The sequence below is a fragment of the Clostridium ljungdahlii genome, from assembly GCF_001636845.1.
In the GTDB taxonomy this organism is placed as follows: Bacteria; Bacillota; Clostridia; order Clostridiales; family Clostridiaceae; genus Clostridium_B; species Clostridium_B ljungdahlii_A.
In genome coordinates this window covers 288,357-346,027 of sequence record NZ_LITT01000011.1, presented here as the reverse complement: position 1 = coordinate 346,027, position 57,671 = coordinate 288,357, and the positions used below count along the sequence as shown (strand labels likewise).

The following is a 57,671-nucleotide window of genomic DNA, read 5'->3' as shown; positions in this document are numbered from 1 at the left end:
AAAGGAAAAAAGGGAAAGTGGAATTGCCTATAAAAAATATTTATTGAATAATAGCATAAAACCAATTAGTGATATTAAAGCTACAGGATATGTATTGTTTAGTGATTACAGCCTTATTTTGGATTATGGGATGATAGTGATATTTTTAGTAGCAGTGTTTATGACAGTAGACAGTGTTTCAAGTGAATACGCACCTCCTACCTTGAAGCTTTTGCTTTTAAGGCCTGTTACAAAGACAAAACTTCTATTTGGCAAATTTTTAGCTTGTGCCATTTCAAGCTCTGCACTTGTAGTGATTTTTAATTTGATATTCTTTCTATTTGGAGAAATTGTATATGGTTTTGACAGCTTCAAATATCCAGTTTCTATAGAGCCTGCATTTAAACACAGCAGCATACAAAATATGGACTTGCATAAATTTATATCTGTCATTCCAGGTACGTCAAGCATCATGCCTTTTTATAAATTTTTGATTGAATTTATGATTTTACAGATAATTTTTATAATTGCAGCTACAAGTTTTTGTATTTTAATATCTACTTTAATTAAAAACAATGCCGCAGCGGCGTCAATAGCTATACTATTTGGAGTAGCTTATACAATACTTTCAAAAATCCCAGCATTATCTGATATGTCAGATATTATGCCAGCATTTTTTATAGCGCTTGGCAGCTCTGGAAGTATAATAACAAGACGAATTGTACAAGATACAGGGGCATATTATATAAATACTTTATCTGCAAGCTTGATAATGATTGCATGGTCTATATTATTTTTAGGATTAAGTACAATTATAGCAGAAAAAAGAGAAGAGTATATCTAGGCATTTTCAAAGAATATATTTATAATAATTTGCAGAAACTAAAAGAGCATAGACAAAGCTATTTGAAAGGGGAAATTTAATATGCCTGTTATTAATATGCTCTCTTCTGCAGAACAAGTAAAAGGGCAGGGAGTACTTTCTGCTTACGTTGAACAAGTTAATTTAGTTAAAAAAGAACTTCAAGACAATTATGAAGTAAAAGTAAATGCTTTTAAATTGTGCGATATTATGCATTACCATACCATTGATTTGAAGTTCTTTTTAAGTATACCATTTGCAAAATTATTGGGTACAAGTGTTGCTTATGTCCACTTTGTGCCAGAAACTATAGATAATAGCTTGAAACTACCTTATATTATAAAAAAGATATTTTATAAGTATATAATTTTGTTTTATAAAAGTGTAGATTACCTGGTAGTTGTAAATCCATATTTTATTGATGTCTTAAAAAGATACAATATAGAAGAGGAAAAGATAGTATACATTCCTAATTTTGTATCTGAAGATAACTTTTTTGAACTTGATGAGGAAAAATTAAAAAAAATAAAGCAAGAGTTACGTATTTCGCTTAAAAAATTTGTTGTTCTAGGAGTGGGTCAGGTACAGAACAGAAAGGGCATACTAGACTTTATTGAAGTTGCCAAAAAACTTCCACAAATTCAATTTATATGGGCAGGTGGTTTTTCCTTTGGTGTGATAACGGATGGGTATAAGGAATTAAAAAAGGTTGTAGAAAATCCACCTGAAAATGTAAAATTTTTAGGCATCATTGATAGAGAAAAGATGAATAATGTTTATAATATTGCAGATGTAATGTTTCTGCCTTCTTACAATGAGTTATTCCCAATGTCCGTTTTGGAAGCCATGGCACTTAAAATTCCTGTACTATTGAGGGATTTAGATATATACCATAACATTTTATTTGATGACTATTTAAAAGGAAAAAATATAGATGAATTTGTAAAATGTATAGAAAGATTACAGGATAAAGGTGAAAGTTATAGAACTTGGTGTGAAAGGTCATGGAAATGTCACAAGTTTTATTCTAAGGAATACATCTTAAACATGTGGAAGCAATTTTATGACAAAATATATTATGAGAAGAATAAGAGAAGAAAACTTAAGGGAAACTTAAATGAAAAATAAAATGTTTAATATAATTGTTGTATTGCTTTCCGCCTGTATTTTTTTCTCATTTTTCATTTTTACAAAAGGCATCCATTCTATGATTCAAGAGTTAAAATCACTGGATATTCACTGGATATCTTTAGCTGTAATAGCTGTTATTCTATTCTGGACATTTGAAACAATGATTTTATATACTATAATGAAAAAGCTTTATCCGGGAGAACGTTTGTTTTTTAAGTCAGTAAAATTTCAAATGGTTGGACAATTTTTTGGTGCAATTACACCTTTAGGAGCAGGAAGTCACCCTTCTCAATTATATGCTATGACAAAAGCAGGAATACCTGCAGGACTTTCTGGTTCTATATTGATAATAAAATTTATGATACATGAAGTAGTAAGTATATTTTTTCTAGTAGTATCACTACTGTTTAAGTTTAATTATTTTAATTTAAAGATTAAATATTTCTTTTACTTTGCAATTCTTGGAATTACTATTAATATAGGAGTGATGCTGCTGGCAGTATCCATTGTAATAAATAAAAAAATAACCAAAGGGATAATAAACTTTATTGTAAAATTGCTAGGAAAGATGCATATTATAAAAGATATAAAATCAAAGCAAGAGAAAATTGAAAATGAAATAGAAAGTTTTCATAAGAATGCAATTTTCATAGGAAAACATATAGGTATGTGTGCTCATGCCTTAGTGTATTCACTTCTTCAGTGGACTACTTATTTCAGTATTCCTTATTTTATCTATAGGAGTTTTGGGTTTAGTTCTGCAGACTTATGGACAATTATGGCTGCGCAGGTGTTTCTAACAGTATTTATGACTGCAATTCCTCTTCCAGGAGCAGAAGGAGGAGCAGAAGGGGGATTTTACGTAATTTTTAATTTGTTTTTTAAAGCTAAAACTGTCATAGCCCTTTTTGTATGGAGGATAATTACTTATTATCTGTCTATTATAGTGTCAAGTATATTTATTTTAGCATTTCCAAATGTACGTTTAAAAAAATGATATTATTGAACAGTAATGTTTTGATATTTTGTATTTAAAATTTTACTATAAGTTTCAATTACTCTATGGGTGAAAATGCAGCTGGAATATTTTTTTGAAGTATGAACTGCCTCTTCACTTAATTTGTTTTTCAAATTTTCATCTTTTAAGATTTTATCTATGTAATAGCTAAATTGCCAGGACTCCTTATAAGAAAATCCATTTTTGCCCTGGAGAATGATTCCGTCTATACACGGATCGTATTTGCAAACTACAGGGCATCCACTGCTTAAGGCTTCTATATAGGTTAGCCCTTGGGTTTCACTGGTAGAAGCAGTGACAAATATATCTGCTATTTTATAATATTTATAAATTTCTTTTGGATCTATCATCCCTGTAAAGACAATACTATCTTCAAGACTTTCAGTACGTACCTGATCTTTTAAATTTTGTAAATAGGGGCCATCTCCTACAATTAAAAGTTTAACATTTCTAATTTTGTTAACTACAGCATTAAAGAGTCTTATAATTTCACTTATATTTTTTTCCTTTCCGATTCTCCCGATATAAGCTATAATCTTATCTGTATTTTTAATTCCTAGTGTTGAAAGAATTTCTTTTTTTTCATTTGTAAGCAGAGGTCTACAAAATCTATTTAAATCAATTCCCGTTGGTATCACATTAATAGGCTTATTTACCCCATAATGAAGCAGCATCTTTTTTGTTTTTTCTGTTGGAACAACTACGCCATCAAGGCTATTTAAAAGTAGACGGGTTATTTTGCCAACAGCACTTTTTTTTATAAGTTTTCCGCCAAATAAATAGTCTAAATATTCTTCATACATTGTATGATAGGTGTGAATTTGAGGTGCATTTATCTTGCTGGCGATGTACTTGGCTGCAAATAAGGTAGAAAATTCTGTTTGGGAATGGATCATATCGGGTTTCCAATCTATAAGTCTATTTATGATTCTATTACGAAAGGGAGCTTTAATTCTGGCATTAGGGTAAATTCCAACGCCAATGGACTTTAAGTAACATATATCTCCTATGATTTTCTCATTCCCTGTAGGAGATAGGGTTAGAATTTTAACATCGTAATTATTATTCTTTAATTCTTTATATAAATTGTATATTGAAGTGACAACACCGTTTATCATAGGAAAATATGTGTCGGTAGTAATTAAGATTTTCATTTTCTATTTCTCCTAATCTAATTAGAATTTTCTATTCCTAATTAGTGTTTCCAATAATACATAAAAAAATAATGAAACGTAATATAATTTTGAATTTATCATAAAATTAACTATAATGATATTTTTTAGGAGGAAAATATGCCAGGTGATATATCAAAACATACAAAGTATATTGTTAATTTACCTTATCCTAAGCCAAGAGTGGAAAGAACAAGTATAGGATATGCAAATGTTCTTCTTAAAGATTATGCAGGAGAAGTAAGTGAATTTACTGCAGTTTCCCTTTATGTGTATCAGCATATGGTAAGTGAAGGAAGATTTGAAGATTATTCCAAGGTCATTGGAGGCATATCTATGGCTGAAATGAAACATCTAGAGCTTATAGGAAAAACAGTTAAACTTCTTGGTATAAAGCCAATTTATATTGATTCTGCATGTCCACCTGGACAGTTATGGACACCTGCTTATGTTAACTTTATCACGTTTATTAGAGATATGCTTTTAGAGGATATTAAATCGGAAAAAAAGGCTATTAAAAATTACAAGTACCATATATCAATAATTAAAGATAGATATATACAAGAACTTATTAAAAGAATAATTATGGATGAAGAGTTACATCTAAAGTTGTTTGCAGAATTATATGAAAAGTATAGTGCAGTACAATAATATTTGATTTTCCAATTAGGCAAAAACAATTGACCCTGAATTGATATCAATTCAGGGTTATTAGATATATAAGTAGATAATGAACTACTGTTGTCCCTTGTCCTTTTTTTGCCCATTATTGCCATTACCGTTATTTCCTTTATCCTTGATATCCAATTTACTACTGTTGGTTGCTTCTGTTTTAGGTTCGCTTTTTATAGTTGGTGCTGGTGAAGTTCGTTTTTTTGTATTTTCACTATTTACAGAGGCTGATTTAGTTGAAGCTGACTTTGCTGGAGTTGAAGTTGAATCAGTGGAAGTTGAGCTAGCTTCTGTAGTGTTTGTAGTAGGATTTGTTGTAGTGGTAGTTGGTGCTGGTGAAGTTTGTTCTTTACTTTCCGATGTAGTTTCATTATTTCTTGAATCCTTCTTTGCTTGGCCTTTATTTTCTTTTGTTGTTTTACCCACACTTATTTTAGAAGCTTCTTTTTTAGCTTCAACAACTTTTGCAAGATTTTGTTTTTCTGTATCTAATGCTAGTTTTTTCTGCTGCAGTAAATCTTCCGCAGCTTTAATTGCAGCTTCATCTCCTGATTGTTTTGCTGTCTCAAGAGCTTTCTTAGCTTCGTTATATTGTTTTTTAGCATCATTGTAAATTTGGCGTTCTTTTTTTACGGCTATTAAGGCATTTCTTTTTGCTGTCTGCATTTCTATAACTTTTGCTACTACAGCCTTCGCTTTATCTGGAAGTTTATTTTGAAGTTCGGCTAATACATCTAAAGAGTTTTTCTGCTTATCAATAATTTTGTTTTCTATGTTTTCAACGTCTTTAAGTTTATCTTCATCACCTGAAGTTTGAGTTTTGTCTATTGCATCTTCAATTTTAGTTTGAGCTTCATTCATGGTATTTTCATAGTCAGTAAGGGCTGTATTTGCAAGATCTTGTTTATCTTCACTTGCCATTACCTCACTTTCACCTAATCTTTCCTCAGCTATCTCTGATAATGTATTAGCTTTTCCTTCCTCTGAAGAAGATAATGTAACCTTTAAATTGTCTACAGCTTTATCTGCTGTATATAAGATACTATCTGGTGTTATACCTGCTTGATCTTTTAAAGTTGCTGCATCAGAAGCAAATACACTGCTGCTTAAGCTCATTGTTACCACTATACTTGTTACTAAAACCATTACTTTTTTCATTTTAATAATCCTCCCTGAATATATAAATTTAAATTACATTTTTTTATTAATCTCATTTAACTATTCATTAAAATATACGGCTGATAAATATATTTTAGGGGGGTTTCAATTTATAATTAAAAATTAAAAGATAATAGTTATGGATCATTTCCTTCTGTTAAAAGTACAGAAAACATAAATTATATCTTATTGAAGATTTGCTTCAATAAGATTCAAAATTTAATTATAATATTATTGTATTTGTAATGTTGTTATCTAAAAATCATAATCCGCATTTTGTAAGAGCCTGATTTAAATCATAAATAATATCCTCTGCACTTTCAAGTCCTACACTAAATCTTATATATCCATTTCTAAACTCTTCTGGATAAAAGCTTATTCTTTCATCATTTGCACCAGTATAGACAATTAAACTTTCATCATGACCAAGAGAAACGGCAGGTACAATGAGCTCAAGTGAATTTATAAATTTGTTATGGGTTTCCACATCTGCTTTAAGTGCGAAGGATATAACCCCAGAATACATTTTCATTTGCTTTTTTGCAATGTCATGCTGTGGATGACTTTTAAGGCCAGGATATGCAACAAATTTTATTGACGGGTTTGATTCCAAATATCTTGCAACTTCAAGTGCGGTGTTACTATGTTGTTTCATTCTAAGTGGGAGGGTTACAACTCCTCTCATTATAAGCCATGCATTAAATGGACTTATGGTTCCGCCTAAATTCACCATAGCTTGAGTTTTAATCTTGTCTATGAAATCTTTTTTACCCATTACTGCTCCGCCCATAGCATCACCATGTCCATTTATATACTTTGTAAGGCTATGTACAACAAGATCAGTTCCAAGTTCAAGAGGATGCTGTAAATAAGGTGAGGCAAAAGTGCTATCAACAGAAAACAAAGCCCCAATAGACTTAGCTATCTTTGATATTTCTTCAATATCACTTATTTTTGTAGTTGGGTTGCCTGGAGTTTCAACATGGATGAGTTTTGTATTTGGTCTTATTGCATTTTTTATTTCTTCCAAATTGGATGTATCTACAAGAGTTGTTTCTACTCCATATTTTTCTGGAAGGTATTGATTGAGCAATCTATAAACTGCTATATATGAGACATTTGAACAAATTACATGTGATCCTTTATCTAGAAAAGTAAAAAATACACTTGCAAGTGCAGCAACTCCACTTGCAAGAACTACACAATCTTCGGCTCCTTCAAGTGCAGCCAGTTTTTGCTGTAGATACATCTGATTTGCTGAAGTATTTCTTGTGTAGAGTATCTGATTAGGATCACTCCAGTTGATTGAAGATGCATCTTCAGGAAGTCTATAGCAATTTGCCATAGTTATTGGACGTCTGATAGAACCTGTTTCTTTATCAATACCATTACCTACATGGATACACTTTGTAATAAAGCTAGTTTTTTTATTATTCATACATTTCCTCCTTGTACATTTATCAATGAATCTTACTTAGTGGGAGTTTTGTTTCTCCCACTAAGTTTAGATGAATTATCTAGGGGCGTAGCTACTGTTATCTCCCACTTTGATAGAAGTGGGAGTGTTACAGTAGGTAGCCATCAGATAAATATTGATACTAAAAAAGTTGTTTTCCATAAGAAAAACAACTTTAGTTAACTGTGTAAAAGTTTTTCTTATCTTTCAGAATAATCTGCTGGAATTAACACCATACATTCAAATAAAATGTTGGTTGTCGGGTATCATAGGGCCAGTCCCTCTACCTCTCTTGATAAGATTTTATTCAATTTAGATCGTAGTATACTACTAAGACTATGCTGTTGTCAATATTTTTTTCCTTAGGATCTTTCTATTTTTTTAAAATTAAAGTTTCACAATAACTAAATATTACTCAAGTATTGAAATTAGTGGTACAGTTATAACTTAAAATATTAATTTGGGAAAAACTTATTTTTTCTATTGACATATTAAAATATAATGCATATAATAACATTAAATTAAAATTAAATCCAAGTAAATAGATAGGAATAGTAATAAAGCGAAGACGAGAAGAAGTAAGTTAATAGAAGCTGACAGAGAGAAATCTCCATTGGGTGTAAGAGATTTTGGGTGAAAGTTAATTGAAATGCATCTCAGAGCTCTGAATCGAAATTTAGTAGACTTCAGTGGGTACGCCCGTTAAAGCGTTGAGGTATGATCGTACCAAAATTAAGAGATATTATGTACTATCATTTAATTGTACATAATAAATAGAGTGGAACCGCGGAAGTATACTTCTGCCTCTGTAATAGAGGCAGAAGTTTTTTGATTTTTGGAATCCGGAATCCAAAAATCAAAGTCATTATATTATTATATTAAGTGGCTTAGTTGCTTATACAAATTCCACGCTTTATCAATTCACAACTGTGACTTAATAAATTAATCTAAACATACAAATTAGATTAAAAGATGTGTACAAAACTGGATATAGAAGTTGAAAGAAGAAAAATCTACAATACTTATAAATTTACAATGCAAATAAATATGAATAGTAAAAATGGGGGTTAAAAAATGTCAATTAATAAAGATGAATTATATAAAAAGTTAGCTGATTCTGTAGTAAATATGGATGAAGAGGAAGCAGTAAATATTTCAAATCAGGTTGTTTCTGAAAAATTAGATGCCTATGAAGCTATAGATAAAGGATTGTCAGCAGGTATGGATGAGGCAGGAAAGCTCTTTGAAGAGGAGGAATATTTTGTACCTGAACTTTTGTTGTGCTCTGATGCAATGTATGCTGGCTTAGATGTATTAAAGCCCCATATAGAAACTAAAAATCAAGGAATAAAGCATAAAATTGTTATAGGCGTAGTTGAAGGAGATACTCACGATATAGGAAAAAACCTTGTAAAAATTATGCTTGAAACTGCAGGTTTTGATATTGTTGATTTAGGAAGAGATGTTCCACCTTCAACTTTTGTAGAAAGGGCAAAGGAAGAAAAGGCTGAAATAATAGCACTTTCCACTTTGATGACTACCACTATGGAAGGTATGAATGAAGTTATAGACATTCTTAATAAAGAAAATATAAGAAAAGATTTCAAAGTTATAATAGGCGGAGGTCCTATATCTCAAGGATATGCAGATAAAATTGGAGCTGATGGATATTCTATAAATGCAGCAGAGGCTGTGACACTTGCTAAAAAGTTAGTTGAGGCATAAGTGTATTTCAATTGAGGAATTGTTTAAATAAAAAGTATGGAGGTAAGGAGTATGTCATTGATACAAAGAAAAGAGGAATTAACTTCACTTGAGAGGATTTTTCGCACCCTACAGCGTAAGGAAGTAGATAGAATTGCTGCTGTACCATTAGTTTGCGGTGCTTCATATAGAGTTATAGGTTCAAGATATGACAAATGGTCTACTAATGCAGAAATTGCAACTCAAAGTTTGCTAGCAGCTCAGGAACTAATAGGATTTGATGCATTTTTACTGCTTGTAGATCTTTCAGTAGAAGCTGCTGATTTTGGACAAGAACTAATTTACCCCAAGTATAGTACAGCTTATCCTGATTTTAATAATCAGCTGATTAAAACTGTTGACGAGTATAACAAAGTTAAGAAGGTAAATCCAAGAGAGACAAAACGTATGAAACAGGTTATTGATATTATAAGAGGTCTTTCAAAAGCAAAAGGAAAAGAAGTAGCAATTCTTGGATTTGTATATGGACCTTTAGGAGTGTTGTCCCAGATGAGGGGACATAAAAATTTATTTGAGGATCTTATAAGGCATCCTCAAGAAGTTTTAGAAGCTGTGGATATCATAACTGATGTACTTGTAGAATATGCTAAAGCACAGGTAGAAGCAGGAGCTCATTCAGTATGCATAGATCCTTTATATTCTTCTGGAACGGTACTTAGCAGTAAAACATGGGAGAAATTTGAAGGCCCATATCTTAAGCGCATTGCTGATGCCATTCGTGATGCAGGTGCAGCAGTATCAATACACAATTGTGGTGATGGAGTATATTTTGATGAGGTAATAAAATGGTCAGATCCTATAGCAATATCTGTAGCACATCCTGCACATGGATCTAAAAACTGGGAGGAACATGCAAAAACCTGGGGAAAGAAAGTAGTTACTATTGGATATTCAGATCCCGCTAATATTGGGTTAGTTATGTCTACTGATGAGGTACTAGAAGATTGCAAAAATCAAATTGATTTGTTCAAGAAAAATCAAGCTGGATTTATTCTCTCTACTGGCTGTGAATTCCCTCCTAATGGAAACTTACTCAATGCAGCAGCAATGGTTGAGGCGGCTAGAAGATATTGAAGTTTCAGAGAAGGATACAAGAAAAAGTTTGTTTAAAAAGCCAAATGTAGTTAAAATGCTATCATCCAAAATGAAGTTTAAAATTAAAAGAAAAATTTCCACACAGGATGTTTTTGAAAGCTTTGGAATTGAAACGCCTAAAATATTTTCTGTAGAAACTTTAAAAAGTATATTTGAGAATTTAAAAGATGAGAATTTATATGGAAAAATACTGAGGGCAAAAGGAATATTACAGACAGATAAGGATCATTGGATTGAATTTGACTTTGCAGCAAAAGAATTTGAAATAAGAGATACAAGATCTGATTATGCTGGGCGTATATGTGTAATAGGGGTTAATTTAAATAAAAAAAATTTAACAAATCTTTTTTGAAAATGGAGATACAAAATGAAGATAAAAATAATAGCTTGTGAGGTTATGAAAGAAGAGATATTGTCAATAGAGCCATTGCCTAATGAGGAATTTGGGTTTGTAACTATGGGATATCATCTTCATCCTAAAAAGCTTGCTAAAGAGTTACAAGAAATTATTGATAAATCTTTGGGGTATGACAGAGTTATTTTAGCCTTTGGTTTATGTGGGGGAGCTGCAAGAGGATTAAAGGCAACTAATTGTGCACTTACAATACCGAGAGTTCATGATTGTATTTCCATATTTCTTAGTTCGGATAAAGGTTGTGTATGCGATTTTAAGAAAGAAATGGGGACGCTTTACTTAAGTCGAGGATGGATGATTACAGAAAAATCAATACTTTCTGATCATCAGCGTGTTCTTGAAAAGTATGGTGAAAAGAAGGCATTAAGTATATTAAATAGAATGTATGGTGATTATAAAAAAGTTTTATTCATAGGGACAGGTTCTCTTTTACAAGATGAAGTAATGCTGCAATCGAAGCAAATAGCAAAGTTAATTAATGCCAGTTATGAAATAGTGGAAGAAAAAACTCATTTTATTGAAAGGATTATAAGAGGACCCTGGGATGATAAAAATTTTATAAATATAGATAAACAGGAAATTCTTACTGAAGAAGACTTTGGAATTAACGCAAAATGATTGCCGGTGCATAAAAGGGGAGGAGATATATTTATTATGAATGATTTAAGTCCGAAGGAACGTATACTTCGTACATTTAAAAAGGAAAGTACAGATAGAGCACCTGTAATTTGTCCGGGTGGAATGATGAACTCAGCTATTGTAGAAGTAATGAACAAAACCGGTCATAAACTTCCAGAGGGTCATCAGGATGGTAAAATAATGGCTGAAATTGCAATCGATGTACATGAAAATACTGGATTTGAAAATTTTGGAATACCTTTTTGCATGACAGTTGAAGCGGAAGTGCTTGGAAGTGAAATAAATTATGGAAATCTTTCCTGTGAGCCCAAAATACAAAAAGAAGCATTTGATTCTGTATCAGATGTAAAATTTAAAGAATTAGGTGCAATGGAAAAGAACCACAGAGTTAATTCAATAATTGAAGCTACTCATTCATTGTCAAAGAAGTACCCGGATGTACCTGTGATAGGAAGTCTTACAGGGCCCATAAGTACATCCGCATCAATTGTAGATCTAATTTCATTTTTGAAAGAATTAAGAAAAAAGGCAGATGATGCCCATAAAGTAGTTGATTATGCCAGCAGCCATATTATAGAACTTGCAAAATTGATGATAGAAAATGGAGCTAATGTAATTTCTATTGCAGATCCTACTGCAACTGGAGAAATATTGGGACCGAAAATGTTTAAGGAATACGCAGTGAGATATTTAAATAAAGTAGTTGATGCAATACATGCTATGAATACACCTGTTATTGTGCATATATGTGGAAAAATGAATGCTGTAAAAAAATATATGCCCCAAATTAAATCTGATGCTATAAGTACGGATTCACTTGTTAACTTAAAGATGTTAAAAGAAGAATATCCTGATCTTACTACAATGGGAAATTTAAGCACATTTCTTTTAGAGTTTGGGGATGAAGAAAAAATTGCAAATCAAACAGATAGACTAGTAAGAGATGGTATTAACATCATATCACCAGCTTGTGGGCTAAGTACATCAACTCCACTAAAGAATATAGCATCAATGACAAAAGTGGTAAAGGAGTCATAATTTATGGTAAAAGTAAATTTTGTTACAAATAATAAGTCAGTTAATGTGGAAAAAGGTACTACAATTTTAGAAGCAGCAAGGAAGATAGGAGTTATTATAGAGTCTCCTTGTAATGCAACAGGTGTATGCGGTAAGTGTAAGGTAAAAGTTGTTAGTAATAACTTAGAAGACATAATTCAAGATGGGGAGCATCATTTATCAGATGAGGAGAAAGCCCAGGGTTTTGTATTATCCTGTCAGTCAAAAGTAATGGCAGATGTAGATATAGAAGTAATATCAAATAATTCAAATAAGACTCTGCAGATATTAAACCATGGTCAAAGCTTTGATATAGAACTGGATAGTTTTATTAAAAAAGAGTATAAAGATGATGGAAAGACTTATGTATATGCTGGAGAACGAATAATAGGAGAAGAAGAAGGAGATACTGCAGCATTAAATTATGGATTGGTGGTGGATATTGGGACTACAACTTTAGTGGTATCATTAGTTAACATTAATACAGGTGAAGAACTTCATTCAGTTTCTGCATTAAATCCACAAAGTCTACATGCACAAGATGTCTTGTCCAGAATAAAATTTGCATCAGATGAAAAAGGGTTAGATATAATGTATTCTGGAATAAGTAAAGAATTGAATAGTATGACTGAAAAGATCACAAAAGAAACTGGAATAGATAAAAAGTATATTTATGAAGCAATTTTCAGTGGCAATACATGTATGATTCATCTTGCAGCTAATGTAAATCCATATTCTTTAGGTAAATACCCCTATACTCCAAAGTTGAGGGGAGGAAACTATTTAAGTGTTAAAAATCATAAATTAAATATTTCGGATAATGGTTTAATATATATACCACCTATTATTTCAGCGTATGTAGGGCCGGATATAACATCTGGTATATTGGCTACAAGGCTTCAAGATAAAAAGGGTACTACATTGTTTGTTGATATAGGAACAAATGGTGAAATGGTAATAGGGAAAGATGGCAAGTTGTCAGCAACATCTACTGCGGCAGGTCCAGCTTTTGAAGGTATGAATATTACTTATGGCATGAGAGCTGAAAGAGGTGCCGTAGAATATTTTAATATAGAAGAAGACGGATCTATACAAATTAAGACTATTGAAGATGGAAAGCCTGTTGGAATTTGCGGCAGTGGTCTTTTGGATATTGTTGGAGGACTTGTTTCTAATAAAGTTATTGGTAAAAGCGGCAGATTTGTATCATTGGAAAATTCCGATTTACCTGAAGTACTGAGGGAAAGATTGGTAAAATTAGATGGTAAAAATGCCTTTAAAGTAGCAGAAGGTGTATTTCTCACTCAAAAAGATATAAGGCAGGTTCAATTGGCAAAAGGTGCAGTGAGATCTGGAATAGAATTCCTTATGAAGAGTAAAGGAGTAGAAGCAGATAAAGTTGATAAAATACAAATAGCCGGCTCATTTGGTTATCATTTGAGGGCAAAAAGCCTTATAAATATAGGATTAGTACCAAAAGAGTTTGAAGGTAAGATAGATTTCGTTGGTAATACATCTAAATCTGGAGGACATGCTTTCTTGTTAAATAAAAAGTATAGATCAGAAATGGAAAAGCTTGTTAAAAAAATCGAAGTAGTTGAATTATCAAATGGTGAAGATTTTGATAAAGTTTTTGTTAAATGCTTGTCTTTCTAAAAAGTAAGGAGAAAGTGAAAATATGAGTGAATTTTTATTAAAAGATGAAATGACTCCAAAAGAGAGAGTTGAGGCTATGATAAGCGGCAGGCCTTTTGATAGGGTGCCATGTAATATTTTTATAGGAGATCATGCTGCAAATATAATAGGCGTAAAAGTATCTGATCTCAACTTTTTTTCGGAAAAGGTTCTTGAAGGACAATTAGCAGCAAATGAAAAATATGGTATAGAATCAACAGGAATTGGACCGGGACTTGCTGGAATTGCTGAAGCATTAGGAAGCAAATTGTTTTTTCCTGATCATGGAGCTCCTTATGTTTCACAATATGCGATAAATAATGTTTCAGATTTAGAAAAATTAAGTGTACCTGATCCAGTAAAGGGTGGGAGATTTTCTTTTGTCCTAGAATCTGCAGAAAAACTTGTAGACAAATTAGGAAAGGAAATACCAGTTTCAGTAGAAGTGCCTGGACCATTTACAACTGCTGGAAATCTTATGAGGATAGAAAAATTTTTACGTGATACAAGAAAAAATCCCGAATTTGCCCATAGGATTCTTCGTCTTGCAACTGATACTACAATTGCATTTATAAAAGAAGCTGCAAAACTTGATGTAAGTATGGGTATAGCAGAACCATCTGCTTCTGGTACCTTAATAAGCTATAATATGTTTAAAGAATTTGCTCTCCCATACTTAAAAGAAATAGTTGATACTATTAAATCTTTAGGTAAAGGTTCAGCCTATCTTCACATTTGCGGAAATACAAAAAAAATTTGGACGTTAATGGCAGATACAGGTGCAGAATCATTGAGTCTTGATGATGTAATAGATTTGGAAGAAGCAAAGAAAACGGTAGGAGACAGGGTAGTGCTAATTGGTAATGTAAAACCTACAGAAACTATGTATTTAGGAAAACCAGAAGATGTGGAAAGAGATGCTAAAGAATGTCTTAGAAAAGCTTATGATAATCCTAAAGGTTATGTACTTGCTTTGGGATGTGGATTTCCAATTGATACTCCTCCTGAAAATATTCATGCTTTACGTGAAGCAGCAAAAAAATATGGTAAGTATCCGTATCAACCAGAGCTTTTTAGCTAGAAATATTACAGAAGGTAATTTATTATCTAATTGTGTTCCATTAAAGTACAAAAATGAACTACATGAAATTATCGAAGACATCAACTATATGGCTTCAACAATTAAAAAGGATAGACTAATTTTTAAAATATTTATAATTTGATCTAAATCTATGAATTTAAATATCCCTCAGAAATAGAGCATTTCTGAGGGATATTTATTACGATAATTTACATATAAATATATTACAAATCCAAAAATAATTAATTTAAATTCCATAACTTTCAAATCTATATAATTGATGCTATAATAAGCAATATATGCTTAAAAAATTATGATTATAAAAGAAAGGAAGTGTGAAAACCTGATAATATTTGACGAATAGAAGAAGCATTATAATTTTTAGATTAATACATTATACTATTTGTTGTATTTTTAGAAGTCAGGAAATAAATAATAATGAAAAATTGGAAAGTAAATCTTTATACTGTTTGGTTTTCCCAGATATTGTCCATAATGAGTTTTAATTTTGGTATGCCTTTTTTGCCATTTTATATACAGCAGCTTGGCATTACATCTCCAAATGATATTAAATTTTATTCTGGTATTTTAAATGCAGCACCAGCTGTCACCATGGCAATTATGTGTCCTATTTGGGGGATTATTTCAGACAAATATGGTAGAAAGCTTATGCTCATAAGGGCTATGCTTTTTGCATCATTTATAATTGCGGCCACAGGTATGGTTGCCAATGTAAATCAACTTATAATCTTAAGACTTTTACAAGGTGTGTTTACGGGAACTGTTACTGCAGCTCAAATTTTAGTAGCGGCTAATACACCTAAAAATAGAATTTCTTATGCATTAGGTTTTTTATCTTCATCAACATTTATTGGACAATCCATTGGACCAGTAATTGGAGGTATAGTGGCAGAGTTTGTTGGATATCGTGTAAGTTTTATAATAGGTGGTGTTCTTATGTTTTTTGATTTTCTATTAGTTTTATTTGTTGTAAAAGAAGAACAGCATGTAGTAAAGGAAAACATTAATTCCACTGAAAAAAAAGAAAAGACATCTATACTTTCTATTTTTACTGCTACAGCTGTCTCAATGTTATTAGTTATTTTATTTATAAGAATAGGACGTACTGTGTTTAACCCATATATTCCAATATATGTACAAGAAGTTACAGCTACAACAAAAGGAGCATCAGGCATTACAGGTATAATAAATGGGATTTTGGCTTTAATGACAGCTATGTCTGGATTGATTTTAAGTAAACTAGGTGACAAGTATGACAAAATGAAATTATTAATGATATACCTAACGTTAGGTATGGTATTTGCAATACCACTTGTTTATATAAATAAATTATGGTTATTTACGTTTATTTTAGGTATTGTTTTCTTTATTACAGGTGGAGTGGAACCTATGATAATGTCCATTACTACAGAAGATACTCCTGTGGACAAAAGAGGTTTATTGTTTGGTATCCAGGGAACTATAGGTAATGCTGGATTTGCAGTAGCACCTTTATTAGGAGGGGTGATTTCAATAAAATATTCAACTAATGCAATCCTCATATTCATACCTATATTTCTACTTATTTCAGCATTAGTTGTTTTAAGTATAATAGTTCACAATGCAAGACATGATTTCCATTCGAGATTGAATTTAAAAAATATGTTTAAGTCTTAATATACTATACAAAATTATACTTAATTAGTATATAATAGTTTTGTATTTCCACATAAAAATCTGATATTAGCGAAGAATTGACTAAGCATAAAAGGGGGAATTGTTCTTGGCTGGTAAGATAAAAGAAATTATTGATAATGTGATTAAACATCGTTCTAAAGGAAATCCTGCTATTGCAGAAATGACTAAAACCAAATTTATTTTAAAGGGAATCAATCCAAATAAATTTGATAGCAATTCCTATGATGATCCAATTATCATAGAAAAACTTATTAAAATTGTTGAACAAATGGATGTAAAAAACTCAGTATATAAGGGGATAAATATAAGATCAGTTTTTTCAACTAAATCCTTAGAAAAAGAAGTGGTAGAAGATATTAAAAATAAACTAGCTCCTTGTAATGCTAAACTTATAATATTTTTTGCTTCTTCTAAATTTGACCAATATAAGTTAAGTAATTTAATGAAGGAAGCATTTAAAGATTGTCTAGTAGTAGGATGTTCTACTTCAGGTGAAATAGTTAGTGGAAAGTTATTAAAGAATTCTGTAGTGGCAATGGCTTTTAATTCAAATATTGTTTCCGATGCCAAAGTTGAAGTAATTGAAAAGATGAAACAAGGCTTAGATGTGGAGAGGGCTTTTACATCTTTAGAAGAGTATTTTAATGAAAGTGCATATACAATGAATACGAAAAAGTTTGTTGGTATAGTTTTAATAGATGGTGTGAGTAAGAAAGAAGAAAATATTATGGATTTGATAGGCAATAGAACCAATGTTTTTTTTATTGGTGGATCTGCTGGAGATGATTATAATTTTAAAAAAACCTATGTACTAGCAAATGGAAAGGCATATACGGATTCAGCAGTTATTATAATGCTTAAAATAAGTGACAATGCTGAGTTTAGTATTATTAAAACAGAAAGCTTTAAGTGTTTAGATACGGTTTTAACTGCAAATAAAGTGGATGAAAGCAACAGGGAAGTCATTGAATTTAACAATAAACCAGCTATTGTGGCTTATTCAAATGCTGTAGGGGCACATTCAATTGAAGATGCACAAAATTATTTTACGATAAATCCTGTTGGCTTAGTAATAGGAAAAAATGATGTGTTTGTTAGAAGTCCTCAGCAAGTAAAAGGTACAAGTATGTTGTTTTATTGTAATATACTGGAAGGGACTGAAGTTAGACTACTTCAGTCTACAAATATTATTGAAGACACAAAGAGGGCTATTGAAAGTAAAATTAATGAATTTGGGAAAATTGATGGAATTATAAATTTTAACTGTGTTCAGAGAACCCGTGAACTAAAGAAAAAAGGTCTTGAAGAACAATATAGAGATATATTTAAAGATATTCCTACAATTGGATTTTCTTGTTATGGTGAAGAATTTATAGGGCACATGAATCAAACAGCTACTATGGTAGTTTTTAAGTCAAAAACAAATATATAAAAGAATTACTATTTATATAATTAGAAGAATATACAGATTAAATTTTATAAACAGAGTTCTTGGCATCAGATGGAGTTTTAACTCCACATGATGCTTAGAAATCGTTATCCAGGGACGTAGCTGCTCTTTACTTCCACTTGGAGAAGTGGGAGTATTAGAGCAGGTAGTCATCGGATAAAATATTGTGAAATGGAGCAGCAAATCATGGATATGGATAATATGCAAATTCTTTTAAATAATTCTAATGTACTTATTATTGATGATTCCTATTACAACCTTAGAATACTTACGGCAATGTTCGAACAGAAAGAATACTGTGTTAGGAATGCTTCTAGTTATAAATTAGGACTTAAATCTATAAGAGAAAATATACCGGATATAATTTTACTTAAAGCTAATATGGAAAATACATATGGATATGAAATTTGTGAAAGGTTAAAGGCTAGTTATAAACTTCAGAAAATTCCTGTTATTTTTATCATTGATGAAAATGAGTCTATTGATAAAGACAAGGTATTTGCTGCTGGAGCTTCTGATTATATAACTGTACCATTTAATTATAAAGAGGTTGCTACACGGGTTGATAATCAGCTAAAGATTAGGGCGATACAGCTTGAAATGAAAGTAAACAATGATGATTTGAAAAAACAAGTGTATGAAAGAAAACGTCAGTTAGAGGAGATAACTGAAGAACTTAAAGAATTTAATATTACACTAGAGGAAGAAATTACTGAACGCACAAAAACTGAAGAGGCTCTAAGAGAAAGTGAGAGAAAATTTCGATATTCCGTAGAAGAAGCCCCAGTTCCTGTAATGATATATACACAAGATGGTGAAGTATTAAAGATCAATAGAACATGGAGTGACATTACAGGATATACCATTGACGATATTCCTACAACATCTAAATTAGCAGAAATATCGGATGTATTTAAAGAAGATATGTATAAGCTATCAAACTTTAGCGAAAAACAAAACAGCGGCGAATATCCTGTAAAGACAAAACATGGTAGTATACGGATATGGGATTTTTACTTAGCATGTATTGGAAAATTGACTGATAAACGAAACATGTTAATAGCAGTAGCTGTAGATGTAACTGAAAAAAGATGTATGGAACAATTACAAAAAAATATAGAAAAAGAAAGAATTAGGCTAAGTGAGATGAAAAAGTGTGACAGAATGAAAACAGACTTTTTTGCCAACATTTCTCATGAACTCAGAACACCTATTAATCTTATTTTTTCAGCCATACAGGTGTATAAACTTAAGTTAGAGGAATGTACCTGCGAGAATCCATGTTCAGATAGATACAAATATATAAAAATAATGGAACAAAATTGCTACCGCCTTTTAAGGCTGGTAAACAATTTAATTGACATAACGAAGATAGATTCGGGATACTTTAGTATAGATGAAGTTAATTATAATATAGTAAGCCTTGTAGAAGATACAACTCTTTCTGTAGCTGACTATATAAAAAGAAAAGGATTATCTATAGTATTTGATACGGATGTAGAAGAAAAAGTTATAGCCTGTGATCCGGAAGAAATAGAGAGAATTATGTTGAATTTGTTATCAAATGCTATAAAATTTACTCCACGCGGCGGTAAGATTATGGTTAGTATAGAAGATGGCAAGAAAAGTATTGTTATAAAGGTAAAAGATACAGGCAAGGGTATTCCTAAAGAAAAGTTAAATTCTATATTTGAACGCTTTGTACAAGTTGATAAATCTCTTACAAGAGAGAATGAAGGAAGTGGAATAGGGCTTTCACTAGTAAAAGCTTTAGTAGAATTACATGATGGAACTATATCAGTAAAAAGTAGAGAAGGTCACGGCAGCGAATTTATCATTCATATTCCATGTAAATTAGTAGATGGTAAAACTTCTAGTAAGAGTGAATATGGTATTGAAAAGAATTGCACTGAGAAAATCAATTTGGAGTTTTCTGATATATATAATTAATTTAAAAGATTGTTTTTTCGGAAAACTTTATAAAAAACATATTGACAAAGATGAAATAATTGCTAAAATAAAATTAGCACTCAGTTATTATGAGTGCTAATAAAAATAATTTAGAGGCGTTTTTATGTTCCGATTAATACTTATTTATTCGAAACAGAAGGAAGTAGTAAGGACGGCTTGATTACTGTTAAATAGCCGCGCTAACTTATGTTTATAAGCGAGGCTTTCTTAAATTGATTCTATTAAATATAACAAAATGTTTTTATTGAGATGAAAGGAAATGATAAAATGACTACAAAACAATTTAAGGCTGAATCCAAAAGATTACTTAATTTAATGATTAATTCTATTTACACAAATAAGGAAATATTTTTGAGGGAACTTATATCAAATGCCAGTGATGCAATTGATAAAAGTTATTATCGTTCACTAGTTGATGAAAATGTTAGCTTTAATAAAGAAGACTTTTATATTAGAATTGCAGCAGATAAAGAAAACAGAACCCTTACTATTACCGATACTGGTATAGGTATGACAAAAGATGAACTTGAAAATAATCTAGGTACTATTGCAAAAAGTGGTTCCTTTACATTTAAAAATGAAAATGAAGCAAAAGAAGGAGTAGATATCATAGGTCAGTTTGGAGTTGGCTTTTACTCTGCTTTTATGGTGTCAGATTTAGTTACTGTAAAAAGCCGTGCCTTGAATTCAGATGAAGCATATAAGTGGGAATCAAAGGGCGTAGAAGGATATACCATTGAGCCTTGTGAAAAAAATGAAGTTGGAACTGAAATTACATTGAAAATTAAAGAAAGTACTGATGATGAAAAGTACGATGAATTTTTAGATGAATATAAAATAAGGTCATTGGTTAAAAAATACTCTGATTTTATAAAGTATCCAATTAAAATGATGGTAAAAAAAAGCAAACTAAAAGAAGGCAGTAAGGATGAACATGAAGAGTATTTTGAAGATGAAACTTTAAATAGTATGGTTCCAATTTGGAGAAAAAATAAAAATGAATTGAAGCCCGAAGATTATAATCAATTTTATATGGATAAACATTTTGGATATGAAAAACCTCTTAAGGTAATTCATTCGAGTGTTGAAGGTGTTGTAAGTTATAATACCTTACTTTTTATTCCAGCTAGAGCACCGTTTGATTTCTATACTAAGGAATTTGAAAAGGGATTGGAACTCTATTCAAATGGCGTTCTCATAATGGAGAAATGTGGAGACCTTTTACCAGATTACTTTAGCTTTGTACAGGGACTGGTTGATTCAGCAGATCTTTCACTTAATATTTCAAGAGAACTTTTGCAGCATGATAGACAGCTTAAATTTATTGCAAAAAAGATAAAGGAAAAAATTAAAAGTGAACTTTTATTAATGCAGAAAAATGATAGAGAAAAGTATGATGAGTTTTATAAAAACTTTGGGAGACAGCTTAAATATGGTGTTTATGCTGATTTTGGAGGCAATAAAGAGGTACTTCAAGACTTACTTATGTTCTATTCTTCTACAGAGAAAAAGCTTGTAAGCCTTGACGAATATGTTTCCCGTATGAAGGAAGATCAGAAGTTTATATATTATGCAACTGGTGAAAACATAGATAAAATTGAAAAATTACCACAAACTGAAGTTGTTAAGGATAAAGGATATGAAATGTTGTACTTTACAGATGAGGTTGACGAATTTGCAATTAAGATGCTTATGAAATACAAGGAAAAGGAATTTAAATCTGTTTCAAGCAAAGATTTAGGATTTGAATCTGATGACAAGGAAAGCGAAAAGGAAACAAAGGAAAATAAAGAACTGTTTGATTTCATGAAAGAAACATTAAATGGAAAAGTTAAAGAAGTTAGGGCATCAAACAGATTAAAGACCCATCCTGTTTGTCTTGCAAATGGTGGTGAATTGTCAATTGATATGGAAAAAGTACTTAATACAATGCCAAACAATCAAAATGTAAAAGCAGATAAAATTTTAGAGATAAATACAAATCACCAAATGTTTAAATCAATAAAAGATGCATTTGAAAATGACAAAGATAAACTTAAAATGCTTTCAAATGTATTATATAATCAGGCACTTATGATTGAAGGACTGCCTGTAGATGATCCTGTGGAATTTGCAAATGATGTTTGCTGTTTGATTAAGTAAAGAGGAATATGCTGACAAATCTCACCACGTTAAAAACTTTTAATAAGTCTAAGTAAAAAATTGAAAAAGTCTAAGATCTTTTGAAAACTCGTACCTCAAACAATTCAAAAGATCTTAGACTTATATACAAAATATTTAAATGTGCGAAAGTTGAGTTAACTACATTTTAACCGCAGTAACTAGGGACTTTCTGCTTGCTAAGTCTTTTGTTGTTATATATAGATAAAAGCACGACTATAATTAGAAGTGAAAGACTCCATAAAGCTGCTTTAAATAACAACAGTGTAAATGATACAATGAGTATTGAAATTGCAATTTTGAGTTTAATGTTGTGGAGTAATTTAAATCCTGCGGCTAAACCAACTATTGCATTGGATATAAAAAATACGTTAGCACAGGTTACAATCTTGTCCAGACTTAAAAAATTTGCAGCAGTCAGAGATAAAACTACAAGATGTATACATACAAGTGTTATTATAGCATTGATGGGACTTCCATTTTTGTTTACATATGAGAGATAAATGGGCAACTTATTGTTTGCAGCACGCTTTGCACTCATTCTTGAAACCCCTCCAACTATCATAAGATAGGTACACATACACAGTCCTGATGCAGCAATAGTAATTATAGGCAAAGAAAATGAACCAAATAGTGGGGTCATAATTGCCAGTATATCGTGACTGTTTGAAGATACATTTTGTATGGAAAGTGCAACAGTAATATATAAGCTGATAATAACTATAAGACTGATTGTCATCGCTTTTATAAGTGTAATTTTTGGATTTTTTATGTCTTCTATATAGTTTCCTATGATTTCCCATCCTATGATTGCCCAAAATAAAAGTAAAAGGGTATATCCAAACTTAGAAAAAGAAAATGATGTTTCAGGTGTATGTGCATTTGAAGCAAAAATCAAGGTATATATGCTCCCAGAAAACAATAATGTGGCTGTGAGTCCTGTTAAAATTAAAGTGAATTTTGCCAGAGTTTTTACACCACATATAAGGATTAAAGCACATATAATTTCCATTCCAAATGCAATCATTTCAACTTTAATATTTGAAAGTATGTTAAAGTTTTTCAAAAAGCCTGCAGCTGTAATCAAAACTGCTGTGGGGCCAAAACAAACTGCAGCTGTAAGAAAGTTTGAAGTCAGTTCTCGAAAAAAATTTCCAAAAGCATTTCCAACTGCAATTGCAGCACCTTCATTTCCAGGACTTTTCAAGCTTAGAAATACAAAAACATAGGCAAATATAATGCCAAGCAGCATTATTATAATCCAGGCTGGTATTGCCCATTTTCCAATCAGTTTGTAGGCAAGAGGTGGCAATAGAACTATTCCTGATCCTAGTACCGGTCCTACTATAAGACCGCAAAGTGTTATTGTTCCAATGTTTTTATTTTTACTCATAAGTTTTCTCCTAATGGCATAATATTATTTTTAATAATAGATTCAAATATGCATCATAATTGAACAATTAAAACCAGTATACTTTTGCAAAAGCTTACCTTAAAAAGTTCATTGAATTTCCAATAAATTTATAGTAGCATAAGATTAACCATTAATAAAATTGAATTATTTGAAAGTACAGTTCAATTTTATTGAAGTAAGTGGAGGTATGATATGGAATTTAGAAATCTAAGAACATTTTCTGAAATTGCTCATTTGAAAAGTTATACTAAGGCAGCAGAGGAATTGGGATATGCCCAGTCTACTATTACGACACAAATTCAACTTTTAGAAGAAGAGCTTGGCGTAAAACTTTTTGAAAAAATTGGGAGAAAAATGCATCTTACTTCAAAGGGTAAGGTGTTTCTTAAATATGCAGAAAATATAATAGGCCTTACAGATGAAGCTAAAGAGGCAGTAAGTGATATAGATGTTCCCTGTGGAATTCTAAAAATAGGAATTGTTGAATCCCTATGTACTATGAGACTCCCAGAATTGCTTAAAAATTATCATATGAAATATCCTGAAGTGGAAGTTATAATTAAAGTAGGTGTTTGTTCAGATTTACGAAGTATGCTTAAAAACAATATAGTTGATTTGGCATTTATATTGGATAAACCAATTGTTGACCCAGATTTGATATCCTGTGTGTCTTATAATGAACCAATGATATTTTTAACCTCTCCAGTAAATAGGCTTTCTAGCAAAAGACAAGTTACAATGGAAGATATTAAAGATGAGCCTTTAATTGTAACGGAAAAAGGGTGCAGCTATAGAAATATTTTTGAGAAAATGTTTCAAAAATCAGGTTTGAAACTCAATATAGCCTTAGAAGTTGGAAGCATTGAGGCAATTAAGAGCTTTACGATGAGCAATCTTGGAATAACCTTGCTTCCTGTTATGACAGTAGAAAAAGAAATCAAAAGTGGTGAGCTTATTGGGTTTGATTTGGATGGATGTAAATTCAATATGATGACACAAATACTATATCACAAGAATAAATGGGTAACAGCTGCAATGAGGGCATTTATATCAGAAGCTAGAGGTTAATTTGTGTTATAATAATTTAAACTAATGGACAAAGTGAGGTCTTAATTAATGTCAAATATATATATCGATCCAACTATTTATACTACAAAACCAGCAGATTCTCGATTATCCAAGGAGATGGCGGTTTATGATTTACTGGAGAAGCTGGATATTCCTTATAGTCGAATAGACCACGATGTAACAGCAGGCATTGAGGACTGTCATGATGTAGAGAAGCTTTTGGGTATTACCATTTGCAAAAATTTATTTTTATGTAACAGCCAAAAAACTGACTTTTATTTGCTTATGATGCCTGGGAATAAAAAGTTCAAGACAAAAGAATTGTCCTCGCAGATTCAATCTTCCCGTCTGTCATTTGCACCAGCGGAGTATATGGAGAAATATCTTGATATTACACCAGGTTCTGTGAGTGTTATGGGACTTATGAATGATGCAGAACATAACGTAAAACTTTTGATAGATGAGGATGTAATAAGAGAGGAATATGTGGGATGTCATCCTTGTATTAATACTTCAAGTCTTAAGATTGAGACCAAATATATTATAGATAAGTTTCTTTCATATACAGGACATGTACCAACATATGTGAAATTAACAGGAGAATAGTTTTACATAGGAGGAATAGATTTGTTCTTTAATGATATTTCAGTAAAGAAGCATTTAAAAATGAAAGAAACACCTAATTACATATACATAGAGCCTCATCCTCTGCTTAGAAAATATATTGCACACTATACTATATTATTTCCCAATCCAAAAGAAATGGGAAGGTACAGTGATAATATTAGCTATTTAACTTTAATACCTGACTGCAGTGGTTGTATTATATATACTTATGAAAATAGTGATTTTTCATTAAGCCTTTGGGGAGCAACAACAAAAACGGTTATAGTAAAAAATGATGTGAACTTTAAAAAAATAAGATTTTTTATTGAGTTTGTACCGAGTGGCCTGCATGCTATTACTGGTATAAAACAATCAGAATTATGTGATATTCGAACACAAGTAGATGAAGTTGACAAGCATCTGTATGATTCCTTAAATCATGCTGCCGAGATTACAAATAATGCAGATGATATGATTTCAATGGTGAATAGGATTTTTTTGGAAGCAGTAGAGAAAAATAATAAGCAGCATGCAGTTATGAGATCTAGCTTAGAGAAAATTAAAGCTGCAAATGGAGTACTAACAGTAAAAGAATTATCATTAAGTGAATATGTAAGCCAGCGTCATTTAAATAGATTGTTTAATGAGTATATTGGGATAAATCCAAAAATGCTTTTAAGAATTTCTAGGATAAATTATTCAATAAATATGTTAAAAAAAGCTGAGCATAAAAGTTATGTAAATACATCTCAAATCCTGGGCTATTTTGATCAATCACATTTTATTCATGATTTTAAGCAAATATGTGGAGTTTCTCCTAAAGAATTTTTCAAAAACATGTCTGATTTTTACAATGAACTTTTTAAATATTGATATATAATGAACAATGTTAGAAAAGTATATATATAGGAGATGTTAGAAATGAAATTTGTATGTCCACTTATAGCTGTTAGTGATATTGAGATTTCAAGAAAGTTTTATGAAAAAGTACTTAATCAGAAGGTAACCATGGATTTTGGAGCAAATGTTACTTTTGAAAACAGCTTTGCAATACAAAAAGGTTTTGCAGAACTTATTAATATAAATAAAAATCAAGTTGCCAATAAGTCAAATAATTTTGAACTCTATTTTGAAGAAGAAGATTTAAATGGATTTGTGGAAAGGTTAAAGAATTTTGATAATATAGAGTATATTCATGATGTTAAAGAATATCCATGGGGACAGAGAGTTATCAGGTTTTATGATCCCGATAAACATATTATTGAAATTGGAGAAAGTATGGTAAGTGTTATAAAGCAATTTTTAAATGAAGGTTTGACACCTGAAGAAACAGCTAAGCGTACTCAGTTTCCTATTGATTATATAAGGCAATTAGAAGAATGTAAATAACCTAATTTTCGCACATACGAAGATTTGACTTAATGTAAAAAGATTACGAAGTAATATTTTTGAGAGGACAGAGGACAATTGACAGAGGACAGTGAAGGATTATTTTTCTCCGCTATGCTACGAAAAATATTCAATTTAAAAGAAACTCACGTTTTTTTGTTTCTAAGAAGTACTTTCTGAGCAAGCAATTATCTGAAAATTACAGATTTTAGGACCTGCTTAAGCCATGTTTTGCATTAGCAAAACATGGCTTAAAAATAAATTAGTTTTCTGACGTAAGGAGGAAAACTCACCTTCATTGTCCTCTGTCCTCTGTCAAATGTCTTTTGTAAAAGTTGAGCAAATAATTTATGGTGGTGAAATTGTCATTATATGATATTTTATCTATTAAATTTTGTTTTTATGCTTGTCCAATAGTCTGCATTTTCAAGCCCCAATCTCCAAATAGCAATGCCATTTAAATTATAGGAATTAACTAAATCTAATTTATATCCTAAACTCTGGCCATTTTCAAACCAATCTGAGTGAGCTATACCAGAAGTATCTGTGTAATTGAAATATGGTGATTTTGATATATCATCCCACAGTACAGCTGCACTGTTTGTAGCTGCAATATTGTACATACCATTTATTCCATAAGCTTTTGTACCATTTGATGACCAATCGTATCCATAAGCTGCAACACCTAACATAATTTTTTCTCTTGGAATTACCGTAATTGCATATTTAACTACATTTTCAACCCAAGATATAGAGGCAATTGGACCTGCTGTTCCACCAGGATAGTGTTCATCATAGGTCATTATAGCTATTTGATCAGAATACTTTGCTAATACAGCGTAATCGTATGCTCCGCTCCAAGTATTTGTTGTACTATCGATTGTTTTAGCTGGTACTGAAAGAGTTACTGAAAAACCTTGTGGAGTTAACAAATTGTAAAGTTCTTGTACAAAAGTTGTGTAGTAGTTTCTATCATAATAGAAAACTCCTTCAAGATCTACATTTACGCCTTTGTAGCCATTTACTTTTATTGCATTTAAAAGATTGGTTTCTAATTTTTGTCTATTTGTTTGATTTTCTAGTACTGATTTTGCAATATTGCCATCAAAATTATTTTGAAGCATTGCATATGTTTTAATTCCACTGTTGTTTGCATAGCTAATTTGGTTAGTTGGAACTAATCCTGAAATATTGCCGAGACTGTCTGTAGTATAGGTTTGGGTAGCTATTTCATCAATAGTTGAAGTATTAGCTGCCATTGAATTGTAAGAGGAAGGATCTCCCGAATAATAATAGGTTGTAAAACCTAAAACTTGCTTTTTAGTTGTAGTTGGTACGGTAAAAGGCAGCGTAGCAGCAGTTATATGGATTGAATTTGCTGATGTACCATAGCGATTATAAGCTGTGACATAAAACCAATAATTAGTATTAGAAGTTAGTCCGGACTGTATTAATTTTGTACTAGTAACAGTGGCAATTTTAGTATAGTTAGCATCATTTGGTGAAGCCATATAAACATAATATCCGGATGCACCATATACTGAAGACCAACTCAACGTAAGAGAGCTTGTACTAATATTAGAAATAGTTAATCCTGTTGGAGCTGGTGGTGGAGAACCATTGTTTTTTGCTGCAGCAAATTGTATGTTGGAAATTAAGAAAATAATTGCTGTAATAAATATCAAAAAGCTTTTTTTAACTGTCATCTGTACCCCTCCTTAAATTTGTTATTGAATTAGGTTGGTAAATCTAATATTTCTCCCCTTTGATGATCTAATTATAAATCCTTTTTTTGTATATTAATAGATTTCTATAGTCACATTGATATAGGGACTAAAGTCATAAACAGAGTGCGAGGGAGTATTAGAGCAGGCAGTCATCGGATAAAATTAGTTAATTAAAGATAATGTTTTTATCCGATGGTTGTTATAGGTAATATTTATGGCTTAATTGCGTACAGTAATTTATTCTTAAAAATTATCAATGAATCTTACTTATAGGGAAAAGCGACTATCACCAAATCTGTGATTTGGTGATAGTCGCTTTCGCTGTGTGAGTGGGAGTGTTACAATAGGTAGCCATCAGATAAAAAGCAGGTTATTTACCTATCATAATATTAAGAATTTCTACATCAGTTGATTTCATGCCTTGATGTCCCACACGACCGATATTCTGAATTGTTTTTTCATAATCCTTTTCCACGAGTCCTTCACCAAATGGAAATACCAAACCATGTTTTGCCATTTCGTATCCCATTATACCAGCATCTACTGAACTAGAAATTTTTGCTGCACAGGAAGCTTTGGCTCCATCACATATAATACCACCAACAGTGCCGATAGAATTGATTATGGTTTTCCCAATTGTATCATAATCACCACCATTTAGATAAGCAATACCACAAGCTGCAGCTGTCCCTGCTGACACAGCTCCACAGTAGGCAGATAAATTTCCTATATAACGTTTTTGATGTAGTGATATAAAAATGATAGTACACAAGAAAGGATTAACATGTGCAAAAGCCATATGATTATGATTTTAGATTGGTTACTTATAGTGAAATAATTAGTTTAATAAGAACAAATTGATAAAAGGTCAGGAATTTTTGAAAGGTTATGATTGAAATCTCAAAAATTTTTGGCTTTATTATTTTTGAGATTAAATTTTTCAGAACTTTAGCGTTAAATATGAATTCACTATTACAAAATAGAAATTTTGTGCACTAGTATATTTATTAAAAAAATTCCTTAAAATAAATATACTATTATAAAAAATGGTGGTGTATCAAATGAGTAAAGGATTAAAAACATCTTTAATTGTTATAGGAGTATTGTTAATTATATTTTTACCTTTAATAGGTAGTTATAACTCCATTGTAGGATTAGAGCAAAAAGTTAATGCATCAGAGTCTAATATTGATACTCAACTGCAGAGAAGGTCAGATTTAATACCAAACTTAGTTCAAACGGTAAAAGGTTATGCAGCTCAGGAAAAAACAATATTTACAGATGTGGCAAATGCAAGAGCTAAACTTGCTGGAGCTCAAACAATTACTGATAGAGCAAATGCAGATGCAGCACTTTCATCAGCACTTTCAAGACTTTTAGTAATTGTTGAAAGATATCCGGATTTAAAATCTAATCAAAATTTTAGAGATTTATCTGTTGCTTTAGAGGGTACAGAAAATAGAATAGGAATAGCAAGACAAGATTATAATACCGCTGTGAATAACTATAATACATCTATAAAAAGATTTCCAAATTCAATAATTTCAGGTATATTTGGTTTTTCTCAAAAAACATATTATAAGGCTAGTCAAGGAGCACAGGAAGTTCCAAAGGTGGATTTTACAAGATAGTTTAGTTTACAACCTACAAGTTATATATTCATAAAATTAGGTTGTAAGAAAGCTATTTTAGATAATCTAAGATGGAAAATTTAAATGAATAAAATAAATACTAAATTAAAGGTGATTTTATCATCTTTAGGTGTATTACTTTCTGTGCTAATTTTTATTTTGACTTTGCCTTATTTTGTAAAAAGTGCTTCAAATATACCTGTACCAACTAAATTAAAGTATATAAATGATTATGTAGGAATTGTTGATGAAGATTCTAAAAACTATATTGTATCACTTGGAAGTGAATTAGAAAATAAAACTGGTTCACAAGCAGCAGTGGTTATAATTAGTTCACTTGAAGGAAAAGATATAGAATCTTATTCCAATGAGCTTTTTAGAAGCTGGGGAATTGGACAAAAAGGTAAGGACAATGGGCTTTTAATATTATTATCAATAAATGATAAAAAATGGAGGGTAGAGGTAGGAAGAGAGTTGGAAGGTGTGATTACAGATATATATTCTTCTAGAGTTATGAATAGTGAAGCAGTTCCACTCTTTAAAGAAAAAAGATATGGTGAAGGATTAAAGAATGCTTATTCAGTTTTTGCAAGAGATATAGCTAAAGAATATAATGTTAGTTTGCAAGGAAGTAATGAAACTGCGCAGAATCGAAAATCAGTTTCTGTAAATCATGTAGTAATATACTATATTCTGGGCGCTTTCCTATTGGATATTTTACTTAATAAAGCAAGGATAACTAAGTTTTTATTTTATTTGCTGTTTTGGAATTCTTTTTGGGGAGGCCCAAGAGGAGGCGGTGGAGGCTTTGGTGGAAGTAACCAGGGCGGATTTGGAGGAGGCAGCTCTAGTGGAGGAGGTTCCTCAGGGAGCTGGTAAAATAAAGCACCATCTAGTTAAAGCCAATATTTTCATAAATATGAGCTTTGATTGGATGGCTTTTTTTTATCGTCTTCTCAACCTTACAATAATGTAATGCTGCTTAATAAATATTGTAAGGTAAAGATGGAGTTATTTTACACTATCCTTATAAGTTCACTACAGGCTGATGCTGTAAAATTTTCAAATGCTGTGTGTAAGCACTGAAAAATTGAAAGTATGCATTGGGTACTTGATATAGTGTTTAATGAAGATTCTAACAGGACAAGAAAAGAACACAGTGTTGATATAATTTAATTTAATTGCTTTTTTTGATATAATATTTATATAAAATTTTTTAGATGATGAAGGTGATGTTCTAGTGTCAAAAAATATATTTTCTGGTTTGGAAAATTTAGGATTTGATGATATAGATGGAATAGATTTGTACCATACAAAAAAGAAGAAATAGAAAAAGAAGAATTACTTCAATTAACGGATGAAGAAAAACAAAAAAAATTATTATATGATTGTGAAATTACATGTCCGGTTTGTGATAATGATTTTAAAGCTAGAGCAGTTAAAACTTCAGCTGCAAGAATTTTAAAAAGAGATTCTGATTCATTTATTATATTTGATGTTATAAATCCTTATTTTTATGATGTATGGGTTTGTGACAAATGTGGATATGCCGCAATGAAAAGAGATTTTAATAAAATTAGAGATTCTGAAATTAATCTAGTAAAAGAAAAAATCAGACCAAAGTGGCAGCCCAGATCTTACCCGGAGGTATATGATGTGAATGTAGCCATAGAAAGGTTTAAACTTTCTTTATTAAATTATTATGTGATAGATGCAAAAGCTAGTAAAAAGGCAATGAATTGCTTAAAACTAGCCTGGATGTATCGGATATTAGAAGACTCTGAAAATGAAAATGTATTTTTAAGACAGGCTTTAGAAGGGTTTAACTATGCTTATTTTAACGAAGCGTTTCCTTTGTATAACATGGATAAGTTCACTTCTATGTACATCATAGGTGAATTAAATAGAAGATTAGGAAATAATGATGAAAGTTTGAAATGGTTTAGCCAGATAATAACGACACATGGAGTTCCTTCAAAGCTTAAGGATCGAAGTAGGGAACAAAGAGATTTAATAAAAGAAGCTGAACAATTGGAAAAAGGTGTTGATGAATTAAATAACGATGATGTCATTTCAAAAGAAGATCAAAAACCTAAAAAAGGATTTTTTTCAAGGTTTTTTAGTTAAACGGATGGTAATAAACCATCCGTTTTGCTCATAAATTTGTAAATTAGTCCACCTATTATATATATAAATATTAACATAAAGTGAAAAATAACTAAAATACTTTTATGATTTCATAAACTGTAGTATTATGTGAATGAATTGAACTTAAAGTGAGTTTTTGAAAGGGGAAATATTTATAATGGAATCCACAGAAATTATTGAACTACCTTTGGACGTATCAGTGGATATTGATGAGGGAATAGAAAAATTGCAATCTTTTATGATGCGTTATAGTTCTGCTATAAAAGAAGTTAGGACTAAACTTGAAATATTAGATAAAGAATTTAAAGTAAAGAGGAAAAGAAATCCCATAGAATATATTAAATCTAGAGTTAAGGAACCTAGAAGCATAATAGGAAAACTTAAGCGAAAGGGTTTAAAACTAACACTTGAATCGGCAAAGAAGAATTTGAATGATATAGCAGGTATAAGAGTTATTTGTTCATTTGTAAGTGATATATATGAAATTGCAGATATGCTAAAAAGACAGGATGACATAACTTTGATTAAAGAAAAGGATTATATTAAAAATCCAAAACCAAATGGATATAGAAGTTTTCATATGGTTCTGGAAATTCCTATATTCTTTTCAAATCATGTAGAACCAGTGAGAATAGAAGTACAGATAAGAACTATTGCTATGGATTTTTGGGCAAGCTTGGAGCATAAATTATATTATAAAACAGCAGGGAAGGCTCCAGTACATATAAAGAGTGATTTAAAGGAATGTGCAGATGTTATATCAGAAACAGATATTAAGATGCAGAATATACAACAGGAATTGGAGAGACTAAATTAATTTTAAATAGAATCTTAACATAATAAAGGCTTGCTAACTACCAGAAGATAGGTCTAATACTTTTTCTGCAGGTGAATTCCTACCCATTTTAAATATATTGTTGAAAAATTATTAATTTGTAGTACAATGTAAGTAACAATAATTATTAATTAGTATACAATTTGAGCAAAATTACTTTAGTAGGAATGGGAGGAATTAATTTGCACTTTAAGAGTATTAAGACAAAAATGGCTATATCTTTTGGAATATTGATTCTAATTATATGTATAGGACTTGGTACAGTATCTTTTATAGAATCTTATGATACACTAGCTTCAAATGCTACTGAATCCTTGCTTCAAATGGCTCAGCAATCTGCAAAATTTGTTGAAACTAAAATTGAAGGACAATTAGATGTAATGGAAGGTTTAGCAGGAAACTATTATATAAAAAGTGATGTATTATCTATAGATCAAAAATTAAATATTTTAAAAGATGAGGTACAGAGAAGTGGACATATAAGTATGGGTATAGGAGATGTTAATGGTAATGTTACATTTACAGATGGAGTAAAGGCAAATTTATATGATAGAGAGAATTATAAAGAAGCACTTCAAGGAAAAAGTTCAGTTTCAGACCCGGTTTTAGGAAAGGCAGATAATAGGCTTGTTATGTCTTATGCTGTTCCTATTAAAGATGGTAGTAAAGTTAAGGCAGTTTTAATCGCCACACGTGATGGAAGTGAATTGAGTAAATTAACTAATAATATCAAGTATGGTAAAACTGGAACAACTTTTATGATAAGTAAAAGTGGACATACGGTAGCAAATAAAGATATATCTCTTGTACGTAAAATGGAAAATGTAATTGAAAAAAGTAAAAAGGATCCAAGCTTACAGGAACTAATGAAATTTGAAACCTATATGATGGAGGGAAAGAGTGGCGCAGATGGATATACTTACAGGGATGGAACAAAAAAATATATAGGATATGCACCTGTAAAAGGCACCAACTGGTCCTTGGGAATATCTGTACCCAAATCTGAAGTTATGGAAAGCCTTACAAAAAATCAAATCTTTCAGGTAATTACAACTATTATTTTTGTTTTAATAGGTGTATTAATAGCATTTTTCATTACTTCACTTATATCAAAACCTATAAATGTAATTACAAAGCATTTAAAAATAGTGGCATCTGGTGATTTTACAATTCCGATACCTGAAAAGTTGTTAAAAATGAAAGATGAATCTGGTGTGCTTGCTGTTGCAGTAAAGAACATGCAGGAAAGTCAGGGGAATATAATTAGGAATATAATAGAAGAATCTTCTAATGTAACTGAAAATATGAAACAAATTAATGTGGAAATGGAGAATCTTAATAAAAGTATAGAGGAAATATCTGCAACTACAGAGCAGTTGTCAGATACTACTGAGGAAACTGCAGCATCTACTGAAGAAATAAGTGCAATATCAAGGGAAATTGAAAAGGATGCAGAATCTATATCGAGAAAGGCACAATATAGTTCTGAAAGTGTTTCAAATGCGAGTAGTGTATCACAGAAAATGAAACAAAAAGCAATGAAATCTAGAGAGAGCATAATGAGCATATACAAAAACACAAAAGAAAGTTTGGAAGATGCCATTAAGAAATCAAAAGAGGTTTCTAAGATTAGTGAATTGTCCTCAGCAATTCTTGATATTATGGAAGATACTAATCTAGTAGCATTAAATGCATCTATTGAAGCTGCTAGAGCCGGAGAAGCAGGTAGGGGTTTTGCAGTTGTAGCAAATGAAATAAGAACTCTTTCTGATGATTCTAAAGATACTGTTAATAGAATACAGGAGGTTACAAAAACTATCTTAGAGGTGGTAGATAATTTATCATCTAGTGCTTATGAAATATTGGAATTTATAGATAAAAAGATTCTACCTGATTACAATGAAATTGTAGAATCTCATGAGGAATCCAGTAAGAATTTCTTAGACGTAAATAACATAGTAACAGAGTTTAGTACTACGTCTCATGAACTTCTTGTATCAGTTCAAAATGTATCAAAACTAATGCAAGAGATATCCGATAGTGGAAATGAACAGGCAAGTGGGGCTCAAAATATTGCAGGGGAAACCTCTTACATAACTAAAATGGCAGGACATGTTGTAGAATTAACTGAAAAAGCAAAAGAAAAATCTGACTCATTAGTGGGCATAGTTTCAAGATTTAAAGTATAAAGGTGTTAATATGGAAAGATTAAATAAACTTTTGGGAGGATTATTTGGAGTAGCCTGTGGAGATGCATTAGGGGCAACTTTGGAATTTTTATCTCAAGAAGAAGGACGCAAAACATATGGGTATCTAAAAGATATTATAGGCAGAGGTCATTGGAAGTTGAAGCCTGGACAGGTTACAGATGATACCATGATGACTTTATGTGTAGCAGGAGGAATACTTGAGAATCCTGAATGTCCTATTGAATCTAAATGAATATGAAAAAAGAAGAGCTTGTACCTTCAGGATATGTAGTTGACACTTTAAGGTGTGCATTTTGGTGTTTCATGAACAATTCAAATTTAGAAGATACAATATGTGAGGCTGCAAATTTATGTGGAGATGCTGATACCGTGGCTGCAGTTGCTTATTGTGGTTAATATATAGAATTAATAAATATAAACTATAAATAATAGATAAAGCATTGATATATCTATGGAATATAATTCTATAGGTATTCTTTTATTTTATAGAATATATGATATAATATAGAGAACAAATTGTTATTAATAAGTGATATAGGAAAAGAATATGAGAGGGATAAGTAGGAGGTCTTATTAGATGATAAGATACAGTACGCAACAAGTAAATGCAAAACTATTTAATACCTATAGCGAAGAAAATAAAAATACAGTTATGATTATGGAGAAAGATGTGGATACAGGGGTTTGGATGCCAAGTTCCTTAACTCACTATATATATGCCTATTATTCAAATTTAGCTATAAATACACAAGAAAGTGTAGGTTATCTTATATGTGACTTTATGAACTACATATTGCATCAAGTTGAGCTTGGTGAAGATAGAGTTTTCGACAATTTAAAGTCAGAGGGACTATACGGTCTTAATTTTTTGCATGGTGCAAAGTTTTTACACTACCTGAGTAATGAAAAACCAAGAAAAGTAAAAGGTACTATAGTGCTTGGCAATAACTACAAAACAGTTATGAGGAAGCAAAATGAACTGATATACTTTTATGATTTTTTAAGAAAGAAAGGTATAACAAACGAATATATGCAGGTAGAATTTGAGGTTGGTGAAAAATATACTATGCCAGGATATAAAAGTGGGTCTAAAGTAACAAGCAAAGGAAAGAAAGTCCTTATAAACCCTTTTGATGATTGTGGTGTAGATATTACTTATCCATCTAAGGATAGCAAAAGCATTGGTGCAAGACCTAAGTTGGCAGACATGAGAAAATCTGATTGGGAGCTTCTTTTGGAGGTTGCAGAAGAAGAAACGCCAGATATAGCTTTTGGGGTAGCAATGCAGTTCATGGGAGGATTGAGAGCAGGAGAAGTTGTTAATCAAGTTTTAAGTTCTTATAAGGTTGATAAAAAAGGAGACAAGATACTTTTAGACATTCAAGACAGACAAGGTTGGTTATTTAAAAATAGAGGCATAAAAACAGATAAATCTCAGGTTAAAAAACCAAGAAAAGACCAACCAGTGTTCGATTTTAATGGGCAGTTATTTAATTTGCTTGAAAAGCATTTGAACTATTTAAAAGATAGACCCAGAAACAATACCAGAGCATTGTTCGTAGATTTGAATGGTAATGCAATGGCGGGTGAAGTTTATCATACCAGATTTGCATTTTTAAAAGAGTGCTTCCTTCAAAAGTTAGCTGAAAGAAAACCAGCATTAGCAAAAGATTATAAAGAAAATTATAAATGGGGAAGTCATATTGGTAGGCATATTTATACAAACTACTTAATTAAAACAGGACTCTGTAATGATGCAACAGGAAAGCCATCAGCTCAAATTCTTGCAAATTTAAGAGGAGATAAATCCTTGAATTCTGCTTATGAGTATATAGACAGGATAGCTGTTCTTGAGTCTATACAATCAAGATTAGAGGAGTTAAGTAGGATTTCTATTGAAACGTAAAAAGGAGGTTACTTATGCTTAATGAAGCAGATAAGGAACAGAAGGAATTTTTCGATAATCATATGACATGCAAGGAGGTCTTAGACTTTTTAAAGCCAAGAGACATAAAACTCAGGTATTTAAAAAAAGTCAAAATTCCGCATGGTTATCCTTTGCCATATAAAAAAGCACATTATATGTACAATAAAAAAGAAGTCTATGAAGCAAAGGCACATAATGACTTTGTTTTAGCTAATTGTAGAACTCAAGAGCAAGTTGTAGAGTATTTAGACACAGTCACTCATGACACTAATGATACTGATTATATTATGAGGCTTATTAAAGAGTTTAAATTAGAGGTTTACAAGATGATAGGATTTGGCTATACAAAATATTTTAAAAAAGACCAAATTGAAGAGATAAAGGCAAAGCAAAATAAGTTTTGGAGAGAGCATATTGGTACAGTTGAAATTAAAAAGATTTACCCCCCCTGCTATAGATAGCAGTTCCCGTTATTTTGATGGCTTAGAAACTTTTGAAATTCCTGCATATGCTATTGTAAAGACTCTTTGCCCTAACGGAAGAAAACAGAATGTCTACAAAAGAATCGAAGCTTTAGAAAGAGTAGAACCCTTTATTAAGAGAAAAAAGGTGTTAGATACAGGAGGTGTAACCTATTTTGATACATTTGAAAAAAGGATGGATTTAAGTACAGATGAATTAACCAAATTTAATTCATCAACATATACCAAAGAAAAATGGTATGAATTTGTAAAATCGAAGTTAAGGCAAACACAATCCTTAAAAACAGCAGAAAATCGCATAACTCGCTATATGTCAATATCTATTGATATAATTAACAAGGCTTTGAAAGAGTTCGATGTTTCTGAAATTTACTCCTTGAGTCCCAAGGAATTAGCTTTAGTATACAACTGGGCAGGTTCAGACGCAAAACGATGGTTATACAGTTTCCTCGTAAAAGTGGAAGAAGATGTGAGACTACAGCTAAGAAAGTCTAAATCGCATGACAAAGGATTTAGGTTAGATGAAGTTAATAAAATTAGGCTAAAAGAAATCAAGGATTTTAATAAAAGAAACCAAGAAAATAGAAAACAGAAAAAGGAAATTTATGATTTTGAGTCGTATACAAAAATATTCAAATTTTTGTCAGATGTTAAATCGCATACTAAAAATTCTATAGCTAAAATGCTAAAGAATAAGGATATAAGATATCCCTCAGTATGGTTATATTTAATGCTCCACTTAAATAACGCCTGGAGACATGGAGATGTTACTGATTTTCCAAGACTGCATGTATACGACTTGCTTTCTGAATTTGAAATAACTGGACTTGAATGGTTTCAAGATAACGAACTTACATTGATACAATCAAGAAGACTTATAGAAAGAGTGATAAACCAGGAGTTCAAAATATCAAAGACGCAAATTAAAGGTCACTTCTTTTCATCTGATATATTAGCTCCCGCTATTGCAACTGCTATACTAATCATAGAAACATTTTTGGTATCAAAAGGTGTACTTGATTCTAAGACAGAATATGTGCCATTGTTAGATTTTAAAACTAAATACAATGAGCCGACAGATAGCCAATTAAAGAATTTTTTCAAAAATATGGATGATTGTGAGGGTTTTACTTTTTCGTCAAAAAAAATGAACAAAAGTGTAATGACCTTCATATATCATTTGAGCAATATGTCAGGAGACGATAATGCGTTGAAATTAGTTCAACAATTAAGAAATCATATGGATAAAAACTCTCCGTTGTTTTATGTGGATTTTAACCTAAAAAAGATAGAAGGATTAACAAAACAATTGTTTAAAAGGGGCGAATTTGGATACATACCAAGCTTATTGGTTCAAAAAGTACAGGGAAAAGAACTATCTTTTGAAGAAATGACTGAACAAGTAATTCGTGTAAATACTGCATTCAATGATGTGTTTAAAGTACAAAGTACAATAGGCTTTTTAAATACAGTCAACCATGAAAGAGCTATGATTATGAGAATGATAGAAGAAAGTAGCTTAGAAGAGTGTGAACAGTTTTTGATTGACATGTTTACTGATAATTTGCCATCAAGAGAACGAGATGTTCAATGTTTAATGTCCAAGAAAGGTTGCCAAAGACGTGACTTAAAAAGGTGTTTAGGCTGTCAATACAGTATACCATGTATATATGCACTAACTACGCTCTGTAGTGCTATTATAAGTGATATAAAGGAATATAAGATAACAAAGCTAAACTATTAATGGGTGAAATTAATTTATATATTTCATTTATTGACTATCTTGTTAATAATTTAGCATGGTAATTCAAGGGAAATGTATATGGAAGTATCAAGTAGTATTGGAAAAAATCAATGTAGAATTAATATCAGAAGCAAAATTTTCACTTGAAGATTTTGTTAAAGGTGTAACCGAAGACTTTAATAAAGAAGGATTTTTGCTTGAAGGCACATTTAAAAAAGGTTATTCTGAGGGTACATTTAAAAGTAATTTATGGGTCGTGGAAGATGATAATACAATAATCAATGTGTATATAGATTTTAGAGATTTATATAGTCTTAAATTTAAGAATTTGCAAGAACATGATTTGCTAATTGTAAAATGTTGGTTAGCTGAATGTTTTCTCGAAGGATACGGACCTAAACAAATACAGCGTTATTATAACTGATTGTTAAATTTTTTAATTGCAACTAATAATTTTAGTGATGATTTTTTAAAAGAAAATAAAGGTAATAATATGGAATTCATGAAATGTAGAGAAGATACTACCACTGTTGATGACAGCACTGTTTACAAAGCAATCGACACCATTAAATCCTATATAAATTACAGAGAAGATATTGGATTTAAAATCAATCCTGATACTATTAATATCTATTGGAATGGGTTGGAATCTTTACAAAAGAATTTAAAAGTTAATAGTAATGTTAGGGATTTACCAAGTAATAAAGATGCTCTAACATTTGGTTATTATGTTAATACGTTTTTTTATGACAGAGCAATTCTTCAAGAATTAAAGACATATTATATGCCCATCTTGTTATGGTGGAAAATAAGTAATGTTATACTCATTAGACCTACTGAAATTACAGCAAAGATGGAAAGAGATTGTTTGATAGAAGATGGTGATAGGTTTTATTTAAAAGTAAACAGAATTAAGCATTCAAATGTTGTAAAAAATGCAGTGAAACGAACTTATCTACTTATATTGGATAAACTTGAAATCACAAGGAACATATACGATTTGATAGATAACTATAAAAATTTAACAAATGGATATGGTAATTCTCAAACTCTATTTTCTTATAAGGCAACGTTTGAGCTTAGAAAATACTTGATAAACTTAGATGAGAATAAGTATTCATTTCTTGGGGACAAGAAGATGGTTAACAATGAGTTCTCTAAAAACTTAAAGAGTAACCCTGAATATTTTACAATTATAACTTTAGATTCTATGCTTAGAAGCTTTTATAAGCACATTATTAAGGGATATTATAAAGATAATTCAATAGAATGCTGTGTGAACCTACATGATACCAGACATTTTGCATTTACATCTTTGATGTTACAAGGGCTTACTCCTGTTGAAATAGCGATTATAGGTGGTCACAGAAGAGTATTCTCCCAAGACTCTTATCAAAGTAAGGTTTCTTATTATGTAGATAGTGAGATAGTTAATTTTATTAGTGCAAGGAGATTGGGTGTTGATTTTTCCAACAAAAGTATAAAAGAAATTATTTTCTCAAAACCTGTAGAATGCTTTAAACCTTTAGAGCAATGTAGGAAAGCCGATGATGATATTGGTTACTGCACAGTAGATATTAAAAGTAATGGTATGTTGTGTGAAAATGAAGAGTTTTGTTTTAAGTGTAGTAAATGGTGGTGTTCTCCAACCGAAGATAACTATGACCTTATGAGAAAATATATTAAAGAAAAATGTATTTCTCCACTTATGAAAAAATTGGCTGTTGAAGAAGGATGTTTAAATGAAATTATAAATCAGATGAACCCAGTAGATTTAGATGGGGTATTAAGGTCAAATGTTGATGAAGACAGGGAATTCAAAACCTTAACAATGGACATAAGAAGAGATACTCATAATTTATTAGACTTGAAAAAAGTATTATTGGATTTAGTGCCTCCAAAAGAGGTTAAAAAAATAGAAGAGTAAGGATGGGATATTATGCCTAAAGCAAGACGAGAATACGATATAGAAGAAGTAAAAGAAATTGTAGATTTGAAATTAAAAGAACTTGGTGGCATAAAGAGTAAGCTTACTTACAACTCAGTATTTGTATTCAATAAAAAAATAGCTGGTAACGATAAATATAGGAGAAGTAATGGACAGCTTTTTAAGTTGTATGGCTATGATTTTTGGTACGGTGAATACAATGGTGAATACTATTATGGTAGAACAAGAATAGACGAAGTTAAGAATAGCTCCAATGTTCAAGTTGTTGGAGAAGAATATACACCTGATATGCAAGATATAATCACATTGGTCAATGATTTTTATAAAAAACCAGATGTATTAGTCAAGAGATTGATTAAAGTATTCAACAGAGATAAAAGCAAAATCAAGATTTTAGAACAAGAAAATGCCAAGCTTAAAAAGAAAAATGAATTACTGAATAAGAGAATAGACACCTTTGAAAATGGTCTTATAACCCTATTTTACAATAGTGCTATTCCACATAATTCTCTTGAAAATGTTATGAATTTGACTAACTCCAAAGATTCAATTGTTTATGAGGAACTATTGAATATGTTTGATAAAAAGAAATCCAGATTAAATAAGGTTTTGAATATCAACGATTTTGCTTCAAAATCTTCCGAAGAAGCTTCAAATAATATAATCAGTATCAATAATACTGAAGAAGTAAAGAAGAAAAGAAGAAGCAGATTAAAGAATGATTTATAGAAAGAAGTTATAGTCAAAAACCCGATGCAGTCTGAACAAACGTTGTTTATATCTTTAAGTGATTTGTTTGATTAGATTCTGTCAAAGCATATTGTTGAAAACTGACTAAAAGTTTTAAAATAAGGTTAATAAATACAAAAAGTGTAAAAAGCAATTTTAAAATGCAACTTTCGGATGTCTATACTGTAAGTAAAAAACTAAATACTTACTCAGTAAAAGAGAAGAGATGTCGTTATACTATATGAGGGCGGTATGATATAGTTATTTTGCAGGTGTTTAGTTCACAGTTGTAAGATATGACGTAGTTTTAATTGAGTATGTATCATATTTGGGGGAATATATTATGAAAAGTATTAATTTAATCAATGGATATAAGATTAAGCTCATTTCTGTAGATAATCATAAGATTGTTGATGAACTATGTGAAAAATGTTCAGATTATTATATACTACATGCTGGTATATTACCTTCTAAAGAAGAAATAGACGAAATATTTAATGCTCTACCTACAAATAAAAATTATGAAGATAAATTTGTTTTAGGGATATACAAATTTGATAATGAATTAGTGGGGATAATTGATATTGTAAGAGATTTTCCAACTGTTGGAGAATGGATGCTGGGATTAATGCTTATTGAACCACAAGAAAGGGGAAATGGACTGGGAAAAATTATACATGAAGCATTAGTTGAATGGGCAATTAACTTAGGAGCAAAGTCATTTAGAATAGGTGTAATTGAAGAAAATACTAAAGGAATTAACTTTTGGTCTGCTTTAGGATATACAAAAATTAAAGAAGTTACTATGGATTTTGCAGAAAAAACACACATAGTAAATGTTATGACTTTGCAACCACTATAAAGATTAATATTAGTATGTAAGATTCTTATAAAACGTCATTATATAAAATATAAATAACTATCAGCACCATTTAAAAAATGATTAGATAGGTTTTTAATGATGTTGTTTATAAATATCTTGATAGTTATAATGTTGATAACTTGTTGAAAAGCTGTGGATAAAATTGTGAATAACATTAAAATGATTCTTATAATTTTATATTTTTAACGAATTCTATAACTATTGTAGAATTAAAATTATATAATTAGAACATACACTACTGTTTATACTGCTTTATCTGTTTTCTATAACAAAAATTATAACAATAACGTGACAGGGGGACTTGCAGGTACCTATTATGGATATGACGTCATTCCTGAAAGATGGAAAAATAAGATAGCGGTAAAGGATAAATTAATGAGTATTGGAGAAAAAATAAATAGAACCCATAATTGATATAAATATTTTCTCCTCAATTGAAAATACTAGTTTATATAAATAATAAATAGTAAATCGAAGGAGGAGCAAATATGAATTTTCCAACATCTTTTCCAAAGCAGCATCAGAATCATCATCCGGGATTTCAGTATGAAATGAATCCTATGCCTATATGTGATGATGCTGTGTATAATAAAAAAGGAGATCTTTTAAAAGGGAAAACTGCAATAATTACAGGTGGTGACAGTGGTATAGGTAGAGCTGTTTCTATAGCTTATGCGAACCAGGGTGCAGATGTAGTAATTGTATACTTAAATGAACAAAAAGATGCTGAGGAAGCTAAAAGACTTGTAGAAAGCAAGGGAACAAAGTGCACACTTATAGCAGGAAATATTAGTGATGTGAATTTTTGCAATAGCGTTGTAGAAAAAACCATAAGCGAATATGGAAAAATAGATATACTAGTTAACAATGCTGCTGTCCAATATGAATGTACTGATATAAAGCAGTTATCAGATCAACAATTTGACAGAACTTTTAAAACCAATGCATACGGAACTTTCTATATGACAAGGGCAGCAATGAATCACTTAAAACCAGGAGCATGTATAATAAATACAGCTTCCATAGTGGCGTTTAAAGGAAGTGCTACGCTTATAGATTACTCTATGACAAAAGGTGCAATAGTAGCTTTTACTAGATCATTAGCTACTGCACTTGCAAAGGGGAAGACTGGGATAAGGGTAAATACGGTTGCACCAGGGCCAATCTGGACACCTCTTATACCATCTTGTTTTGATGAAACAAAGACTTCCCAGTTTGGTGCAGATACTCCAATGGCAAGAGCAGGCCAGCCTGTGGAATGTGCAGGAACTTATGTATTTTTAGCTTCTCAAAATGCATCTTATATTACAGGCCAGACTATCCATGTAAATGGAGGAGAAATAGTGAACGGTTAAAACAGGTATCATAGAGATTTTAGTTAAAAGTTGGCTTATACAAATCATATAATGACAAATTTTAATAGGTCTAAAGCTTGGTATTTTTAATTTTGTCATTATATTTTATGTATAAGTTGAAATTTCAATTAGAAAACCTATAAGAATTTTAAAAGTATATGAAAATTAATTGCATATAAGGTTTAGTCTATAAATTGAGCGATTTCATCTATGCTTTTACGTACCTTATTGCGGAGAGCTGAATCTGCAGAATATCCTACACTTATGACAAGCCTGATTCTTTTAAAATTTGGTATGTGAAGTAAATCCTTAAGCTTTTTTTCATTAAACCATCCCATAATACAGGTAGATAGTCCTTGCTGCGTAGCTGCAAGACATATATGAGCAGTTGCAATCCCTATATCAATGGGAGCATAATCTTGATTCTTAATTTTACCACCGATTCTAGCTTTAATATCTGTTTTTTCCTGGAGTACAATAATAAATGCCGGGCATTTGTCTGTAAATTTGTTCATCCCTAGATCTTGAAGACATTTAGAAACCTTAGGTGACAGGTCTTTATTATTTACAATAATAAATCTCCAGGGCTGACCATTGCAAGCTGAGGGTGCAATTCTTGCTGCTTCTATACAGGCAACTAGCTTTTCCTTTTCTACTTCTTTTTCTTTATAGTTTCTGCAGCTTTCACGTTTCTTGATTAAATCAAAATAATCAGTCATAAATACATCCCTTTCGTAATTTGCTCATTTAAGTACTTTATAATAATATAGGTTACATTTGTCAAGATATATTTACATTATAAATAGCCTTCTATGATATTTTGATTTTATCATAGAAAGCTATATTTTACAGAATTTTTATTACAGACTTCTTTATCTTAAGCATTTTTCACAGCTTTAGTAAATTTTAAATTATAGTATCATTTAATTATATTAGCTATCTCTTTTATTACTTTTTCAAAATTATCATTAAAATTATTTTCTATAATTATGTCAGCTTGATTTATAACTTCACTTGCTGATTTTCTTATTTGACTGTTTTTTGTATTCTTCATCATAACGAAAACGCCAGGAGTAACAACTTTTCGTAAGCTATTTGATTCACATACTATAAGAGAATTTTTAGGTATTTGGGTAATAAACGCACTAAATCCTTCGGACATATTGTTTTTTAATGTTTTTAACCAGTAAACTTTTTCTGCTCCAGCAGCTAATAATAGAGAAGTATCTTTATTATTACCAGTATTTAATTCCTCTGTTATCTCAAAATTCCCTTTTAAATTTGAACATGCTCCGCAGCCTTCTCCTCCATGTATGCATTTTCCATTTTTCTCTTGAATAGTTGTTACTTTTAGGGCTATCACTGGTTTAGTTAATTTATATTTATTTATTATTGAAATAGCAAGAGTGGTTTTTCCACTGTTTCTAGCAGTTGAACCAATTAAAATCATATTGGGTATAGTATATTTATTAGTCACTATTTTTGTTCACCTCTCTATTAATTAATGCTTTAGGAATTTTCAAAGAAATAACTTAAAAGCAGCCAAGCTGACAACCTATGATCTTTATAGAATTTTCATTACATAACTTCCCTATATCCGAAATATTTATTTTCAATTTTTCTGCTATTTTATAAGCATCAGAACATGCTAGACATTTCTTATCCTTATCTATTTTGCAGTGGCTCTCTATAATTTTCAATGTAATATTTTTGTCCATTTTGTTCCTCCTTTTCCAATCCACTTATTCGTTTGATTACTACCTACTTAAATATTAATAGTATAATCTCAATGCTATTCTTTATACAGTAACGTACCTAGATTTAATTTACCCAAATCTAGGTACGTTTTTCCAAAACGGATTTAATTTTTATATGCTTTTATTTTCTAATAATTCTAAAGCATTAGATTGACGCTTATTTTTGATACTATTATTTATAACTTCAGGACTAATTATGACAAAAGCATCAGCTGGACAAACTTCTACACAAGCGGGACCTTCAGGCCTGCCTGCACACAAATCACATTTATGTGCTGCCATAACTTCCTTATTCTGATTTTCTTCTTTAGTAATTACATTTAAGATTTGTGTTTGTTTATGGCCACTTTTATATTGTGGAGCCATGTCCATAGCTCCAAATGGGCAAGCAAGTATACATATTTTACACCCAATACATAAATCTGTTTTTACAACAATTTTATTTTCTTGATGAACAATTGCACCTACAGGGCAAACATTTGCACAAGGTGAATCATCACACTGCCTGCATTGTATTGGAACGGTAACTTTTTCTGCCCGTATTAGATTGATACGAGGTGAAAAAGGAACACCTGCAGATCCTGCAGTAAGTATACTAACATCTAAATGTGCAGCTGCACATGCAATTTCACAAGATTTACATCCAATACATTTATTAGGATTTGCAACAACAAAGGTATTCAATATAATTACCTCCTTAAGCGTCTTTACGCATGCTCTTTTTACGGAAAATCTTGCGCTTTTGACATCCGAAATCTGAGAAATCTAATTTTTTTATCTTTACTGAACAAACTTTAAGTTCTGGTGTTTCAGTAACAGGATCACCTGCACTATTAGTCAAAATATTACCTGGGCTTTCAGTAAAATGAAAAGTAATAAATGTTAATCCCTCTGGTACTCTGGTTGTTACTTGTGCTTTTGTAATTAATGAGCCGCGTCGTGTTGATGCACTAATCTCATCACCATCTTCAATATTAAGATTTTTTGCATCTGTAGGGTTGATTTCCAAAAATCCTTCTGGCTCCACACCATTTAGACCCCAACTACGCCGCGTCATACTTCCTGTATGATAGTGGGCAACAACACGTCCAGTAGTCAACATTAATGGATATTCTTTATCAGGAAGTTCTGCAGGTTCTCGATACTCAATTGGAGAAAACTTACCCAAACCTCGAGAAAATTTACCTACATGTAAAATAGGTGTACCAGGATGATTCTCATTAGGACATGGCCATGTAATTCTGCTTTCCTCTAGACGTTTATAACTAATGCCAGCATAACTTGCTGTCAAAGATCTCATTTCATCAAATACGTCTTCAGAAGAATTATAATTTGCTGGATAACCCATTGCATTCATAATGTCCCGGAGTATTTGCCAATCTGGAAGACTATTACCTATTGGCTCTATGGCTTTACGAATACGCTGCACTGTACGATCGGTGCTAGTAAAAGTTCCGTCTTTTTCAGCATAAGATACACCTGGAAGAACAACATCAGCAATTTCAGCTGTTTCAGTTAAGAAAATATCTTGCACAATCAAACAATCCAAATGTTTCAAGCAGTGTTCCACATGATTTATATCAGGGTCACTGCGCATTGGATTTTCACCAAATACATACAGCATTTTCACCTCATCTTTTGCAATTGCATTCAAGATAGATGGAATGGTAAGTCCAACTTTATCACTTAACTGAGCATTCCATGCTTTTTCAAATTTTGCTTTCACATCAGGATTAGTTACTGACTGGTATCCAGTGTATACATTAGGCAAAGCTCCCATATCACATGCACCTTGAACGTTATTTTGACCACGGAGAGGGTTAACGCCTGTTTTAGATCTACCCATATTACCAGTAAGCATGGCCAAATTAGTTACAGACAGTACATTGTCAACGCCGGTAGTATGCTGGGTAATGCCCATGGTATAGTAAGAAGCAGTATTATCAGCTTTAGCAATAATTCTTGCAGCTTGTTGTATTTTTTCTGCTGATACATGTGTTATATTAGCTGTATATTCTGGGGTGAATTTCATTGCAACTGCTTTGAAGGCTTCAAAATTTTCAGTTCTTTTAGCAATAAAGGCTTCATCAGCTAGTCCTTCTGTAAGTATAACATTTGATATTCCATTTAAAAGTGCTACATCTGTGCCTGGTTTAAGCCGCAGCCAAACATCAGCATGTAATGCCATATCGGTTTTGCGTGGATCAGCCACTACTAGCTTAGTACCACGTTCTTTAGCTTTAAACATTTTAAGACCAATTATAGGATGACATTCTGTAGTATTTGTACCAATAGCAAAAATAGCATCTTTAGGTCCCATTTCATCAAGTTCATGTATTGAGTTTGTCATTGCTCCACTGCCAAATGCTGTGCCTAGACCAGACACGGTAGGAGCATGTCACAAACGGGCACAATGATCAATGTTGTTAGTACCAACCACTGCACGCATTAATTTTTGCATAAGATAATTTTCCTCATTGGTACATCGTGCTGAACTGAAAGCTGCAACACTGTCAGAACCATATTCTTTTACAGTTTTTTTGATTTTAGAAACAATAAACCCAATTGCCTCTTCCCATGTAGCCTCAATTAGCTTTCCTTCTTTTCTTATCAAAGGATTAATTAGGCGATCTTTATGATGTACAAAGTCAAAACCAAAACGTCCTTTTGAGCAAAGTTTACCTTGGTTTACTGAATTTACATCATTATCTGGGGTTACACTAACAATTTTCCCATCCTTTACATTTAAGAAAAACGTGCATCCTGTTCCACAATAAGGACAAGTAGTTAGTACACTTTTCATGTTTTTACACTCCTTTCTTTAGGTTCATTTATTGTAGTCCCTTTTACCTGTGTTTCCACACAATTTAATATTATGACTAAAATCTAGGAATCTTCTTTCTAATTAAATTATAAATTTTTTAATTTTTAACTAAACTTACCATATAATGATATAATAAATTTATTTTGAATTTTAGTAGAAACTATCTGTGTAAGTATTATATCATAAAATAATCTAAGTGAAAATGGTTTCATAAGTCTTACATTTTATAGTATTCAAAACTCTATTAACTCTTAGTGCATAATATTTTAATATGATTTTCTTATAAAATTTATTTATTGTAATAAATTAAATGACATTACTATAATTAGTGTAGATATATAACAAAGGTAATATTACTATATATATTTTAGATGAAATTATATAAAATTAAAATAATTGATGTATAATGATATAAATATTTAATTGTATTAAAATTAAGTATTTACCAACAAATCTTTAAGGAGGTTATTATGAATCTTTATAATGTAGTATCTGTAGAAGAAGCAAAACGTATTATAAATTCTAAATTTGAATTAAATTTAGGGTCGGAATTAGTAGATATTAAAGAATGTAATGGCAGAATATTATCTAGGGATATTATATCATCTTCAAATATTCCAGGTTTTAAAAGATCTATGGTAGATGGATATGCGGTTAAATTTAAAGATCTTCAGGGTGCTAGTGAGAGCATGCCTTCTATGCTTAATTTAAAAGGAGAAGTTAAAATGGGCCAAATGCCTGCTGAATGCCTAGAATTACCAGGAGAATGTATTTATATACCTACTGGAGGAATGCTTCCAAAGGGAGCTGATAGTGTTATTATGATCGAATATACTGACAAAATGGATGAAGTAACTGTACTTGCCAATAAAACGATTTCATTTGGCGAAAATGTATTAAATGAAGATGAAGATGTGGAATTAGGTGAAACTGTGCTTAAACGTGGAACACTTTTTTCACCTTACAGTGTAGGTATGATGTCAAATTTAGGAATTACCCAAATACCTGTATTTTGTAAACCGAAAGTTGGGATAATTTCTACAGGGGATGAAATTGTTGCACCTGAAAAACAGCCGCGTCCTGGTGAAATTAGAGATATTAATTCATATCTTATTTATTCTTCAGTTATTGAAGATGGTGGAGAACCTATATTGTATGGAGTGATTAAAGATAACTATAAAGCATTATATGAAGCTGTTAAAAAGGCTTTAGAAGAATGTGATATAGTACTTGTGTCTGGCGGCAGTTCTGTAGGAAAGAAAGATGAAACTGCAAGGGTTATTGAGGAGCTTGGAAATCCAGGAATACTTTTTCATGGAATATCCGTAAAACCAGGTAAGCCTACTATACTTGGTAAAGTAGAAGATAAACCTATATTTGGACTTCCGGGTCATCCACTTTCTTGTGCTGTAGTTTACAGAATATTGGTTACATATGTTTTACATACAATGATGAACTTACAGGAAATAGAATATCCTATTCCTTGTAAATTCAGTACAAATTATCATAAAGCTAAAGGTAGAGAAGAATATCTTCCAGTTATTATAGATAATATAAAAGGCGAATATATAGCTGCACCTATTTTGACTAAATCAGCAACTATAAGTGGATTTACAAAGGCGTGGGGTTATATAAAAATTGATAAAAATGTAGAAGGAATTTCTGAAAATGAAAAAGTATATGTTAATAAATTTTAGCAATCTGGTAATATGTCAAGATAGTTTTTTAAAAGATTTCGATATGTTTTCCTTAAAAAAGGGTACACAAAATAGACGTTCGAATTTTTGACAAAAAAATCGAATGTTAGTTCGCCTTGATATGAAATTCGGTGTCTAATTTTTCACCGGTGTACAGTTGGTTTTTGACCAGCAAACCAAAAACGAGTCGTACGAATTTACGAGATGTCAACGCAAGTGCTCTTTTGTGCTGATGTTTCGGAACTTCGCTGTATTTTTTAGCGTAGTAGTCCCGATACTCAGGAATGTATCTTCTGACACTGTTGGCGGCTTCGCCAAGATAATAACGCAAATAAGTATTACCAGCTTTCTGCATACAAGTGTCTTCTCCATCGAAGTCACCAGACTGATTTTTTGACCAAGTAAGCCCTGCATACTTGGCTAAAGCATCAGATGAATGAAAAATATTTATATCGCCAATTTCAGCAATGATTCCAGCAGCAAACACAGGACCGATACCATTAATTGATTTGAGAATGGTAAGTGCATTAGGATTCATGCCTTTGATTGTTTTTTCAATGGCATCATCAATAGCCTTAATTTCTTTCTTAAAAGTATCAATACAGTTGAAAGAACTTGCCAAAGAGATGTTTAAAGGCTCATAAAGGCATTTGTCAAGGCGATAGGAATCCCTCGCAGCTTTCTTCAAAAGCTCAGTAGTTTTTGAAATATCTGCAATTCTGTTCCTGCTTTTTTCAGCAATGAATGTAAGCAGCTCCTCTTCAGAAGCATCAATAATCTCTTGAGGAGATAAATATTCTGTAAGGATAGCAGATGAAGCGGCACCATAAATGTTGCTAAATGGCTGGTTTCCTCCGCTAAGGAGCTGTAGTTCACTGAATTTGAGATATAGGTTAGAAACCATGTATGTCTTCTCTCTAGTAATGCATTCTGTCAGATGCAAGCGATGTCTGGTAAGACGTTTTAAAGCCAAAAACTGGCTTCCACGCCAAGGCTGTATTTCGATTAAACCAGCTCTTGCAAAATCAGCAATAATAAAGGCATCCAAAGGATCCGTTTTAGCCATAGCAGTAAAGGCTTTCCTATAGTTAGCTGTCATCTTTGGATTTAGACAGAAAACATAAGGCTTGAATGGAAGCAATATTTCGCAAGTAGAAAGATGGTTCGCTATGTGAATGTTATAAACAGAAGTAGATTCCATAGCAATGACAATGGTATTCAAATCAGAATGAGCAACCATACAATCTTTGATTAAAGCAGAGAGTTCATCTGCACCAGGCTGATTGTTGGAGAAAGAAGTTTGTATATATTTGTTTTTGTAAAAATCCATTGCATAAACAACATTGGATTTGGAACTGACATCAATACCGACAAACAAAGTAGACATAAAGTTAATCTTTAACATGATATCACCATCCTTTCCGATTAAGTATTTTTGAAATCTGAAGCAAAAGGTTTATCCCAGGCATCATGTAGTGACCGCAACCTCGCGTAATCAGCATGCACCCTGCCAGCTTTTTTGCTGGAGCTACGACAGGGGATGAAACATCTGTGTAAGCGGAATATGCTACATGAACCAGGCTGAAAGCTAAAAAAGCAGACACAACAAGCGTTGGCTGAAAGGAGTGAAAGCAGTGCCTTCGGACATCAGACTCTGCTGATATCATACCACAGGATAATCTTTATTGAATATATAAATATTAATTGTATAGATGGGAATAGGATGAGGAAGAATCCCTCAAAGATGTCTCCTATCTCTATACTATAAAAAAGATAAGTTTATAACCAGTTTTTCTTGGCTATAAACTTATTATACGAGGAGTGATATATTGAATTATTTGACTATGATTTGTGATTTAAAAAAGTCAAGGAAACTTGTAAATCGGGAAAAAGTTCAATATCAGTTAATTGATATGTTAAAAGGAACTAATAAAATATTTCAATCAATAATAGTTGTTCCTTTTATTATTACTATAGGTGATGAATGGGAAGGATTGTTAAATTACGACTGTAATTACATGAAAATTTTAGATTTTTTTCATAAGGAATTAAAATCAGTTGACTTTTATTGTGGTATTGGCATAGGACCCGTTTCTATTAAGAATTTTGAATTAACTGTAAATCAATTAGATGGTCCATCATTTTATCTAGCTAGAGATGCCCTTATAGATGCCAAGAATCAAAACCTACCTATTGTAGTAAAAGAGTATTCATAATCTGTTCTATTTTATTACTTATTAAATAGAAATCAATAAATTTATTAATAGCTTTACCATTCCATGGTTTCGTTGAATAGTAAAATATTCAGCACTATTTAACTTTTGACTTATTCCTCCTATAGTCTCATTTAATTTATCTGCATTTTTTTCTATTATTTTTCTATAAGATTTATGTTTCATATATTCAGTATATATTATTTTTTGCTTCCGTGTCAGCTTACTTTTTAGAATCTCATTATTTTCTATAACAACGTTTATTATATCATCTAAAGAAATCAATTCATTACAATCTACTGCATCCACTGCAACTTCTTCATTAAATGGAATGTTCCATTTTGTTTTAAAAAAATGATTTTGTACTGATATGTGATTCATTATAGATTTAAGAAAAACCTTATTTGTTTTACTATAAATATATTTTGTCCTTTTCTTAGATGATTGTTTGGCAATATTTATAGCATCCCGGGCCATTATAAAACATGAACCATCCATCCTACGGGTATCTTCATAAATATCTGTTTTCAGTTCACCTATTCCAATTCCTGAATAAAATTTTACATCATCTTGCCAAAGTAATCTTTGAAAATCATGAACAATATCGTAGCAGTTTTCAGGTTGACTTGTAATAAGCTGCCACTCATCCCCAAGGGTAAAATTTATTTGAGAAACCAAGCTATCATGATACTTTTTATACATTAAATCAAAATATTTTTTTAACTTTTGCTGCAGTATCTCACGATTTGGTATATTCCTAGAATCAACAATATCCATTGTCACTACACCATACAATTTCAACTTAGTTTTCTCCCTTCAACCTAAAAACAATTTTAACCATATTATACCACATAAATTCTCCAAATAGTAGAAAATAAAAAACTATATAGAGTTTCTAGTTTGAAAGTTGACTTATGCCAGCCATATACTAACAAATTTCATCACACTAAAAACTTTTAATAAGTCTAAAGTTCAGTATTTTGAAAATCTAAAGGAGCTTATATAAACTCGTGCCTCAGACATATATAAGCTCCTAAGATTTTCTAAAATACCTCACTAAGACTTATGGAAAAGTTTTTAAATGTGATTTCAATTTTGTCAGTATATTCTATGCATAAGTTCAAATTTCAAGTAGAAATCTCATATATAGATAGTTATCTTCACAATTAAATTTTACGATCTATATATGAGTATTCTAACTAAAAAATCAACTTATACGTAGGCATATTTTTACAATAATGAAGCTCTTTTAGATATTTTGTATATAAGTCTTAGGAAAAAATTCTTAAAAAATCTAGAACTTTTGAATTGTTTGAGGTACGAGTTTTTAAAAGTTCTCAGTATTTTTTTAAATTTTTTCCTTAGCCTTATCAAAATATTTAAGGAGCTAAAGTTTGTAAAAAATATCCAGAGTATAAGTTGATTTTTCGTTTAGAAACTCTATTATTATTCTGTTATAATCTTGTGGATCAGAACTGGTTTTTCTGCATGAGCACTGATAGTGATATTCTCGTAAATCTTATTCTTTACATCTTCTACATCTTCACGGTCTGAGTAGATAGTCATAAGTGATTCCCCTTTTTCTACCTTATCTCCAACCTTTTTATTAAGAACTATTCCTACAGCTAAATCAATTTTGTCTTCTTTTGTAGCTCTTCCTGCACCTAAAAGCATTGCTGCTATACCAATTTGGTCAGCTAACATATTTGAAACATATCCACTTTCCTTTGCAGGAACAGGAATTTTATATTTTGCTTGAGGTAATTTTTCAGGATTGTCCACAACTGATGGATCTCCACCTTGATTTTTAAGGAATTCCTTGAATTTTTCTAATGCTTTTCCACTCTTTATTGCTTCAAGTAATTTTTCTCTTGCTTCTTCTAACGTCTTTGCTTTTTTACCAAGTACAACCATCTGGCTTCCAAGAGTTAAAACAAGTTCTGTTAAATCTTCTGGTCCTTCTCCTTTTAATGTATCAATAGCTTCCTTTACTTCAAGAGCATTTCCAATTGCAAATCCCAAAGGTTGAGACATATCAGAAATTATTGCCATAGTCTTTCTGCCTACATTATTACCTATTTTAACCATAGCATGTGCAAGCTTTTCTGAATCTTCTTCTGTCTTCATGAAAGCTCCTGCACCAGTTTTAACATCAAGTACTATCGCATCTGCTCCTGCTGCAATCTTCTTGCTCATTATTGAACTTGCAATTAGTGGAATTGAATTGACAGTTCCAGTTACATCACGAAGAGCATATAACTTCTTATCTGCTGGAGTCAAGTTACCAGTTTGTCCCATAACTGCAACTTTACTGTTGTTAACAAAATCAATAAATTGTTCTTTTGTAAGTTCAACATGGAATCCTTTTACTGATTCAAGTTTATCAATAGTTCCACCTGTATGTCCAAGTCCACGTCCTGACATCTTTGCAACAGGTACACCTAGAGATGCAACCATAGGTGCAAGAACAAGTGTTGTTGTATCCCCTACTCCACCTGTTGAATGTTTATCAACTTTTACACCATCAATTGCTGAAAGATCAATAGTTTCTCCAGAATGAACCATTGCCATAGTAAGATCTGCTCTCTCACGATCAGTCATATCCTGAAAATAAATTGCCATTGCAAGAGCACTCGCCTGGTAATCAGGAATTGAACCCTTAGTATAACCTTCTATAAAAAATTTAATTTCTTCTGTAGTTAATTCTCCTCCTTCACGTTTCTTTTCAATTATATCTACCATTCTCATTTTTACATACCACCTTTATATTAATTTTTGTAAAAAGCTTTCACCATATTTAGGCATCTTAACTTTAAAGTTATCTGCAACTGTTGCACCTATATCTGAAAAAGTCCTGCGTATCCCTAGATCTTTACCTTCTTCAAATCTCTTTGAATAAACGATTAGGGGAACAAATTCCCGGGTATGATCTGTTCCAGTATATGTTGGATCATTACCATGATCTGCTGTAATTATAAGCAAATCATCTTCTCTTAACTTTTCAAATACTTCAGTGAGTCTTTTGTCAAATGCTTCTATGGCATCTCCATATCCTATTGGATTACGTCTATGACCATAAACTGCATCAAAATCAACTAAATTAGTAAAGCTGAGTCCATGAAAATCTTCATCAAGTACGGAAATAAACTTATCCATGCCATCCATGTTTGATTTAGTTCTAATTGCTTTTGTAACTCCTTCACCATCAAATATATCTCGAATTTTTCCAATAGCAATTGAATCCAAACCTGCATTCTTTAGGTAATCCATTACTGTTTCACCGAAAGGTTTTAATGCATAATCATGTCTATTTGAAGTTCTCTTAAATGTATCCGCTGTTTTTCCAACATACGGTCTAGCAATTATTCTTCCTAATTTATATGGTTCATCTAGTGTTATATCACGGCAATATTGACATATTTTATATAACTCATCTAGCGGTATAACTTCCTCATGTGCAGCAATTTGAAGTACAGAATCTGCAGATGTATATACTATAAGCTCTCCTGTCTTAAGCTGCCTTTCTCCAAGTTCCTTTATAATTTCCGTTCCACTAGCTGGCTTATTTGCTATAACTTTTCTTCCAGAGAAATCCTCAATCTTCTTAATTAATTCATCTGGAAAACCATTAGGAAAAACTCTAAATGGCTTATCAATATACAGTCCCATCATTTCCCAGTGACCCGTCATAGTATCTTTTCCACGTGAAGCTTCCTGCATCTTTGTAAAATAAGCTTTTGGATGGTGAGCCTTTTTTACTCCTTTAATTTCATATATATTAGATAATCCCATAGCTTCCATGTTAGGTATATTTAATCCGTTCTTTTTTTCTGCAATGTGTGCTAATGTATTAACACCAACATCACCAAATTTTTCTGAATCTGGTGCTTCACCAATGCCAACAGAATCCATAACTATTACATGTATTCTCTTAAATTCATTCATTAAAATCACTCCTTACACATATATTATACAATTAATCCAACAATAGTTGCTGTAAGTACACTTACTAGTGTTGCTCCATATAATAATTTTAATCCAAAACGTGCAGCTACATTGCCTTGTTTTTCATTCAATCCTTTAACTGCACCTGCTATAATTCCAATTGATGAGAAATTTGCAAATGAAACTAGAAATACAGATACAATAGCTGTTGCTCTATAGGATAAGCCAAGATTTCCCTGTGCAAGTGTAGTCATTGCAACAAATTCATTTGATACAAGTTTTATTGCCATTATACCTCCTGCTTTTACTGCTTCATTAAATGGTACACCCATAAAAAATGCAAATGGAGAGAAAATGTATCCAAGAATATCCTGGAATGAAATGCCACATATTCCTTTAAATATTGCGTTAATTAATGCAATTATTGATACAAATCCAATTAACATTGCTCCAACTGTAATAGCAACTTTAAATCCATCCATGATATATTCACCGAGCATTTCAAAGAATGATTGTTTTTCCTTCTCTTCAACCTCTAAAATATCATCTTCTGGCTTTACAGTATATGGATTTATAATTGAAGCTATAATGAATCCACCAAATAGATTTAATATAAGTGCTGTTACAACATACCTAGGCTTTATAAGAACCATGTAAGAACCAACAACAGATGCTGATACTGTCGACA

General features: G+C 31.4%; 52 protein-coding genes, 1 pseudogene, 1 riboswitch and 1 other annotated feature (2 of these 55 cut by a window edge). Of the genes and pseudogenes, 37 read left to right on the top strand and 16 right to left on the bottom strand.

The window, feature by feature from the left end; translation table 11 throughout:
* The 3 genes from WY13_RS06905 to WY13_RS06895 all read left to right on the top strand — a co-directional run.
* On the top strand, nucleotides 1-823 hold the 3' portion of the coding sequence (locus WY13_RS06905) for an ABC transporter permease subunit (protein WP_082848416.1). Its footprint begins 356 nt before the window's first position; only the last 823 of its 1,179 coding nucleotides appear in the window; its start codon lies off the left edge, out of view; its stop codon occupies nucleotides 821-823.
* 81 nt (nucleotides 824-904) lie between these two features.
* Complete coding sequence (locus WY13_RS06900; RefSeq protein WP_063554962.1) at nucleotides 905-1,969, top strand: glycosyltransferase family 4 protein; 1,065 nt, start codon at nucleotides 905-907, stop codon at nucleotides 1,967-1,969.
* Nucleotides 1,959-2,969, top strand: a complete 1,011-nt coding sequence (locus WY13_RS06895; RefSeq protein ID WP_063554961.1) for a lysylphosphatidylglycerol synthase transmembrane domain-containing protein — start codon at nucleotides 1,959-1,961, stop codon at nucleotides 2,967-2,969. Before WY13_RS06900 ends, WY13_RS06895 begins: the two co-directional genes overlap by 11 nt.
* Nucleotides 2,970-2,971: 2 nt before the next feature.
* On the opposite strand, the gene WY13_RS06890 is transcribed toward WY13_RS06895, so the two are convergent.
* The gene (locus WY13_RS06890) at nucleotides 2,972-4,144 is read right to left on the bottom strand and encodes a glycosyltransferase family 4 protein (RefSeq protein WP_063554960.1); all 1,173 of its coding nucleotides are present in this window, start codon (nucleotides 4,142-4,144) and stop codon (nucleotides 2,972-2,974) included.
* Between the two features lie 138 nt (nucleotides 4,145-4,282).
* Here WY13_RS06890 and WY13_RS06885 point away from each other — a divergent pair, with 138 nt between their 5' ends.
* Nucleotides 4,283-4,813, top strand: a complete 531-nt coding sequence (locus WY13_RS06885; protein WP_063554959.1) for a ferritin-like domain-containing protein — start codon at nucleotides 4,283-4,285, stop codon at nucleotides 4,811-4,813.
* Nucleotides 4,814-4,897: 84 nt separating this feature from the next.
* Here the strand turns inward: WY13_RS06885 and WY13_RS06880 are convergent, their stop codons facing one another.
* Nucleotides 4,898-5,992 carry a DUF5667 domain-containing protein gene (locus WY13_RS06880; protein WP_063554958.1) on the bottom strand — a complete coding sequence of 365 codons (1,095 nt, stop codon included), beginning with the start codon at nucleotides 5,990-5,992 and terminating at the stop codon, nucleotides 4,898-4,900.
* A gap of 262 nt (nucleotides 5,993-6,254) precedes the next feature.
* Complete coding sequence (locus WY13_RS06875; RefSeq protein WP_063554957.1) at nucleotides 6,255-7,430, bottom strand: trans-sulfuration enzyme family protein; 1,176 nt, start codon at nucleotides 7,428-7,430, stop codon at nucleotides 6,255-6,257.
* 215 nt (nucleotides 7,431-7,645) lie between these two features.
* Nucleotides 7,646-7,750: riboswitch (SAM riboswitch) on the bottom strand.
* A 254-nt stretch (nucleotides 7,751-8,004) separates the two neighbouring features.
* Nucleotides 8,005-8,259 (top strand) — a binding site (T-box leader).
* Nucleotides 8,260-8,522: 263 nt separating this feature from the next.
* Here WY13_RS06875 and WY13_RS06870 point away from each other — a divergent pair.
* The 11 genes from WY13_RS06870 (at nucleotide 8,523) to htpG (ending at nucleotide 22,433) form a co-directional block, all read left to right on the top strand.
* The gene (locus WY13_RS06870; RefSeq protein ID WP_063554956.1) at nucleotides 8,523-9,173 is read left to right on the top strand and encodes a corrinoid protein; all 651 of its coding nucleotides are present in this window, start codon (nucleotides 8,523-8,525) and stop codon (nucleotides 9,171-9,173) included.
* 51 nt (nucleotides 9,174-9,224) lie between these two features.
* Nucleotides 9,225-10,286, top strand: coding sequence for a uroporphyrinogen decarboxylase family protein (locus WY13_RS06865; protein ID WP_063554955.1), 1,062 nt, complete (start codon nucleotides 9,225-9,227; stop codon nucleotides 10,284-10,286).
* The gene (locus WY13_RS06860) at nucleotides 10,249-10,659 is read left to right on the top strand and encodes a GTP-binding protein (RefSeq protein ID WP_063554954.1); all 411 of its coding nucleotides are present in this window, start codon (nucleotides 10,249-10,251) and stop codon (nucleotides 10,657-10,659) included. Before WY13_RS06865 ends, WY13_RS06860 begins: the two co-directional genes overlap by 38 nt.
* A 15-nt stretch (nucleotides 10,660-10,674) precedes the next feature.
* Entirely contained in the window at nucleotides 10,675-11,340 is a 666-nt protein-coding gene (locus WY13_RS06855) for a DUF1638 domain-containing protein (protein ID WP_063554953.1), read from the top strand.
* 36 nt (nucleotides 11,341-11,376) lie between these two features.
* Nucleotides 11,377-12,399 (top strand): MtaA/CmuA family methyltransferase, encoded by a 1,023-nt coding sequence (locus WY13_RS06850; RefSeq protein ID WP_063554952.1) that lies wholly within the window; start codon nucleotides 11,377-11,379, stop codon nucleotides 12,397-12,399.
* A gap of 3 nt (nucleotides 12,400-12,402) precedes the next feature.
* Nucleotides 12,403-14,073 carry an ASKHA domain-containing protein gene (locus WY13_RS06845; protein WP_063554951.1) on the top strand — a complete coding sequence of 557 codons (1,671 nt, stop codon included), beginning with the start codon at nucleotides 12,403-12,405 and terminating at the stop codon, nucleotides 14,071-14,073.
* A gap of 22 nt (nucleotides 14,074-14,095) precedes the next feature.
* Nucleotides 14,096-15,172 carry a uroporphyrinogen decarboxylase family protein gene (locus WY13_RS06840; RefSeq protein WP_063554950.1) on the top strand — a complete coding sequence of 359 codons (1,077 nt, stop codon included), beginning with the start codon at nucleotides 14,096-14,098 and terminating at the stop codon, nucleotides 15,170-15,172.
* Between the two features lie 438 nt (nucleotides 15,173-15,610).
* The gene (locus WY13_RS06835) at nucleotides 15,611-16,849 is read left to right on the top strand and encodes an MFS transporter (protein ID WP_063554949.1); all 1,239 of its coding nucleotides are present in this window, start codon (nucleotides 15,611-15,613) and stop codon (nucleotides 16,847-16,849) included.
* Between the two features lie 106 nt (nucleotides 16,850-16,955).
* Nucleotides 16,956-18,302, top strand: coding sequence for an FIST signal transduction protein (locus WY13_RS06830; RefSeq protein WP_063554948.1), 1,347 nt, complete (start codon nucleotides 16,956-16,958; stop codon nucleotides 18,300-18,302).
* Nucleotides 18,303-18,512: 210 nt separating this feature from the next.
* The gene (locus WY13_RS06825; RefSeq protein ID WP_063555082.1) at nucleotides 18,513-20,270 is read left to right on the top strand and encodes an ATP-binding protein; all 1,758 of its coding nucleotides are present in this window, start codon (nucleotides 18,513-18,515) and stop codon (nucleotides 20,268-20,270) included.
* Nucleotides 20,271-20,558: 288 nt separating this feature from the next.
* Nucleotides 20,559-22,433, top strand: coding sequence for a molecular chaperone HtpG (gene htpG, locus WY13_RS06820; RefSeq protein WP_063554947.1), 1,875 nt, complete (start codon nucleotides 20,559-20,561; stop codon nucleotides 22,431-22,433).
* A gap of 166 nt (nucleotides 22,434-22,599) precedes the next feature.
* Here the strand turns inward: htpG and WY13_RS06815 are convergent, their stop codons facing one another.
* Nucleotides 22,600-23,844 carry an APC family permease gene (locus WY13_RS06815; RefSeq protein ID WP_063554946.1) on the bottom strand — a complete coding sequence of 415 codons (1,245 nt, stop codon included), beginning with the start codon at nucleotides 23,842-23,844 and terminating at the stop codon, nucleotides 22,600-22,602.
* A 213-nt stretch (nucleotides 23,845-24,057) separates the two neighbouring features.
* Between WY13_RS06815 and WY13_RS06810 the strand changes: the two genes are divergently transcribed.
* From WY13_RS06810 to WY13_RS06795, 4 genes are read left to right on the top strand one after another with little or no spacing between them, the layout of a single operon-like run.
* The gene (locus tag WY13_RS06810) at nucleotides 24,058-24,933 is read left to right on the top strand and encodes a LysR family transcriptional regulator (RefSeq protein ID WP_063554945.1); all 876 of its coding nucleotides are present in this window, start codon (nucleotides 24,058-24,060) and stop codon (nucleotides 24,931-24,933) included.
* Nucleotides 24,934-24,981: 48 nt separating this feature from the next.
* Nucleotides 24,982-25,539: a prolyl-tRNA synthetase associated domain-containing protein gene (locus WY13_RS06805; RefSeq protein ID WP_063554944.1), complete on the top strand. Its 558-nt coding sequence runs from the start codon at nucleotides 24,982-24,984 to the stop codon at nucleotides 25,537-25,539.
* A 21-nt stretch (nucleotides 25,540-25,560) separates the two neighbouring features.
* The gene (locus tag WY13_RS06800; protein ID WP_063554943.1) at nucleotides 25,561-26,412 is read left to right on the top strand and encodes a helix-turn-helix domain-containing protein; all 852 of its coding nucleotides are present in this window, start codon (nucleotides 25,561-25,563) and stop codon (nucleotides 26,410-26,412) included.
* 48 nt (nucleotides 26,413-26,460) lie between these two features.
* Nucleotides 26,461-26,928: a VOC family protein gene (locus WY13_RS06795; RefSeq protein ID WP_063554942.1), complete on the top strand. Its 468-nt coding sequence runs from the start codon at nucleotides 26,461-26,463 to the stop codon at nucleotides 26,926-26,928.
* A gap of 380 nt (nucleotides 26,929-27,308) precedes the next feature.
* Here WY13_RS06795 and WY13_RS06790 read toward each other — a convergent pair whose 3' ends face one another.
* Nucleotides 27,309-28,634, bottom strand: coding sequence for a glycosyl hydrolase family 18 protein (locus WY13_RS06790; protein ID WP_063554941.1), 1,326 nt, complete (start codon nucleotides 28,632-28,634; stop codon nucleotides 27,309-27,311).
* Between the two features lie 391 nt (nucleotides 28,635-29,025).
* Nucleotides 29,026-29,454, bottom strand: a complete 429-nt coding sequence (locus WY13_RS06785) for an L-serine ammonia-lyase, iron-sulfur-dependent, subunit alpha (RefSeq protein ID WP_278321774.1) — start codon at nucleotides 29,452-29,454, stop codon at nucleotides 29,026-29,028.
* A 262-nt stretch (nucleotides 29,455-29,716) separates the two neighbouring features.
* On the opposite strand from WY13_RS06785, the gene WY13_RS06780 reads away from it, so the two are divergent.
* From WY13_RS06780 to WY13_RS06715, 16 genes and pseudogenes are all read left to right on the top strand, one after another.
* Nucleotides 29,717-30,286, top strand: a complete 570-nt coding sequence (locus WY13_RS06780) for a LemA family protein (protein ID WP_063554939.1) — start codon at nucleotides 29,717-29,719, stop codon at nucleotides 30,284-30,286.
* A gap of 84 nt (nucleotides 30,287-30,370) precedes the next feature.
* Nucleotides 30,371-31,165, top strand: a complete 795-nt coding sequence (locus tag WY13_RS06775; RefSeq protein ID WP_063554938.1) for a TPM domain-containing protein — start codon at nucleotides 30,371-30,373, stop codon at nucleotides 31,163-31,165.
* Between the two features lie 486 nt (nucleotides 31,166-31,651).
* Nucleotides 31,652-32,413 (top strand): annotated as a pseudogene (locus tag WY13_RS06770) (DUF2225 domain-containing protein); the annotation flags it as partial.
* Between the two features lie 178 nt (nucleotides 32,414-32,591).
* Complete coding sequence (locus WY13_RS06765; protein ID WP_063554936.1) at nucleotides 32,592-33,251, top strand: GTP pyrophosphokinase; 660 nt, start codon at nucleotides 32,592-32,594, stop codon at nucleotides 33,249-33,251.
* 200 nt (nucleotides 33,252-33,451) lie between these two features.
* Nucleotides 33,452-35,458 (top strand): methyl-accepting chemotaxis protein, encoded by a 2,007-nt coding sequence (locus tag WY13_RS06760; RefSeq protein WP_082848412.1) that lies wholly within the window; start codon nucleotides 33,452-33,454, stop codon nucleotides 35,456-35,458.
* A gap of 10 nt (nucleotides 35,459-35,468) precedes the next feature.
* Nucleotides 35,469-35,711, top strand: a complete 243-nt coding sequence (locus tag WY13_RS21745) for an ADP-ribosylglycohydrolase family protein (protein ID WP_063554934.1) — start codon at nucleotides 35,469-35,471, stop codon at nucleotides 35,709-35,711.
* Nucleotides 35,708-35,875: an ADP-ribosylglycohydrolase family protein gene (locus tag WY13_RS21740; protein WP_242866348.1), complete on the top strand. Its 168-nt coding sequence runs from the start codon at nucleotides 35,708-35,710 to the stop codon at nucleotides 35,873-35,875. Before WY13_RS21745 ends, WY13_RS21740 begins: the two co-directional genes overlap by 4 nt.
* Nucleotides 35,876-36,056: 181 nt before the next feature.
* The gene (locus WY13_RS06750; protein ID WP_063554933.1) at nucleotides 36,057-37,385 is read left to right on the top strand and encodes a hypothetical protein; all 1,329 of its coding nucleotides are present in this window, start codon (nucleotides 36,057-36,059) and stop codon (nucleotides 37,383-37,385) included.
* Nucleotides 37,386-37,399: 14 nt separating this feature from the next.
* A complete protein-coding gene (locus tag WY13_RS06745; protein WP_063554932.1) occupies nucleotides 37,400-37,867 on the top strand; it encodes a hypothetical protein in 468 nt (155 codons plus the stop codon).
* The gene (locus WY13_RS06740; protein ID WP_063554931.1) at nucleotides 37,821-39,632 is read left to right on the top strand and encodes a hypothetical protein; all 1,812 of its coding nucleotides are present in this window, start codon (nucleotides 37,821-37,823) and stop codon (nucleotides 39,630-39,632) included. The genes WY13_RS06745 and WY13_RS06740 overlap by 47 nt, the downstream gene beginning before the upstream one ends.
* Before the next feature lie 97 nt (nucleotides 39,633-39,729).
* Nucleotides 39,730-40,056, top strand: coding sequence for a hypothetical protein (locus WY13_RS06735; protein WP_063554930.1), 327 nt, complete (start codon nucleotides 39,730-39,732; stop codon nucleotides 40,054-40,056).
* Nucleotides 40,057-41,559, top strand: coding sequence for a hypothetical protein (locus tag WY13_RS06730; protein WP_063554929.1), 1,503 nt, complete (start codon nucleotides 40,057-40,059; stop codon nucleotides 41,557-41,559).
* Between the two features lie 12 nt (nucleotides 41,560-41,571).
* Nucleotides 41,572-42,309, top strand: coding sequence for a hypothetical protein (locus WY13_RS06725; protein WP_063554928.1), 738 nt, complete (start codon nucleotides 41,572-41,574; stop codon nucleotides 42,307-42,309).
* 343 nt (nucleotides 42,310-42,652) lie between these two features.
* Entirely contained in the window at nucleotides 42,653-43,171 is a 519-nt protein-coding gene (locus tag WY13_RS06720) for a GNAT family N-acetyltransferase (RefSeq protein ID WP_063554927.1), read from the top strand.
* Between the two features lie 309 nt (nucleotides 43,172-43,480).
* The gene (locus WY13_RS21735) at nucleotides 43,481-43,606 is read left to right on the top strand and encodes an ADP-ribosylglycohydrolase family protein (RefSeq protein ID WP_242866347.1); all 126 of its coding nucleotides are present in this window, start codon (nucleotides 43,481-43,483) and stop codon (nucleotides 43,604-43,606) included.
* A 74-nt stretch (nucleotides 43,607-43,680) separates the two neighbouring features.
* A complete protein-coding gene (locus WY13_RS06715; RefSeq protein ID WP_063554926.1) occupies nucleotides 43,681-44,547 on the top strand; it encodes an SDR family oxidoreductase in 867 nt (288 codons plus the stop codon).
* Nucleotides 44,548-44,729: 182 nt separating this feature from the next.
* Here the strand turns inward: WY13_RS06715 and WY13_RS06710 are convergent, their stop codons facing one another.
* From WY13_RS06710 to fdhF, 5 genes are all read right to left on the bottom strand, one after another.
* Nucleotides 44,730-45,266, bottom strand: coding sequence for a nitroreductase family protein (locus tag WY13_RS06710; RefSeq protein WP_063554925.1), 537 nt, complete (start codon nucleotides 45,264-45,266; stop codon nucleotides 44,730-44,732).
* A gap of 200 nt (nucleotides 45,267-45,466) precedes the next feature.
* On the bottom strand, nucleotides 45,467-46,024 hold the full coding sequence (locus WY13_RS06705; protein ID WP_156498985.1) for a hypothetical protein: 558 nt from the start codon (nucleotides 46,022-46,024) through the stop codon (nucleotides 45,467-45,469).
* Between the two features lie 55 nt (nucleotides 46,025-46,079).
* Complete coding sequence (locus WY13_RS06700) at nucleotides 46,080-46,265, bottom strand: hypothetical protein (protein WP_063554924.1); 186 nt, start codon at nucleotides 46,263-46,265, stop codon at nucleotides 46,080-46,082.
* A 150-nt stretch (nucleotides 46,266-46,415) separates the two neighbouring features.
* Entirely contained in the window at nucleotides 46,416-46,988 is a 573-nt protein-coding gene (locus WY13_RS06695; RefSeq protein ID WP_063554923.1) for a 4Fe-4S dicluster domain-containing protein, read from the bottom strand.
* A gap of 13 nt (nucleotides 46,989-47,001) precedes the next feature.
* Nucleotides 47,002-49,107: a formate dehydrogenase subunit alpha gene (gene fdhF / locus WY13_RS06690; protein ID WP_082848411.1), complete on the bottom strand. Its 2,106-nt coding sequence runs from the start codon at nucleotides 49,105-49,107 to the stop codon at nucleotides 47,002-47,004.
* 491 nt (nucleotides 49,108-49,598) lie between these two features.
* On the opposite strand from fdhF, the gene WY13_RS06685 reads away from it, so the two are divergent.
* On the top strand, nucleotides 49,599-50,825 hold the full coding sequence (locus tag WY13_RS06685) for a molybdopterin molybdotransferase MoeA (protein ID WP_063554922.1): 1,227 nt from the start codon (nucleotides 49,599-49,601) through the stop codon (nucleotides 50,823-50,825).
* 106 nt (nucleotides 50,826-50,931) lie between these two features.
* Here WY13_RS06685 and WY13_RS06680 read toward each other — a convergent pair whose 3' ends face one another.
* Nucleotides 50,932-52,230: an IS110 family transposase gene (locus tag WY13_RS06680; protein ID WP_082848380.1), complete on the bottom strand. Its 1,299-nt coding sequence runs from the start codon at nucleotides 52,228-52,230 to the stop codon at nucleotides 50,932-50,934.
* A gap of 424 nt (nucleotides 52,231-52,654) precedes the next feature.
* On the opposite strand from WY13_RS06680, the gene WY13_RS06675 reads away from it, so the two are divergent.
* A complete protein-coding gene (locus WY13_RS06675) occupies nucleotides 52,655-53,041 on the top strand; it encodes a SatD family protein (protein WP_063554921.1) in 387 nt (128 codons plus the stop codon).
* Between the two features lie 21 nt (nucleotides 53,042-53,062).
* Here the strand turns inward: WY13_RS06675 and WY13_RS06670 are convergent, their stop codons facing one another.
* The 4 genes from WY13_RS06670 to WY13_RS06655 all read right to left on the bottom strand — a co-directional run.
* The gene (locus tag WY13_RS06670; RefSeq protein WP_063554920.1) at nucleotides 53,063-53,839 is read right to left on the bottom strand and encodes a SatD family protein; all 777 of its coding nucleotides are present in this window, start codon (nucleotides 53,837-53,839) and stop codon (nucleotides 53,063-53,065) included.
* A gap of 645 nt (nucleotides 53,840-54,484) precedes the next feature.
* On the bottom strand, nucleotides 54,485-55,786 hold the full coding sequence (locus WY13_RS06665) for a pyrimidine-nucleoside phosphorylase (protein ID WP_063554919.1): 1,302 nt from the start codon (nucleotides 55,784-55,786) through the stop codon (nucleotides 54,485-54,487).
* A 15-nt stretch (nucleotides 55,787-55,801) separates the two neighbouring features.
* Nucleotides 55,802-56,983, bottom strand: a complete 1,182-nt coding sequence (deoB, locus tag WY13_RS06660; RefSeq protein WP_063554918.1) for a phosphopentomutase — start codon at nucleotides 56,981-56,983, stop codon at nucleotides 55,802-55,804.
* 23 nt (nucleotides 56,984-57,006) lie between these two features.
* Nucleotides 57,007-57,671, bottom strand: the 3' portion of a protein-coding gene (locus WY13_RS06655; RefSeq protein ID WP_063554917.1) for a NupC/NupG family nucleoside CNT transporter. Its footprint extends 517 nt past the window's final position; only the last 665 of its 1,182 coding nucleotides appear in the window; its start codon lies off the right edge, out of view — the gene reads right to left on this strand; its stop codon occupies nucleotides 57,007-57,009.

Coding starts and splice junctions, on each gene's coding strand:
- WY13_RS06900 (WP_063554962.1), top strand. CDS start 905: ATGCCTGTTATTAATATGCTCTCTTCTGCAGAACAAGTAAAAGGGCAG.
- WY13_RS06895 (WP_063554961.1), top strand. CDS start 1,959: ATGAAAAATAAAATGTTTAATATAATTGTTGTATTGCTTTCCGCCTGT.
- WY13_RS06890 (WP_063554960.1), bottom strand. CDS start 4,144: ATGAAAATCTTAATTACTACCGACACATATTTTCCTATGATAAACGGT.
- WY13_RS06885 (WP_063554959.1), top strand. CDS start 4,283: ATGCCAGGTGATATATCAAAACATACAAAGTATATTGTTAATTTACCT.
- WY13_RS06880 (WP_063554958.1), bottom strand. CDS start 5,992: ATGAAAAAAGTAATGGTTTTAGTAACAAGTATAGTGGTAACAATGAGC.
- WY13_RS06875 (WP_063554957.1), bottom strand. CDS start 7,430: ATGAATAATAAAAAAACTAGCTTTATTACAAAGTGTATCCATGTAGGT.
- WY13_RS06870 (WP_063554956.1), top strand. CDS start 8,523: ATGTCAATTAATAAAGATGAATTATATAAAAAGTTAGCTGATTCTGTA.
- WY13_RS06865 (WP_063554955.1), top strand. CDS start 9,225: ATGTCATTGATACAAAGAAAAGAGGAATTAACTTCACTTGAGAGGATT.
- WY13_RS06860 (WP_063554954.1), top strand. CDS start 10,249: ATGCAGCAGCAATGGTTGAGGCGGCTAGAAGATATTGAAGTTTCAGAG.
- WY13_RS06855 (WP_063554953.1), top strand. CDS start 10,675: ATGAAGATAAAAATAATAGCTTGTGAGGTTATGAAAGAAGAGATATTG.
- WY13_RS06850 (WP_063554952.1), top strand. CDS start 11,377: ATGAATGATTTAAGTCCGAAGGAACGTATACTTCGTACATTTAAAAAG.
- WY13_RS06845 (WP_063554951.1), top strand. CDS start 12,403: ATGGTAAAAGTAAATTTTGTTACAAATAATAAGTCAGTTAATGTGGAA.
- WY13_RS06840 (WP_063554950.1), top strand. CDS start 14,096: ATGAGTGAATTTTTATTAAAAGATGAAATGACTCCAAAAGAGAGAGTT.
- WY13_RS06835 (WP_063554949.1), top strand. CDS start 15,611: ATGAAAAATTGGAAAGTAAATCTTTATACTGTTTGGTTTTCCCAGATA.
- WY13_RS06825 (WP_063555082.1), top strand. CDS start 18,513: ATGGATAATATGCAAATTCTTTTAAATAATTCTAATGTACTTATTATT.
- htpG (WP_063554947.1), top strand. CDS start 20,559: ATGACTACAAAACAATTTAAGGCTGAATCCAAAAGATTACTTAATTTA.
- WY13_RS06815 (WP_063554946.1), bottom strand. CDS start 23,844: ATGAGTAAAAATAAAAACATTGGAACAATAACACTTTGCGGTCTTATA.
- WY13_RS06810 (WP_063554945.1), top strand. CDS start 24,058: ATGGAATTTAGAAATCTAAGAACATTTTCTGAAATTGCTCATTTGAAA.
- WY13_RS06805 (WP_063554944.1), top strand. CDS start 24,982: ATGTCAAATATATATATCGATCCAACTATTTATACTACAAAACCAGCA.
- WY13_RS06795 (WP_063554942.1), top strand. CDS start 26,461: ATGAAATTTGTATGTCCACTTATAGCTGTTAGTGATATTGAGATTTCA.
- WY13_RS06790 (WP_063554941.1), bottom strand. CDS start 28,634: ATGACAGTTAAAAAAAGCTTTTTGATATTTATTACAGCAATTATTTTC.
- WY13_RS06785 (WP_278321774.1), bottom strand. CDS start 29,454: ATGGCTTTTGCACATGTTAATCCTTTCTTGTGTACTATCATTTTTATA.
- WY13_RS06780 (WP_063554939.1), top strand. CDS start 29,717: ATGAGTAAAGGATTAAAAACATCTTTAATTGTTATAGGAGTATTGTTA.
- WY13_RS06775 (WP_063554938.1), top strand. CDS start 30,371: ATGAATAAAATAAATACTAAATTAAAGGTGATTTTATCATCTTTAGGT.
- WY13_RS06765 (WP_063554936.1), top strand. CDS start 32,592: ATGGAATCCACAGAAATTATTGAACTACCTTTGGACGTATCAGTGGAT.
- WY13_RS21745 (WP_063554934.1), top strand. CDS start 35,469: ATGGAAAGATTAAATAAACTTTTGGGAGGATTATTTGGAGTAGCCTGT.
- WY13_RS21740 (WP_242866348.1), top strand. CDS start 35,708: ATGAATATGAAAAAAGAAGAGCTTGTACCTTCAGGATATGTAGTTGAC.
- WY13_RS06750 (WP_063554933.1), top strand. CDS start 36,057: ATGATAAGATACAGTACGCAACAAGTAAATGCAAAACTATTTAATACC.
- WY13_RS06745 (WP_063554932.1), top strand. CDS start 37,400: ATGCTTAATGAAGCAGATAAGGAACAGAAGGAATTTTTCGATAATCAT.
- WY13_RS06725 (WP_063554928.1), top strand. CDS start 41,572: ATGCCTAAAGCAAGACGAGAATACGATATAGAAGAAGTAAAAGAAATT.
- WY13_RS06720 (WP_063554927.1), top strand. CDS start 42,653: ATGAAAAGTATTAATTTAATCAATGGATATAAGATTAAGCTCATTTCT.
- WY13_RS06715 (WP_063554926.1), top strand. CDS start 43,681: ATGAATTTTCCAACATCTTTTCCAAAGCAGCATCAGAATCATCATCCG.
- WY13_RS06710 (WP_063554925.1), bottom strand. CDS start 45,266: ATGACTGATTATTTTGATTTAATCAAGAAACGTGAAAGCTGCAGAAAC.
- WY13_RS06700 (WP_063554924.1), bottom strand. CDS start 46,265: ATGGACAAAAATATTACATTGAAAATTATAGAGAGCCACTGCAAAATA.
- WY13_RS06685 (WP_063554922.1), top strand. CDS start 49,599: ATGAATCTTTATAATGTAGTATCTGTAGAAGAAGCAAAACGTATTATA.
- WY13_RS06680 (WP_082848380.1), bottom strand. CDS start 52,230: ATGTTAAAGATTAACTTTATGTCTACTTTGTTTGTCGGTATTGATGTC.
- WY13_RS06665 (WP_063554919.1), bottom strand. CDS start 55,786: ATGAGAATGGTAGATATAATTGAAAAGAAACGTGAAGGAGGAGAATTA.
- deoB (WP_063554918.1), bottom strand. CDS start 56,983: ATGAATGAATTTAAGAGAATACATGTAATAGTTATGGATTCTGTTGGC.